At 64.5% G+C, this 47,425-nt stretch carries 36 protein-coding genes, 2 tRNA genes, 1 pseudogene and 1 riboswitch; of the genes and pseudogenes, 24 read left to right on the forward strand and 15 right to left on the reverse strand.

The annotated features are described in order from the left end of the window. Positions 1-20: 20 nt before the first annotated feature. Complete coding sequence (gene ispA, locus NMG10_RS22425) at positions 21-908, reverse strand: (2E,6E)-farnesyl diphosphate synthase (protein ID WP_232856654.1); 888 nt, start codon at positions 906-908, stop codon at positions 21-23. After that, positions 905-1,147, reverse strand: coding sequence for an exodeoxyribonuclease VII small subunit (locus NMG10_RS22430; RefSeq protein ID WP_028690287.1), 243 nt, complete (start codon positions 1,145-1,147; stop codon positions 905-907). The genes ispA and NMG10_RS22430 overlap by 4 nt, the downstream gene beginning before the upstream one ends. Before the next feature lie 220 nt (positions 1,148-1,367). On the opposite strand from NMG10_RS22430, the gene NMG10_RS22435 reads away from it, so the two are divergent. The 3 genes from NMG10_RS22435 to NMG10_RS22445 are packed head-to-tail and all read left to right on the forward strand — an operon-like array spanning position 1,368 to position 5,101. Then, positions 1,368-2,783, forward strand: coding sequence for an MBOAT family protein (locus tag NMG10_RS22435; protein WP_232856653.1), 1,416 nt, complete (start codon positions 1,368-1,370; stop codon positions 2,781-2,783). Continuing rightward, positions 2,770-3,906 (forward strand): SGNH family hydrolase, encoded by a 1,137-nt coding sequence (locus NMG10_RS22440; protein ID WP_232856652.1) that lies wholly within the window; start codon positions 2,770-2,772, stop codon positions 3,904-3,906. The genes NMG10_RS22435 and NMG10_RS22440 overlap by 14 nt, the downstream gene beginning before the upstream one ends. Position 3,907: 1 nt before the next feature. Continuing rightward, complete coding sequence (locus tag NMG10_RS22445; protein WP_254465164.1) at positions 3,908-5,101, forward strand: SGNH/GDSL hydrolase family protein; 1,194 nt, start codon at positions 3,908-3,910, stop codon at positions 5,099-5,101. A gap of 160 nt (positions 5,102-5,261) precedes the next feature. On the opposite strand, the gene ribB is transcribed toward NMG10_RS22445, so the two are convergent. After that, complete coding sequence (gene ribB, locus NMG10_RS22450) at positions 5,262-5,912, reverse strand: 3,4-dihydroxy-2-butanone-4-phosphate synthase (RefSeq protein WP_203650081.1); 651 nt, start codon at positions 5,910-5,912, stop codon at positions 5,262-5,264. A gap of 80 nt (positions 5,913-5,992) precedes the next feature. Then, positions 5,993-6,134, reverse strand: a riboswitch (FMN riboswitch). Positions 6,135-6,170: 36 nt separating this feature from the next. After that, entirely contained in the window at positions 6,171-7,754 is a 1,584-nt protein-coding gene (gene rtcR, locus NMG10_RS22455; RefSeq protein WP_232856650.1) for an RNA repair transcriptional activator RtcR, read from the reverse strand. Positions 7,755-8,353: 599 nt separating this feature from the next. On the opposite strand from rtcR, the gene NMG10_RS22460 reads away from it, so the two are divergent. From NMG10_RS22460 to NMG10_RS22470, 3 genes are read left to right on the forward strand one after another with little or no spacing between them, the layout of a single operon-like run. Further along, the gene (locus tag NMG10_RS22460) at positions 8,354-9,484 is read left to right on the forward strand and encodes a slipin family protein (RefSeq protein WP_254465165.1); all 1,131 of its coding nucleotides are present in this window, start codon (positions 8,354-8,356) and stop codon (positions 9,482-9,484) included. Between the two features lie 39 nt (positions 9,485-9,523). Then, positions 9,524-10,729, forward strand: coding sequence for an RtcB family protein (locus NMG10_RS22465; RefSeq protein WP_232856648.1), 1,206 nt, complete (start codon positions 9,524-9,526; stop codon positions 10,727-10,729). 39 nt (positions 10,730-10,768) lie between these two features. Beyond that, positions 10,769-11,566: a nucleotidyltransferase domain-containing protein gene (locus tag NMG10_RS22470; RefSeq protein WP_232856647.1), complete on the forward strand. Its 798-nt coding sequence runs from the start codon at positions 10,769-10,771 to the stop codon at positions 11,564-11,566. 311 nt (positions 11,567-11,877) lie between these two features. On the opposite strand, the gene NMG10_RS22475 is transcribed toward NMG10_RS22470, so the two are convergent. From NMG10_RS22475 to NMG10_RS22500, 6 genes are all read right to left on the reverse strand, one after another. Further along, the gene (locus tag NMG10_RS22475; protein ID WP_254465166.1) at positions 11,878-12,780 is read right to left on the reverse strand and encodes an alpha/beta hydrolase; all 903 of its coding nucleotides are present in this window, start codon (positions 12,778-12,780) and stop codon (positions 11,878-11,880) included. A gap of 68 nt (positions 12,781-12,848) precedes the next feature. Next, the gene (locus tag NMG10_RS22480; RefSeq protein ID WP_232856645.1) at positions 12,849-15,077 is read right to left on the reverse strand and encodes a TonB-dependent siderophore receptor; all 2,229 of its coding nucleotides are present in this window, start codon (positions 15,075-15,077) and stop codon (positions 12,849-12,851) included. An 83-nt stretch (positions 15,078-15,160) separates the two neighbouring features. Continuing rightward, positions 15,161-16,498 carry a sensor histidine kinase gene (locus tag NMG10_RS22485; RefSeq protein WP_232856644.1) on the reverse strand — a complete coding sequence of 446 codons (1,338 nt, stop codon included), beginning with the start codon at positions 16,496-16,498 and terminating at the stop codon, positions 15,161-15,163. Further along, a complete protein-coding gene (locus tag NMG10_RS22490; RefSeq protein WP_232856643.1) occupies positions 16,498-17,190 on the reverse strand; it encodes a response regulator transcription factor in 693 nt (230 codons plus the stop codon). Before NMG10_RS22490 ends, NMG10_RS22485 begins: the two co-directional genes overlap by 1 nt. Positions 17,191-17,479: 289 nt before the next feature. Further along, complete coding sequence (locus NMG10_RS22495; RefSeq protein ID WP_232856642.1) at positions 17,480-18,412, reverse strand: FecR family protein; 933 nt, start codon at positions 18,410-18,412, stop codon at positions 17,480-17,482. Next, positions 18,405-18,944: a sigma-70 family RNA polymerase sigma factor gene (locus NMG10_RS22500; RefSeq protein ID WP_232856641.1), complete on the reverse strand. Its 540-nt coding sequence runs from the start codon at positions 18,942-18,944 to the stop codon at positions 18,405-18,407. The genes NMG10_RS22495 and NMG10_RS22500 overlap by 8 nt, the downstream gene beginning before the upstream one ends. A gap of 170 nt (positions 18,945-19,114) precedes the next feature. On the opposite strand from NMG10_RS22500, the gene NMG10_RS22505 reads away from it, so the two are divergent. The 16 genes and pseudogenes from NMG10_RS22505 to NMG10_RS22580 all read left to right on the forward strand — a co-directional run. Further along, a complete protein-coding gene (locus NMG10_RS22505; RefSeq protein ID WP_269806775.1) occupies positions 19,115-22,045 on the forward strand; it encodes a TonB-dependent receptor in 2,931 nt (976 codons plus the stop codon). A gap of 969 nt (positions 22,046-23,014) precedes the next feature. After that, complete coding sequence (locus NMG10_RS22510; protein WP_254465167.1) at positions 23,015-23,821, forward strand: ThiF family adenylyltransferase; 807 nt, start codon at positions 23,015-23,017, stop codon at positions 23,819-23,821. Continuing rightward, a complete protein-coding gene (locus tag NMG10_RS22515) occupies positions 23,818-25,071 on the forward strand; it encodes a beta-eliminating lyase-related protein (protein WP_232856638.1) in 1,254 nt (417 codons plus the stop codon). Before NMG10_RS22510 ends, NMG10_RS22515 begins: the two co-directional genes overlap by 4 nt. Next, positions 25,068-25,907, forward strand: coding sequence for an outer membrane lipoprotein-sorting protein (locus NMG10_RS22520; protein ID WP_203650124.1), 840 nt, complete (start codon positions 25,068-25,070; stop codon positions 25,905-25,907). The genes NMG10_RS22515 and NMG10_RS22520 overlap by 4 nt, the downstream gene beginning before the upstream one ends. A 56-nt stretch (positions 25,908-25,963) precedes the next feature. Then, a complete protein-coding gene (locus NMG10_RS22525; protein ID WP_203650126.1) occupies positions 25,964-27,235 on the forward strand; it encodes a DUF1302 family protein in 1,272 nt (423 codons plus the stop codon). Between the two features lie 158 nt (positions 27,236-27,393). Continuing rightward, positions 27,394-28,170, forward strand: coding sequence for a hypothetical protein (locus NMG10_RS22530; RefSeq protein ID WP_203650128.1), 777 nt, complete (start codon positions 27,394-27,396; stop codon positions 28,168-28,170). A gap of 53 nt (positions 28,171-28,223) precedes the next feature. Continuing rightward, entirely contained in the window at positions 28,224-29,333 is a 1,110-nt protein-coding gene (locus NMG10_RS22535; protein ID WP_232856637.1) for a hypothetical protein, read from the forward strand. A gap of 115 nt (positions 29,334-29,448) precedes the next feature. Further along, entirely contained in the window at positions 29,449-30,288 is an 840-nt protein-coding gene (locus NMG10_RS22540; RefSeq protein ID WP_232856636.1) for a dienelactone hydrolase family protein, read from the forward strand. Further along, positions 30,276-31,232, forward strand: coding sequence for a bile acid:sodium symporter family protein (locus NMG10_RS22545; protein WP_203650135.1), 957 nt, complete (start codon positions 30,276-30,278; stop codon positions 31,230-31,232). Before NMG10_RS22540 ends, NMG10_RS22545 begins: the two co-directional genes overlap by 13 nt. 6 nt (positions 31,233-31,238) lie before the next feature. After that, positions 31,239-32,522: a cation:proton antiporter gene (locus tag NMG10_RS22550; protein WP_254465168.1), complete on the forward strand. Its 1,284-nt coding sequence runs from the start codon at positions 31,239-31,241 to the stop codon at positions 32,520-32,522. A gap of 113 nt (positions 32,523-32,635) precedes the next feature. Continuing rightward, a complete protein-coding gene (locus tag NMG10_RS22555; RefSeq protein WP_254465169.1) occupies positions 32,636-33,766 on the forward strand; it encodes a hypothetical protein in 1,131 nt (376 codons plus the stop codon). A gap of 22 nt (positions 33,767-33,788) precedes the next feature. Further along, on the forward strand, positions 33,789-34,931 hold the full coding sequence (locus NMG10_RS22560; RefSeq protein WP_139668245.1) for a cupin-like domain-containing protein: 1,143 nt from the start codon (positions 33,789-33,791) through the stop codon (positions 34,929-34,931). A gap of 102 nt (positions 34,932-35,033) precedes the next feature. Further along, a complete protein-coding gene (locus NMG10_RS22565; RefSeq protein WP_028690310.1) occupies positions 35,034-35,468 on the forward strand; it encodes an MAPEG family protein in 435 nt (144 codons plus the stop codon). A gap of 51 nt (positions 35,469-35,519) precedes the next feature. Then, a complete protein-coding gene (locus NMG10_RS22570) occupies positions 35,520-37,811 on the forward strand; it encodes an RND family transporter (protein WP_254465170.1) in 2,292 nt (763 codons plus the stop codon). A 33-nt stretch (positions 37,812-37,844) separates the two neighbouring features. Then, positions 37,845-38,537, forward strand: coding sequence for a glutathione S-transferase family protein (locus tag NMG10_RS22575; RefSeq protein WP_203650154.1), 693 nt, complete (start codon positions 37,845-37,847; stop codon positions 38,535-38,537). 181 nt (positions 38,538-38,718) lie between these two features. Then, a pseudogene (locus NMG10_RS22580) lies at positions 38,719-39,336 on the forward strand (TetR/AcrR family transcriptional regulator); the annotation flags it as partial. A gap of 396 nt (positions 39,337-39,732) precedes the next feature. Here NMG10_RS22580 and NMG10_RS22585 read toward each other — a convergent pair. The 5 genes from NMG10_RS22585 to NMG10_RS22605 form a co-directional block, all read right to left on the reverse strand. Next, on the reverse strand, positions 39,733-40,431 hold the full coding sequence (locus NMG10_RS22585) for an XRE family transcriptional regulator (RefSeq protein ID WP_203650156.1): 699 nt from the start codon (positions 40,429-40,431) through the stop codon (positions 39,733-39,735). 190 nt (positions 40,432-40,621) lie between these two features. Continuing rightward, the gene (locus tag NMG10_RS22590) at positions 40,622-42,187 is read right to left on the reverse strand and encodes an iron ABC transporter permease (protein WP_203650158.1); all 1,566 of its coding nucleotides are present in this window, start codon (positions 42,185-42,187) and stop codon (positions 40,622-40,624) included. Then, positions 42,187-43,200: an extracellular solute-binding protein gene (locus tag NMG10_RS22595; protein ID WP_254465171.1), complete on the reverse strand. Its 1,014-nt coding sequence runs from the start codon at positions 43,198-43,200 to the stop codon at positions 42,187-42,189. Before NMG10_RS22595 ends, NMG10_RS22590 begins: the two co-directional genes overlap by 1 nt. A gap of 282 nt (positions 43,201-43,482) precedes the next feature. Next, positions 43,483-43,569, reverse strand: a tRNA-Leu gene (locus tag NMG10_RS22600). A gap of 88 nt (positions 43,570-43,657) precedes the next feature. Next, positions 43,658-43,744 (reverse strand) — tRNA-Leu (locus NMG10_RS22605). Between the two features lie 271 nt (positions 43,745-44,015). Here NMG10_RS22605 and rnr point away from each other — a divergent pair. Next, complete coding sequence (gene rnr, locus NMG10_RS22610; protein WP_254465172.1) at positions 44,016-46,592, forward strand: ribonuclease R; 2,577 nt, start codon at positions 44,016-44,018, stop codon at positions 46,590-46,592. After that, the gene (rlmB, locus tag NMG10_RS22615; RefSeq protein ID WP_254465173.1) at positions 46,589-47,335 is read left to right on the forward strand and encodes a 23S rRNA (guanosine(2251)-2'-O)-methyltransferase RlmB; all 747 of its coding nucleotides are present in this window, start codon (positions 46,589-46,591) and stop codon (positions 47,333-47,335) included. The genes rnr and rlmB overlap by 4 nt, the downstream gene beginning before the upstream one ends. The last annotated feature ends 90 nt before the right edge of the window (positions 47,336-47,425 follow it).

The following is a 47,425-nucleotide window of genomic DNA, read 5'->3' on the forward strand; positions in this document are numbered from 1 at the left end:
GGCCGCTCCTACAGGGGGACTTAGTGACGGCGCTCGACGATGTAGCGGGCCAGGGCCCGCAACGGCTCAGCGTTGTCGCCGAAAGCTGCCAGCGCGGCCAGCGCCTGGTCGCGCAGCTCCAGAGCATAGGCCTTGGCCGCTTCCAGCCCGAGCAGCGCCGGGTAGGTCGGCTTGTCGCGGGCGATGTCGGCGCCCTGGCGTTTGCCCAGGGTGGCGGTGTCGCTCTCCACGTCGAGGATGTCGTCCTGCACCTGGAACGCCAGGCCGATGGCCTGTGCATAAGTCTGCAGGGCATCGAGCTGGGCCTGATCGGCGCGGGCGCTGGCCAGGGCGCCGAGGCGCACGCTGGCTTCGATCAGCGCGCCGGTCTTGTGCCGGTGCATGTATTCCAGGGCTTGCTGGTCGAGCTTGACGCCCACCGAGCCCAGGTCGATGGCCTGGCCGCCGACCATGCCGGCGGGACCGGCGGCCTTGGCCAGGGTCTGGACCATCTGCAGGCGGATAGCGTCGGACTGCGGGCTCAGGCGTGGCTCGAGCAGGGCACTGAAGGCCAGGCTCTGCAGGCCGTCGCCGGCGAGGATCGCGCAGGCTTCGTCGAACGCCTTGTGGGTGGTGGGCTGGCCGCGACGCAGGTCATCGTCGTCCATCGCCGGCAGGTCGTCATGCACCAGCGAGTAGGCGTGGATCAGCTCCACCGCGCAGGCCGCGCCGTTGGCTTGCTCGGGCGGCACGCCGAAGGCTTCGCAGGCGGCATAGGCCAGCAATGGGCGCACGCGCTTGCCGCCGTTCATCACGCTGTAGCGCATGGCGGCGTAAAGGCGTTCGAGCTCCTTCGACGGTGCCTGGAACAGCGGTTCGAGGGCGGCATCGACCCGTGCCTGGGCGCTTTGCTGGTACTGGGCGATCATGCCTCGGGCTCCGCGTCGAACGGCTGGGCAGCCAGCTCGCCGTCACGCTCCAGCAGGATCTGTACCTTCTGCTCGGCCTGGGCCAGGGCGCCCTGGCAATCGCGGGTCAGGGCGATGCCCTGTTCGAAGGCGGCCAGCGACTCTTCCAGCGACAGTTCGCCGTTCTCCAGGCGCTCGACCAGGGCTTGCAGGTCGGCGAGGGATTGTTCGAAATCGATGGAGGTTTTTTTGCGGGCCATGGCGACTGTCTCGGTGGCGTTCAGAACGGCGCGACACTAGCAGAGCGGGGCAGGGGGAGCAAATTGCGTGGGCCTATCGTTCGTCGCATTTTGTTGCACTTGTCTGGCGCAAGCCATCTTGCAATCCGTCATGCAATCGAATTGTGGGGGTGGCGGCCCTCTGCCATAATCCGCGCGCTCTGGCCTGCGGGTCAAAGACCTTCCTCCCCGACGTCATGTAATGGACTACGTTGTGAGCTTCCTCTCGATCGAATTCGGCCTCTGTTTCACGCTGTTCTTCCTGCTCTATTGGAGCCTGTGCTGGAGCGTGCGGTTGCAGAACCTGCTGCTCCTGACCGCCAGCTACGGCCTGGTGGCGAGCTTCAGCCTGCAGTCGCTGTACATCCTGCTGGGCTATAGCGCGCTGGTGTACCTGCTCGGCCTGCTGGCGGGGCGCTATCCCGGGCGCTGGTTCAGCCGCGTGCTGCTGCTGACGCTGGTGCTGGGCTGCTTCTACCTGTTCAAGTACCAGGCGTTCTTCGTCGAAGGCGCGCAGGCCGCGCTGGCCACCGCCGGGTTCGACGTGGCGCTGCCGCTGCTGGAAGTGCTGGTGCCGATCGGGCTGTCGTTCTACACCTTCCATTCGGTCAGCTACCTGGTGTCGATCAACCGCCGCGAGCTGGCGCCGGTGCCGCCGCTGGACCTGGCCTTGTACCTGGCGTTCTTCCCCAGCCTGGTGGCCGGGCCGGTCAACCGTGCCCTGCACATGCTGCCGCAGATCCGCCCGCCGGCCATGCGCCAGGTGCTGGAACCGCAGCGGGCGCTGGGGCTGATCGCCATGGCGGTGGTCAAGCTGTTCTTCCTCAGCGCCTGGCTGGGCAGCGAGTGGGTCGACCCGGTGTTCGACACCCCGGGCAGCGCCAGCCCCGAGCAGGTGCTGCTGAGCGTGTACGGCTACAGCTTGCTGATCTACTTCAACTTCAGCGGCTACACCAACCTGGTCACCGGCATCGCCCTGTTGCTGGGCTTCCGTCTGCCGGACAACTTCGACGCGCCGTACGCCGCGCACAACCTCAAGGAATTCTGGGGGCGCTGGCACATCAGCCTGTCGCGCTTCATCCGCGACTATGTGTACATCCCGCTGGGCGGCAACCGCAAGGGCGTATGGCGCGGCAACCTGAACATGCTGCTGGCGATGCTGGTGTCCGGCCTGTGGCACGGGGCGAGCGTGAACTTCATCATCTGGGGCGCCCTGCATGGCGTCGGCCTGGCCATTTCCAAGCTGTTCAGCCAGTGGTTTCCGGGTTTCGCGCGGCTGCCGGGTTCGGGCCTGATGGCGCGGTTGATGACTTTCCACTACGTGGCCTTCGCCTGGATCTTCTTCCGCAGCCCGACGCTTGAGGGCGCGATGGAGATGCTCGGCAACATCGCCCAGCTGAGCCTGGCGGGCCTGAACAGCGCCACGGGCCTGATGCTTCTGGCCTGCGTGCTGTTCGTGGCCAGTTATCCACAGTGGCTGGCGCTATTGCGCCAGGGTGGCGCGCAGTTCCAGCGCCTGCCGTGGCAGCTGTACCCGATCCCGCTCGGGGTCGGTGTGTCGCTGGTGATTTTCGCTTCGCAGTCGGGCGTGCCGGGGTTCATCTATGCAAGCTTCTGATAGCAAACAGCTGTTCCAGGTGCAGATGGGCGCCGCCCGTGGCTTGTATGCGATCGTGGTCACCACCGCGTTGCTGTTCTGGCTGAACCAGGACTCGATCAAGCTCTATTGCCAGCAGAAATACCACCAGAGCTGCGAGATACCGCTGCTGGGCCAGCTGCCGGCCTGGCGCTTGGGTGCGCAGTTGACGGCGATGCTGGAGGCGCAGCGCGATGACCTGCTCGAGCAACTGCTGCCCGCGCCGCAACTGGCCGAGGGGCCGGCGATCGAGGTGATGCCCGCGCCGATGCCGGTGGTCACGGTCGATCTGCAAACCCCGGCGGTCCTGGCCAAACCGCTGCCACCGGTATCGACGCCCGCGCATGCACAGCCGACGCCTGCGCCGGTCCATGCGCCAGCCGCCGTCGTTGTCGCCCAGCCTGCACCGCCCACGCCGGCCCCGGCGTTGTTGCAGCCGGGGACTGTGGCCTCGCTGGCCGCTGGTGACGAAGTGTTCCTGGTCGGCGACTCGCTGATGCAGGGCGTGGCGCCGCACCTGGCCAACAGCCTGCGCAAGCGCTACCAGATCCGTACCGTCAACCTCAGCAAGCAGAGTACCGGCCTTGCCTACCCGGGCTTCTTCAACTGGCCGAAGACCGTGGCAGACACCCTCGATCATGAGCCGAACGTGCGCCTGATGGTGGTGTTCCTCGGTCCCAACGACCCCTGGGACATGCCCCAGGGCAAGGGCAAGCCGTTCCTGCGCTTCAAGTCGCCGGAGTGGGAGGTCGCCTACCGTGCCCGTATCGATTCGATCCTCGAGCAGGCGCGCACGCACAACGTGCAGGTGATCTGGGTCGGGCCGCCGAACATGGAGAAGGCGCGGCTGTCCACGGCCATGGGCTACCTCAGCGGGCTCTACCAGGAGCAGACCGCGCTGTTTGGCCAGCATTACGTCTCGGCCAACCCGATCCTCGGCTACACCGACGCCAACTTCTCGTATACGGTGCAGACACCGCAGGGCAAGCGGGTCAAGGTGCGGGTCGACGACGGTATTCATTTCACCATCACAGGCCAGAAGATGATCGCCGAACAGGTTCTGTCGCTGATCAGCTTTCCGGGCCTGACCGTTACAGGACATTGAGATGCGCCAATGGCATCACCTGCTGGGCCTGGCCCTGCTGATCAGCGCCGCGCCGGGTTGCAGTACCGGCGCCAACAGCGTGAGCGCCCAGCCCACGGCCCGGCCCGCCGCCGCGCCTGCCGCCCGTCAGGACGGCAACCTCGCCTTGCTCGCCGGCAAGCTGCGCAATGCCGGCCGGGCGCCGGTTGCCATCGTCCAGCTGGGTGACTCGCACACCGCCGCCGACCTGTTCAGCGGCGAGCTGCGCAAGCTGTTGCAGACGCGCTACGGCGACGGCGGCATCGGCCTGGTGCCGGCTTCGCCGGTGCCGGGGATCCGCAACGACCGGGTGATCATCAAGAGCGAGAAGCGCCAGTGGGAGCTGGTGTCGGCGCGCAACCAGCAAAGCCCGCAGTTCCCGTTGGGGGGCTACCTGTCGCTGCCGTTGGCCAACCGCGCCAGTGTGGTGCTGCAGGCGCGGGACGAGGACCGCCAGCGCTACAAGGTCTCGGCGTTGTACCAGTCGACCACCAGTGCCAGCCTCTTCGTCAATGGTGGCCAGCGCCGCGTGCTGCCGGCGAGCAATGGCCAGTGGCGCTTCAGCCCGGCCTACGCCAATGTCGGCCTGCCGGTGCAATTGAGTGTCGAGGGTGGCCGGGGTGTCGCGCTGGGGGGCTGGTACATCCAGGGGCAGAAGAATGCCGGGGTGACCTACTCGGCGCTGGGCATCAACGGTGCGCGCCTGGACGTGGTGGACAAGTGGCAGCCGGGTTGGCGTGACAGCCTCAAGGCCGTGCGGCCTGACCTGGTGATCCTGGCCTACGGCACCAATGAAGCGTTTGACGACAAGCTCGACCTGGCGCTGTACCAGACGCAACTGGAGGCGACCCTCGTCGGCCTGCGCAAGGACCTGCCCCAGGCGGCGATCCTGCTGGTTGGGCCGCCGGATTCGATCAAGCAGCGCAAGGCGCGCAGCTGTGCGGCGCGCCAGCCTCAACCGTTGGCCTCGGTGATCCGTATCCAGAAGCAGATGGCGCAGAAGTACAAGGCGCTGTTCTGGGATTGGCAGGGGTTCATGGGCGGGCCGTGCTCGATTGCCGGCTGGCAGGCGGGCGGGCTGGCGCGGCCGGATCTGGTGCACCTGACGGCTGATGGTTATCGCAAGAGTGCGGCGGGGTTGTATGAGTTTCTGAAGGGGCCGTTGGGGTTGCGTTGACGGCAGCTTGATTGGCGTTGGGCTTTAGATTGTTGGGGCTGCTTTGCAGCCCTTTCCGGCCGGTCCGACGCCTCGGCGAGGCCGCTCCTACAGGGGATCGCAATTTCCTGTAGGAGCGGCCTTGTGCCGCGAATGGGCCGCACAGCGGCCCCAAGATGATTCAGGCGATCTCTGCTTCCAGCTCGACCATCGCCTCGCGATAGCGCGCCAGTTCCTCGATGGTCAGCACCGGCAGGTTGTACTGGCGGGCATACACCGCCACCTGCTCGCCGCGGGCCATGCTGCCGTCGGGGTTCATCAGTTCGCACAGCACCGCCGCCGGGCGCAGGCCGGCCAGGCGGGCCAGGTCCACCGAGCCTTCGGTGTGGCCGCGACGGGTCAGTACGCCGCCATCGCGAGCGCGTAGCGGGAACACATGGCCCGGGCTGACGATATGACGTTCCTGGGCGGTCGAGCGCAGCGCGGCTTCGATGGTGGTGATGCGGTCCTGTGCCGACACACCGGTGCTGACCCCTTCGGCGGCTTCGATGGTGACGGTGAAACCGGTGCCATGGCGGGCCTGGTTATTCTGCACCATCGGCGCCAGCTGCAGGGCGTCGACGGTGGCTTCGTCAAGGCACAGGCAGACGATGCCGCTGCAGTCGCGGATCATCATGGCCATGGTCTGCAGCGAAAGGTTCTCGGCGGCGGCGACGATATCGGCTTCGTCCTCGCGGTCGTCGTCGTCGAGCAGCAGCACGGGTCGCCCGGCCTGGAAGGCGGCGATGGCGGCGCTGACATTGGGGAATTGCTTGTTGAGCATGGTGGACATGAAACGCTCCTCGTGAATGATCGATGAACGTCTCGGGGCGAACAAAATGCGCGCGCAGGGGTGCCCGGACGGCCCCTGCCAAACGCCTTCTTTCATCCGGACTATGACCGTCGGCCCTGGAATCTCACCAGGTCTGCTGACCCCCGGCATGGCCGGGGCGCTCGCGGGCTCATCTTTCGATTTACCGCCGGTGGGGACTTTCACCCCGCCCTGAAGACCGGCCAAGCATACCCCACTGTGCCAGCGGGCTGGCAAGCCCTACGACTTTAGTTGCTGCCAGTCCAGTCCGAAGCGCGCCAGGTACTTGCGCAGGCGGTCGGCATCGTTGGGGTTGGCCTTCTCCTGGCGCGATACCGCGAACAGCTGGCGTCCGGCTTCTGACAGGCTCGGCGCGCGGCGGCAGACGTCGATCACCGCCTGCAACTGCACCTGGTCGAACAGGTCCAGCTCGCGACCTGTGAGCAGTGGTTCGGTGTTCGGTTCCAGGCCCCAGGCGTAACGCAATCGACCGATCTCCTCCTCGACCAATGCCTCGTCGATACGCCCGCTGTCGGCCAGGGTCGCCATGCGCGTGATCGACGCCGACAGCTCGCGGAAGTTGCCGGCCCAGCGTGCCTCGCCGGAATGGGCGAAGGCCAGGTAGCGGCGCTTGGCCTCGAGGTTGAAGCGCACCTGGCGGCCTTGTTCGCGGGCATGGCGCTGCAACTCGAAATCAAGGTTTGGCTCGATGTCCTCGCGGCGTTCGGCCAGGCCCGGGAGGGCGAAGGTCCACAGGTTGATGCGGGCGAACAGGTCCTCGCGGAACGAGCCATCGGCGACCTTGGCGCGCAGGTCGCGGTGGGTGCCGGCGATCAGCTGGAAGTCGCTTTCCACTTCGCGGTCGGCGCCCAGCGGGAAGAAGCGTTTTTCCTCGATGGCCTTGAGCAGCATGGCCTGTTCGTCAGCGCCCAGTTCACCGATCTCGTCGAGGAACAGCATGCCGCCGTCGGCGGCGCGCAGCAGACCGTCGCGGGCGTTCTGGGCGCCGGTGAAGGCGCCCTTGGCGTGACCGAACAGGGTCGACATGGCGCCGTCGCCGCGCAGGGTGGCGCAGTTCACCTCGATGAAACGCCCGCCCAGTTGGTGGCGGCCGCGCTTGAGTTCATGGACGCGGCGGGCCAGGAACGACTTGCCGGCGCCGGTCGGGCCGACCAGCAGCATGGGCGCCTTGGAGCGCAGGGCGACCCGCTCGATCTGCTCGATGGTGCGGTTGAAATCCGGGTTGCGCGTGGCGATGCCGGACTTGAGCAGCGACTGCCCCTCGACCTGCTCGCGGCGAAAGCGCGAGGCGATCGGGTCGTAGCGCGACAGGTCGAGGTCGATAAGCGTGGCGATGCCGGCCGGGTCGCTGTTTTCATCCTGCTTGCGCGAGGGCGAGGTCTGCACCAGGCGCGCCGGCAGGTAGCGGGCTTCGGTGAGCAGGAACCAGCAGATCTGCGCGACGTGGGTACCGGTGGTGATATGCACCAGGTAGTCCTCGCGCTCGGTGTCGAAGGTATAGCCGCTGGCGAAGTCGTGCAGGGCGCCGTAGACCTCCTCGAAGTCCCAAGGGTTGCGCAGCGCCAGCGGGTGCAGGCGCACTTCGGTGTCGGGCGAGACCAGCTGGATGTCGGCGCGAATCCGCTCGGCCAGGCCGAGGTCGCGGGCGCCGGGGCCGTGGATAAGTTCCAGGCGGTCCAGGGGCAGGTCGGCTTGCTGGCACAGGCCGATGGTTGGCCGCCAGCGGTTCCAGCGTGCGGCGCCCTTGCCGTTGCGGTCGAGGGTGGTGCCGAGGAAACCGATGGCGACGAGGGGCTTGGTCATCCGTGATTATCCAAAAAGATAAGTATGTATCTCAGGATATACGAAAAATGAAATCGGCATGACGCGTTGCAATACACAGGCTAACGCGCAACAAAAAATAAATACTTATAAATCAAATAGTTAAAAGATTTTTCAAGAGCGAATGAAAACCTGGCACGCCGCTCGCTATATCCCTCTCGACCGCATCGCCAGGCAGGCCCTCGGGTCAGGGGATCAACCCCCGCCGGTGCACGTACCCACCTTCAGGTGTCGGTGTCGTGCATGCCGCCGCCGCAACGACCGGTCATTGCGGCGCAAGCCTGTGAACAGGCTTGCGAGGCGCTCGCCGGGCCACGCCTCGGCAATACCCTCCACGGTAGCTACACCCGCAACACCCGCAGGTGGGGCACAGGCAACGCAACCAGGGCCAGGACGGCCCGCCACTGCGAAGGAAGCCTGAGCCACCGCTGGTTCACCCGGCCCGCCGGCCGGACCAGGCGCAACGATGGCGGCCGCCGGAGCAATCGCTCCCAGCCCCGGACTCCGCCAGGTTTCGCCCGCGGCGCTCGGTGAGTCGGCGACCACCCGCAGCCAAGGACATTGATAAAAGGATGAGCAAGATGAAACTGTTGAAACGCTTTGTGGTGAAGAAAAACGAACGCGGCCTGTTGATGAGCGAAGGCGACTTCGTGTCGATCCTCGAGCCTGGCCAGTACCAGCGTTTCGACTGGCAAGACCGGCTGACAGTGACCACTTTCAGCCTCCAATCCCCGCTGTTTGACCACCCGCTGGCGCAATACCTGCGTGGGCATGAGCCGGCACTGGTCGAGCAGTATTTCGAAACCATGGACCTGGCGCCGCACGAGGCCGGCCTGCGCTTCGAGGACGGCCGCCTGGTTGAGTTGCTGGCCCCCGACAGCCGCCGCCTGTACTGGAAAGGTCAGGTCGAACATGGCTTGCAGCGCATCGACCTTGATCAAGGACGGCGCCTGGACGACGAACTGGTGGTTCGCCTTAACCGTCCCGGCGTGGCCGGCACGGACCTGGTCCTGCTGGCGCTGGTGCCGGCCTTCCATGTCGGCGTGCTGAAGATTGATGGCGTGGTGGCCGGGTTGCTCGAGCCAGGTCGGCATGGCTACTGGCGCTGCGGCAGCCAGGTAGCGGTGGAGATGGTCGACACCCGCCTGCAGGCGTTGGAGGTCAACGGCCAGGAGATCCTCACCCGCGACAAGGTCAGCCTGCGCTTGAGCCTGGTGGCCAACTGGCGCTACACCGATGTGCTTGGCGCCCACGGACAGATGAGCAAGCCGGTGGAGCACCTGTACCGCGAGCTGCAGTTCGGCTTGCGTGCGGCAGTGGGTACCCGCACCCTCGACGAGCTGCTGGAAGACAAGCAGTCCATCGACGGTAGCGTCACCGAGCACCTGCTGGCGCACCTGCAAGGCAGTGGCCTGGAGGTGAGCAGCCTGGGGGTGCGCGACATCATCCTGCCGGGCGAAATGAAGACCCTGCTGGCACAGGTGGTGGAGGCGGAAAAGGCCGCCCAGGCCAACGTGATCCGGCGCCGCGAGGAAACCCAGGCGACCCGTTCGCTGCTCAACACCGCCAAGGTGATGGAAGGCAACCCGACGGCCCTGCGCCTGAAGGAGCTGGAAACCCTGGAGCGGGTGGCCGAGCGCATCGACCGGATTTCGGTGTTCGGTGGCCTGGATCAGGTATTGAATGGAATGGTCAGCCTCAAGGCGGGTTGACCTTTTGCGACACGACGTAGCGCAACAAGGAACAAGGCAATGAACATACTCGAAGTGGCGGGCGGCAAGCCGATCAAACTGTGGACCGACGGTGTACCGGTCGAGGACGACGCCCGCAAGCAACTGATGAACACGGCGAAGATGCCGTTCATCTTCAAGCACCTGGCGGTGATGCCGGATGTGCACCTGGGCAAGGGCTCGACCATCGGCAGCGTGATCCCCACCGTGGGCGCGATCATTCCGGCGGCGGTGGGGGTGGACATCGGCTGTGGCATGATCGCCGCGCGCACCTCGCTGCACGCCCGCGACCTGCCGGACAACCTGCACGGCCTGCGCACGGCCATCGAGAAGGCCGTGCCCCATGGCAAGACCTTCGGCCGTCGCGACCAGGGCGCCTGGGACACTGTGCCGGACCAGGCCGACCAGGTGTGGAGCGGCCTGGCCGGACGCTTCAAGGCGATCACCAACAAGCACCCGCGGCTGGAGAAGACCAACAACCGCCAGCACCTGGGGACACTGGGTGGCGGCAACCACTTCATCGAAGTCTGCCTGGACGAGGCCGACCGCGTCTGGTTCATGCTGCACAGCGGCTCGCGTGGTGTCGGTAACGCCATCGGCAACCTGTTCATCGAACTGGCCCAGGCCGACATGCGCCAGCACATGGTCAACCTGCCGGACCGGGACCTTGCGTATTTCGAGGAGGGCAGCCGGCACTTCACCGACTATGTCGAGGCGGTCGAGTGGGCGCAGGACTTCGCCCGGCACAACCGCGAGCTGATGATGCAGGCGGTGGTTGCCGCCACCCGCAAGGTGCTGGGCAAACCGTTCGAGGCCAGCCTCGAGGCGGTCAACTGCCACCATAACTATGTGCAGAAGGAACAGCACTTCGGCCGTGAGGTGCTGGTGACCCGCAAGGGCGCGGTGTCGGCGCAGAAGGGCCAGCTGGGCATCATTCCCGGTTCCATGGGTGCCAAGAGCTTCATCGTCCGGGGCCTGGGTAACGAGGAATCGTTCTGCTCGTGCAGTCACGGCGCAGGCCGGGTGATGAGCCGCACCAAGGCCAAGAGCCGCTTCACCGTCGAGGACCAGCAGCGCGCCACCGCCCATGTGGAGTGCCGCAAGGACAAGGATGTGATCGACGAGATCCCGATGGCCTACAAGGACATCGATGCGGTGATGCAGGCCCAGCGCGAGTTGGTCGAAGTGGTGCACACCCTGCGTCAGGTGGTGTGCGTGAAAGGTTGAAACGGGCGCCAGGTGGCGCCCTGTACAAGGAACGAAGACATGTATCAGGACGACCCCCACCCATTGCCCGAGGCCATGCGCACCCGGGTGCTCGATGAGCTGCAACGTATCGAGCGCGAGCACGAGGTGACCGTGCTCTATGCCTGCGAGTCCGGCAGCCGTGCCTGGGGTTTCGCTTCGCCGGACAGCGACTACGACGTACGCTTCGTCTACGTGCCGCGCAACGACTGGTACCTGCGGGTGGACGAGCCTCGCGATGTGATCGAGCGTCCGCTCTGCGACGAGCTGGACATCAGCGGTTGGGAGCTGCGCAAGACCCTGCGCCTGATGCGCGGCGCCAACCCGAGCCTGCTCGAGTGGCTGGGCTCGCCGCTGGTGTACCGCGCCGACGCCGAGGCCACCAGGCGCCTGCGCGAGCTGGGCGAGGCTTTCTATTCACCACGCGCGGTGCGCCATCACTACCTGTCGATGGCGCGCAAGAACCTGCGTGGCTACCTGATGGGTGAGACCGTGCGCTTCAAGAAGTACCTGTATGTGCTGCGGCCGTTGCTGGCGGTGCGCTGGATCGACCAGGGGCTGGGTATGCCACCGACGGCGTTCGCCGCTTTGATGGCGCGTACCGTCGATGACCCGCGACTGCAGGCGGCGATCGACGCGTTGCTGGCCGTGAAACGACGCAGCGGCGAGGCCGAGCACGGACCTCGGGACGAGGTGCTGCATGGGTTCATCGAGGCCGAGCTGGCGCGAGCCGATGAGGTGCGGGAGGTGCCGGTGACGCGTGGTGACAGCGGGTTACTGGATGAGTTTCTGCGGGACACCGTGCGCCAAGCTGGATAAGGGGGCACGGCATCTATAGGAGCGGCTTCAGCCGCGATTACCCGCGAAGCGGGTGCCAGACACCGCACAGCTTGCATCGCGGCTAAAGCCGCTCCTACAACAAGCCCTTTCAAGGTTTTTGCGATTTTTTGGGTATGACCGCTCAATTCGAGATTGCCGGGGCTGCTTTGCAGCCCTTTCGCGGCACAAGGCCGCTCCTACAGGCGACCGCGCGCCCTGTAGGAGCGGCCTTGTACCGCGAAAGGGTCGCAAAGCGACCCCGGCAACGCCAAGCCGAGCGCCAATTCTCAACACCTTGAAAGGAATGGCTCTTACAACGGATTACGGCTCACTGAGCTGGACATCCTGTCCATCACGAACCGCAGCGAGGTCGGCAGCATTGGCCCGTGGCCCAGACCATCGAATGGCTGGAAGGCTACTGACAATCCCTTCACTCCGGCCAGACTGGCCACCAGCTCCTGGGCCGCTCGTTGTACATCACCCGACACCGGCCCACGCGGATTGGCCGGTTCCTGCGTGCCGCGCATCAGCAGCAGGCTTGGCCGATGTCTGCCCAGCCGCCCCTGCAGCCCTTGCATCTCGGCCACGATGGCGCCGTCGTTCCACCACAACGACGGGCTGGCCGCCGCATAGTCGCTGAACAGCCACGGGCGGGTGAACAGCGTGTGCAGCGTCAACAGCCCACCATAGGAGTGGCCCCAGAGCGTCTGCAGCTGCGGGTCGACGGGCGCCACAGCAGCAACCATCGGGCGCATGCGTTGCTCCAGCAGGTCGAGGAATTCATCGGCGCCACCGCTGGCCTGTCCGGTCAGGGGGTCGCGTTGCTCGGCCAGCCCGGGCACTACGGGGGTGTAGTCGTAGGTGCGAGCCGCACGCTCGATGCGTTGGTCTGTCTGGTAGCCGATGGCGACCAGCAGCGGTGCCTGGCCGCCGGCGAGCGCCTGCAGTTGCGGTGGCTCAAGGGCGCTGATGGCGGCGTTGCCGTCGAGCATCCACAGCACCGGGTAACCGCTGGCGGGGGCCGGGCGTCGGGGCTGGCCGATCCACAGGCGGTAATGGCGCTGGCCGTCGCGCGAATCCAGGTCGAGGTGGCTGAAGCGATAGGCCAGGTCCTGGCGCTGCAGCAAGGTGTGGTCCATCTTCTGCTCGGGATGCGGCTGGGCCAGGGCCGAACTGCTCAGCAGCAGTGCCAGGACAAGGGAAAGGATCTTCATCGGGCGTTCTCGTGAGGTCTTCCATGACAAGCCGCCGCGGCATCGTCGAGTGCAGCGGCGGCACGGGTTCAGAAGGAGGCGGTCAGGCTGGTGTAGAGGGTGCGCCCGGGTTCGTTGTAGGTGGCTGCGCCCGCGCCCTCGATACCGTTCACTGCCTGGGCGTTGCCGGCCCGGTACAGGCGTTTGTCGAACAGGTTGTCGATGCCGGCGGTCACGCTCAGGTTTTTAGTGAGCGCATAGGTGCCGCTGGCGCCGACCAGCGCGTAAGGGGCCACCTGGTCGTTGGCGGTGCCGGTGACCCGCTTGCCCTGGTAGTCGTACTTCTTCGGCGTCTGCTTGCCGTACCAGGCCACGCTCAGCTGCAGTGACAGGTCGTCGGAGGCTTGCCAGTCGAGCATCGAATTGAGCGTGTAGGCCGGGGTCACCGACAGGGTCTCGCCGGTGGTCTTGTTCTTCGACTGCAGCATGTAGGTGAAGTTGTTGCTCCACTTCAGCTGTTCGCTCAGCGGGATGGTCAGGGTGCCTTCAAGGCCCTCGACCAACGCCTTGGGGATGTTCTCCCACTGGTAGAGGGTGGCATTGGCGTTGGCGCCGACGCCACCGGATGCCTGGCCGATGCCGCTCAGGCCCGAGTCGATCTTGTTCTTGTAGTCGTTGCGAAAGTACGTCAGGCCGGCGACCCAGCCGTTGTCCTGGAACTCGATGCCCAGTTCCTTGTTGACGCTGGTCTCGGCCTCCAGATGCGCGTTGCCCTGCAGGTAGCAGCTGGTGCTCTGCCCGTAGCAGCCCTGGCCACGGCTGTAGAGCAGGTAGTCGGGGTTGAGCTGGTACAGGTTCGGCGCCTTGTAGGCGCGGGCGATGCCGGCCTTGAGCGTCAGGGTGTCGGTCAGCGCGTGGGACAGGTTGAGCGACGGGCTCCAGTTGTCGCCGACGATGCTGTGGTGATCGAAGCGCAGCGCCGGAGTGAGCATGGTGCCGGGCAGCAGTTCGATGTTGTCCTCGGCGAACAGCGAGAAGATCTGCGCCTGGCTGCTGGTGCTGCGGCCGTTGCTGGCCAGGCCGGGCACGCTGCCGCCTTCGCTGGTGGTCTGGGTATTGGCGCTGGGGTCGTCCAGTTTCTGCTGGCTCCACTCGCTGCCCAGGGTCAGGGTCTGGTCGCGCCAGGCGTGCAGTGGCAGGTTGAGCTCACCGTGGGCGGTCAGGTCGCGCAGCGTCGAGGTGTAGAAGTCGGTGTTGCTGAAGATGCCTTCGGTGCCGCCGGCCAGGCCTTCGTTGATGCGCTGGTTGCGGGTCTTCTCGTATTGCAGGAAGGCCATGCTGCTGCCGAAGTCCCAATCGCCACGGTGGGTGATGGCGAAGTTCTCGCGGTAGAGAATGTTGGTCTCCTTGCCGAGCATGCTTTTGACGTTGGCATTGGAGTTGGTGTTCTGCGTATCGCCCGCGTACAGGTTGCCCTGGCGGCTGAAGCCGGCTTCGAGCTCCAGGGTCTGCTCCGGGGTCAGGCGCCAGCTCAGCAGGCCGTTGAGGTCCTTGTTGCGCACGCCTTCGCGGCCGGCGGGCAGGGTGCCGGCCTGGGTGCCGGTGCGCGCGGACTGGTGGCCAGCGTTGATGTCCCAGTCGTCCGCGTCGGTCTTGGCCACGTTGCCGTAGACCCGGTAGCTGAGGGTGTCGGTCAGTGGGCCGTTGAGGCCGAAGCTCACGCGCTTGGTGGCGCCTTCGTCACCGTGCTGCGGGAAGTTCTGGTACACGGTCATGTTGCCGTGGGTCTCTCCCGCCGGTTGCTTGGTGATGATGTTGATCACCCCGCCCATGGCCCCGGAACCGTAGCGCGCCGCCGCCGGGCCGCGGATCACCTCGATGCGCTCGACCTGGTCGGCCGGCACCCAGTTGGTGTCGCCGCGCGAGTCACGTTCGCCGCGCCAGCCGTAGCGCACCGAGCTGCGGCTGCTGACCGGCTTGCCGTCGACCAGGATCAGGGTGTTTTCCGGGCCCATGCCGCGGATGTCGATCTGCCGGTTGTTGCCGCGCTGGCCGCTGGTGGAGTTGCCGGTCAGGTTGACCCCCGGCATGGTGCGGATGATCTGCGACAGGTCATTGGCCGGTGGTCGTTTCTGGATGTCCTCGGCGGTGATGACCGACACCCCCGGCGCCTGCTTGGTCTCCTCCAGGGCGGTGGCCACCACGTTCTGGCTTTCCAGCACGATCGGTTCTGGCTGGTTGGCGGCCTGCACGGCGCTGCTCAGCAGGCAGCTGGACAGCAGCAGGAAGGGGGCGAAAGGAAGCGGGCGGGGCGACATGTGTGATCTCCGGCACGGCGGGCTGAATTCAAGAGATCACAAATAGTAATAACTCCTATTTGAGAGTAAAGCGCATTAACTTTCTAAACACTTTCGCTGGCCGGCAGCAGCAGGTGCAGGCATAGCCCGGGATGGCCATTGCTTGCCCACAGGCGTCCGCCCTGCAACTCAATGGCGCGCCGGGCAATGGCCAGGCCCAGGCCGAAGCCGGCGCCGCTGCCGGGCAGGCGGTGGTAGGGCTGGAAGATCTGCTCGAGTTCGTCCTCCGCTACCCCAGGTCCTTGGTCGCGCAGGCACAAGTGCCAGAAGGCACCCTCGCGCCAACCGTCCAGGCTGACCCGGCCGGTGGCGGGCGAGTGGCGGATGGCATTGCGCAGCAGGTTTTCCAGGGCCTGGGCCAGGCTGTCCAGGTGCGCCTGGACCTGGCAGTCGAGCCCGAGCAAGCAGGGCAGCCGTTCGACCGGCCAGCCGCTTTCGAAGCAGCTGTCCTGGACCAGCGCCTCCCAGACCGAGAGCACCAGTACCGGTTCGGTCGCCAGTTGCGGCCGCTCGGTGTCCAGCCAGGCCAGGTCGAGGGTGTTCTCCAGCAGTTTCTGCATGTCGTCCACTTCGCGGTCCAGGCGCTGGCGTAGCAGTTCCGCCGGTAGTTCGCTGTCGTGGGCGATGCGCAGGCGCGCCAGCGGGGTGCGCAGTTCGTGGGACAGGGTACGCAGCAGCAGGCGTTGCTGGTCGAGGCTTTTGCGCAGGCGCACGGCCATGTGCTCGAAGGCCTGGGCCAGCTCGCCCAGCTCGTCGCGACGTTCCTGCAGGGGCAGGCCGGGGCTGTCCAGATCGTCGGCGCGCAGGGCGTCGGCACGGTCACGCAGGCGGTTGAGCGGCACGACCAGGTGGCGGTAAAGCGCCAGGCCCAGCAGCAGGGCGAGCAGGGCGGGGGCCACGCCGTGGGTGATCACGTGGGTCCAGGGTGTCAGGCCGGTGGGCAGCAGGTGTTCGGGGAGCTGGATGACCAGGCGGCCGTCCTCGGGGTGTTCGGGGAAGGCGATGCTCACGTATGGCAGCTCGTCCTGCAGGCGCCGGCTCATCGGCCAGTCGAGCTTGCGCATGAAGGTAAGGCGGCTGGCTTCATCGGCGTTCAGCGGGGTAGTGCCGAGACTCTGCAGATGGGGGCCGATGATGGCGACCCAGGTGTCCTCCTCGGTTTCGAGCCGACGGCGCAGGCGTTCCACGCCATCGGCTCCCTCCGCGTGCCAGGCCTGCTCGGCCTGTTCGGCGAAGCCGGCGAGGAACACCCGGTCGGCGGGGGCGAGGAAGTAGGTGCTGCGTTCGACCGACAGGCCCCAGGTCCAGATCAGCCAGGTCAGCAGCAGGCAGAAGCACACCTGCAGCAGCGCCAGCTTCCACAGCAGCGGATGACGGCGCATCAGCTGCTGCCCGCATCGACCAGGATATAGCCCTGGCCGCGCACGGCCTGGATCTCCAGGTGTCCGGCGCCGATGGCGCCGAGCTTGCGGCGCAGGTTGCACACATGCACGTCCAGGCCACGGTCGAGGCGGGTGTAGGCCCGGTGCAGGACGCTCTGGTACAGGAAGGCCTTGCTCAGTGCCTCGCCGGGATGGGCCTGCAGGGTCAGCAGCAATCGGTATTCGGAACCGGTCAGCCCGGCACTCTGGCCATGCTGGGCGACATCATGGTTGGCGGTATCGAAGGTCAGCGTGCAGGCGTTGCGTGGCGTGGGCGGGCGTCGGTCCAGCGCCACCCGGCGCAGCAGGGCATCGACCCGGGCATCCAGCTCGGCCAGGCTGAAGGGCTTGGGCAGGTAGTCGTCGGCGCCGCGGGTGAAGCCGCTGATGCGGTCCTGCTCGGCGCCCAGGGCCGACATCAGCATCACCGGTACCGCCTGGTGCCGGCGCAGTTCGTCGAGCAGGCTGAGGCCATCGATGCCGGGGAGCATGATGTCCAGCAGCAGCAGGTCGAAGGGCGCCTGGTGCATCGCGTTCAATGCCTGGGTGCCGTTCTCGCAGGCCTGGACGCTGAAGCCGCGACGCAGGAAGTGCTGTTCCAGGTCCTGGCGCAATCGGGGGTCGTCTTCGGCGAGGAGGAGTTTGGGGGGCACGGGGTGACCTTGATGAGAATTCATTGCAAATACGAATCATCCCATTGGCGATGGTGCCGGGGCAATGGCCGGATGCTGGCATTGCGTCGAGTGGTTCGTCACATAGCTCCCGTGGGCGCGGGCTTCACATGAATTATCGACCTGGAAGGGACCTGTGGGAGCGGCTTCAGCCGCGAACACCGGCGAAGCCGGTGCCATCCATCGAGTTGCTTGCTTCGCGGCTAAAGCCGCTCCCACAGGGTACGCGTTGGCCGCATAGTCGTAGGTTCCCTGCATGACAGCTGGGGGATCAGCGACTTATGAACATCCCACCAGCTTCGCTCCGCACTCGCAGGCCATGGCTCTCGCTCAGCATGGCCAGGGCCAGTGGCAGGTCATCGACCGGGAAGCTGCCGGAGACCCGCAGCTCGGCCACGGCCGGGTCGCAGACCAGGCGCTGGTCGGCGTAGCGCATCAGCTCCTGGGCCCACTGCAATAGCGGCATGTCGTCGACCACCAGCAAACCCCTGCGCCAGGCCAGCTGGGTGTCGCGGGCGGTTTCCACCAGGCCGAGCCGGTCGCGGTCGAAGCGTACCTGCGAGCCTGCGTGGATGACGCTGCCACGGCCAGCTTCGGGGGTGACGCGCACGGCGCCTTCATAAACCGCGAGCTGGGTCTCGTGAAGGAGCTGGCGCACGCTGAAGCGGGTGCCCAGCGCCTGCATCAGGCCGTGATCGGAGCGCACCCGCAACGGCCGCGACGGGTCCGTCGCGGTGACGATGTACACCTCGCCACGGCGCAGGTACAGCAGGCGCTCCTCGGCCGAATACAGCACACGCAGCTCGCTGTGACTGTTGAGCGTGACCTGGGTGCCATCGCTCAGCAGCAACTCGCGCCGTTCGCCCACTGCGGTCTGGTAGTCGACACCCTCCCGGGCCTGACGCCATGCCCACCAGCCCAGCGGGGCCGCGCCGATCAGCCCCAGCAGGCCACGCAGTACGGTGCGCCGGCTGCTGTCCTGCGGGCGAGCGAGGGTTTGCCGGGCGAGGGTCGGCGGCAGGGTGCCGAGGCGGGTCAGCAGGCGCTGGGCACGCTTCCAGGCGCGTTCGTGGTCCGGGTCGCGGCGCCGCCAACACTCCAGTTCGAGCTGCTGCGCCGGGGTCAGCGGGCCTTCCTGCATCAGCAGCAACCAGGCGGCGGCCTCGGCGAGCACGGCCTGGGCAATGGCGGGCTGGTTAGTCATCGGGCATCTGGCTCAGACAGGCCATGTAGCCCTCGTGGATGTACTTCTTCACCGTCGGCAGGGCGATGTTCAGCGCCTGCGCGATGTCTTTCTGCTTCATGCCGTCCAGGGTGGCCATCAGGAATGCCTGCCTGACCCGTGGGCGCAGGCCGTCGAGCACTGCGTCGATCTCGTGCAGGGTCTCGAGGATGACGCTCTGCTGCTCGGGCGACGGCTGCAGCGCTTCGGGCACCAGCGCCAGCGCTTCGAGCCAGGCCTGCTCCAGCGAATGACGGCGGCGCCAGCTGACCAGCACGCAGTTGGCGATACGGGTCAGGTAGGCGCGTGGCTGGCGCAGGGTATCGGGCTGGTTACTGTCGCGGCTGGCGAGCACGCGCACGAAGATGTCCTGGGCCAGGTCGTCGGCCACGCCACGCCCCCAGGAGCGCAGTCGATACGCCAGCCAGCCGCGCAACCAGGCGTGGTGCTCGATGTACAGCGTGGTCACGGCGCAGCGCTCGGCGGGCTGGGGCGGAGTATTGAAAAGGGTCATGGCGGGGAGGTGTCAGGGTGTAAATGCAAACAATTATCACTAGATTTGGCTAAATCACAAGATCAAGTGAAAATGCGAATCGCACGCATATACCTTTTTCGCCGTCATGCGACAGAAGGGGTGCAAGCCCGCATCGAGTGCCGGGCACTGACCTCACGAGCGAGAAAAGCATGCCCGCAATCCGTCGGCTTTCCCCTGTTTCGCGTCCTTCGCAACGCTTGTCCCCGATCAGCTTCGCCGTGCGTTGTGCGATGCTCGGCTGCCTGATGGGCACGGCTTCGAGCCTGGCTCAGGCCGCCGATGCCCCGGCCATGGCTTCTACCCGGCCCGACGATGCCACGCTGCGCGACTACGACATCGCCAAGGGCCCGCTGGGCACCGCGTTAAGCGTGTTCGCCAGCCAGTCGGGGCTGCTGCTGTCCTATGATCCCGAGCTGACCCGCGGCCGCGCCGCGCCGGCACTCAAGGGCCGCTACACCGTGCAGGAGGGGGCCCGGCGCCTGCTGGCCAACAGCGGCCTGCAACTGCTGTCGAACTCCCGGGGGGCCTATATCCTCATCCCGCAGGCCCAGGCATCGGCGATGGCGACGGAACTGACGCCGACCATGGTCGCGGCCAGCGAGTTGCTGGACCCACAGCGCGACACCTATCGCGCGCCACGCTCGACGGTGCACCTGTCGCGTGAGGACCTCGACCGCTTCAGCACCGTCTCGGTGGGCGACATGCTCAAGGGCGTGGCCGGCGTGCAGGTCGGCGACAGCCGCAACGGCGGAGCGCTGGACGTCAACATCCGCGGCATCCAGGGGCAGAGCCGGGTGGCGGTCAGGGTCGATGGCTCGGAGCAGGCGGTGGATGTCTACCGGGGCTACGGCGGCACCCAGCAGCGCAGCTACATCGACCCCGACCTGATCAGCAGTGTCACCGTGAACAAAGGCCCCAGCACTCGCTCGGGAGCGATCGGTGGCTCGGTGGAGATGAAGACCATCGGTGTCGATGACATCCTGGTCGATGGCAAGGATGTCGGCGTGCGCCTGACCGGCAACCTGTGGAACAACGGCGTGGAGCCCGAGCACCGCAACCGTAACTCCAGGGACGAGGACCTGAGCGCGGTGCCGCGTGACGAACGCGGTAGCCTGTTCGGCTCCAAGGCCGAGTCCGGCAGCGCCGCCTTCGGCTACTCCCACGAACGCTTCGACCTGGTGGCGGCCTATGCGCACCGTAACCAGGGCAACTACTTTTCCGGCAAGAAGGGCCAGGACCGCTACCGGCTCTACGACCGCGACGGTGACGAACAGCCGAGCGTCGCCAACACCTACAACGCCGGCGAGGAGGTGCTCAACTCGTCGTTCGAGACCGACTCCTACCTGCTCAAGACCACCTGGCGGCTGGCCGACGACCATACCCTGGACCTGAGCTACCGCCGCTTCGACGGGCACATGGGCGAGATCATGCCCTCGGACATCTTCCGCTACGGCACCGCCGGCATCTACCAGTACCCCACCAGCGAAATCCAGATCGACACCTACACTGCCCGCTACCACTACCTGCCCGAGGGCAATCCGTGGGTGGACCTCACCAGCAGGCTGTGGATGACCGACTCGAAGACCAGCACCCTCAGCGCGGCCTGGATGGCGCCCAAGTCGCAGCTGTACCGTACCGACCGCGCCTGGTCCCGCCAGGACAACCGCCGCATCGGCGGCGACCTGAACAACGTGTCGCGCTTCACCACAGCCCATGGTGATTTCAAACTCGACCTGGGCGGCGCCTTCCAGCTCGAGGACCTCCAGCCGCAAAGCAACGTGGTCTCCACCCAGCACGACATCAACGCCAACCGCATGTTGCGCGATGCCTCGCGTCAGGAGTTCAGCTTCAACGGCAACCTGGAATACAAACCCACTGAAACACTGACGCTGTGGGGCGGCGGCCGCTATGCCCACTACCAGACCAAGGACAACACCGTGCTGGCCGAGGCGCGCCGCGAAGAGCGGGAAATGCGCTGGATCACCGCCAGCAGCCCGGGGCACTGGGGCAGCATGACGTGGTTCCCCGACCAGAACGGCCAGTACACCGACGCCACCGACCCACGCCTGAACAACGGCATCGTCTTCGAGAACAGCAACGAGCCGTTCAATGGCGTGCCGTTCAACGAGTCCGGCGCGACCAACGTAGTGGTCCATCCCGAAAGTGTCAGCAACGTGGTCACCGGCTACGACTACACCCCGCAGGGCAAGAGCCGCGGCGGTGGCTTCGCGCCGGCCTTCGGTATCAATTTCGAGTTCCTGCCGGATACCTTCGTCTATGCCTCCTATACCGAGGGACTGCGCCTGCCGTCGCTGTTCGAGACCAGCCAGGGCACCCAGCAGGTCACCCCGGGCAAGCACCTCAAGCCCGAGCGCTCGCGCAGTTGGGAAGTGGGCGTGAGTGCCTTGCGCAGCGACCTGCTGACCGCCGGCGACGAGGCGTCGGCCAAGCTGGCCTGGTTCGACAACGACATCAAGAACTACATCACCCGCTACTACGACCCGAGCCCGGGCCTGTGGGGGCAGATGACCTTCAGCAACACCGACAGCTTCCACACCCGTGGGCTGGAACTGCAGTCGCACTACGATGCCGGGCGCGTGTTCGCCGACCTTTCGGCCACCTACTACCTGATGACCGAGACCTGCGACGCGGCCTTCGCCGCCAAGCTGCGCGCCAGCGCCAATCGCTACCAGCGCACCCAGGACACCCCGGACTGCACGTCGGGCAGCTACATGGGCTCGTACACCAACACCCAGAACCCGCCACGCTTCTCGGCCAACCTGCTCGGCGGGATGCGCTTCTTCGACGAGGCACTGACCGTGGGCGGGCGCATGACCTACAGCTCGGGACCCACCGCGCAGATGGACAAACCCTGGCAGACCGGCGCGACCACGCCGCAGATCGACTACCGCTCGGTGGCGTTGTTCGACCTGTTCCTCAAGTACAAGCTGCTGGAGCACACCGAGCTGAATGTGTCGGTGCAGAACCTGACCGACCGCTACTACCTGGACCCGCTGGCGCAGAGCTTCATGCCGGCGCCGGGACGTACCTGGCGGGTGGGGATGGTGGCGCGCTTCTGAGAGCGCCTGCCTTGTCCAGCGCCTTGGCCCGATAGTCGGGGTGGCTGGAGCCCGCCGCAACCCTTGCAGCCGAGCGCCGCCCGCGCGGCGTTCGATCTCAAGTGCGCTGCAACGCTAACCCCTGATACCCCGCATCGCCGCTAGCCAATTGCAATGCCGAGCAGGTCCCGACTGCTGCTCGGGCAATGGCCAGGGTGCGAGCGTTGCCCCCCCTGATATCGAGCAGCGCTGCCATATGTTTCGGCGGGCCTGCTGAATACAGGCGTGCCGGATAATAGATTGTGCTTTATCTCGCGCATCTGCTGCGTGCGATAGTCGCCTCGTTGCGCAGGGCTATCGATAATGGCTAAAGAGTGGCTTGTATTGTCTTGGCGCTCCGTTTAGTATCCGCGAATATTCTAAGTTAATAACTATTTCTTCTGTTGGCGTTCGTCCGGATTGGCCACGCCAAAACGCTTGGCGAGTACTGTGCACGCGGCTGCAATTCTCGGGTGTTATTGTGCGCTGCAGCGTCTATCCAGCCTGAGTTGGCATTTTCAAGTCATTGATTTTAAGTGTTTTTATGCTTGTTTTTGAGCCGGGCTTGTTGGTTCTGCTTTCAAGGTTGCTTTGGCTTGCTGCGCTCGGTTGCCTGGCAATTAAACTTACGAGTTTAGTTTGTTCGCGCCAGCGACTGACAAATTAAACTTTGCGGTTTAAAAGTGCCAATAGTGTACTGAGGGTTTTATTAATTGGCGGTGTTGCGCAACTACTGCGTGGTGTCTCGTTGTGCCTGCGATTTGCCGTTGTTTATTTACTCGTCGGTTTAATTAGTTGGCCGGTGCGATAGGGCCGGCTTGAAATTGTTTGTGACATTTTGCCGAAGGAAGTATTGGCAACGTGTCCTTCCTGCGCCTCGCAGGAGGCATGGCGGCCTCTGGCAGCATTGCCAAGGCAAGGATCCACACACGTGAGAAAAGGAGTTTCAGGATGAGCAACGACGATATGCTGAACCGCTCGCTACCTCTGTTGACCGAGGCGGGCATCGACAAGCTTGCGTCCAGCCGGGTGGTGATCGCCGGTTGTGGCGGCGTGGGTGGCGCCATGGCACTCACCCTGTGCCGGATGGGCGTACAGTCATTCAAGCTGGCTGACCCGGGCGCTTTCGATCCGCCCGACATGAACCGCCAATGGGCCGCGACGGGTGCTTCGCTGGGCCGAAACAAGGCCCTGGTGTATCGCGAGCTGATTCTCGACCTCAATCCCCGGGCCAAGGTCGAGATCTTTGTCGAAGGTATCACCGACCACAACCAGGACGAGTTTCTGTCGGGCGCTGACATCCTGGTCGACTGCCTGGATGCCAACGTGCCCCACTCGCTGCGTGAGTCCATCCACCGCAAGGCACACGAGCGTGGGGTGTTCAGCGTTGTCGGGCCGATCATGGGCTTCGGCTGCTTTGCCTTGTGCTCCTCACCGCAAGGGTTGGGAATGGAGTACTGGACGCAGACGCTCAAGGTGGCCAAGGAGCAGGGCTCCCTGCCGCGGATCTTCGACGAAATCTTCGTGCCCCAGCACATGCAGGCGATCGTCCGCAGCCTCGAGGTTGGCAAGGTGCCAACGGTAGCTGTGGGGCCTCTGATCGCGACATCGCTGTTGGCCACTGAGTGTGTGAACCACCTGCTGCATGACCTGGTGCCGGGTTTCCGTGAACCGATCGTGCTGCCAAAGGTGATGTTCTTCGACCTCAATCGCATGAACCACAGGATCATCGACGTGTCCGAGGGAGCCTTGGCATGACGTTGCTGGCCGACACCGTCGAGGCCCGCGCGCGGGTCCTGGCTCAACATGGGTTCAACCTCGACCTGATACCGTCGCGGCTGGTCCTGGACGACTACCAGACCGACAGCCTGATGCACCGCGACTACCCGAGCGTTCCTCTATTGCGCCAGGACGGCGACGGTGAGCTGGACGAGCGACTGGCTGCGGCGTTCCAGGCCTTGTTCGGCCTGCCCCAGGTGCTGGCGTTGGCCCAGGGGCGGCTGGCGGAGGCGTTGCTGGTCAACGCCCTGGTCACGGCGGGCGACTGCGTGCTTGGCAGCGCGCCATTTCCCACGCTGCAGGCGCACCTGCAGCTCAGGGGCGCCACATACTGCACGGTGTCGACGGCAGATGCCGGTGGCCAATTTCGCGCTGACCTGGACTGCGTGGCCCTGGAGCAGGCGATCAAGCGTGTGGGCCGCCAGCGCATACCTTTCCTGCTGGTCGAAGCCTGCACCAATGCCATTGGCGGCGTGCCCGTTTCGCTGGACAACCTGCGTGCAGTGAAGGCAGTGGCTGATCGTTACGGCATCCCGCTGCTACTCGACGCGACGCGGATCCTCAGCAATGCCTGTCTGATCCGCGAGTACGCCTGCGACTGGCGTGACCATGACGAACTGAGCATCGTTCAGGCCCTGTGCGCACTGGCAGACGGTGTGTTGCTGAGCGCGACGAAGGAGATGCCGACGACCATCGGTGGTTTCCTCGCGCTACGTGACCGCACCCTGTTCGAGCGTTGTCGCGACCAGGCGCTGATCTTCGGCACGGGCCTTGACCTGCTGGGCAAGCGTCGTTTGCTGGCGGCAATGCGCGAGCCGCATGGGTTGGTGAAGCAAGTTCGTTCGCGCATTGACCAGGTACGCCGTTTCCACGGCCTGTTGCAGTTGGGCGACGAGTCACAGGTGGGTGTCCATGGCGTGTTCCTCATGGCTGGCGCGCAGTTCACGGCCATGCATGCTCGCGCCTTCCTCAATCATCTGTATGTGGGCTACGGTGTGCGTGGCGCGCTCAATCCAGGGGGCTCGGCCGGCCCTGGCGATGCCCTGGTGCGTTTCGCTCTTGGCGTTCCAGGCAAGGACGAGCGTGTCCTGGACACGGCTGCGATCTGCATCCGCGAGGCGCTGCGCGAAACCGACCAGCACCTCGCCCTGGAGGAGGTCCACCGCCCTGCAGGCCTCGCCGGCGGCATGCTCGCCACTTATCGCCAGGCCGGGAGCGTGCAGCCATGAAGCGTTTGCTGATGATCATCGGCGTGCTCTGTCCGCTGCTGGCCTTCGCTGGCATGCCGGCGGGCAACCTGGTGCCAAGGGATATCATCGAGCGTTCCGAGGACCGCCCAACCGGCAAGGATTCGGTCTCGATGTTGTTGGTCACCCTGACCGACAAGGCTGGAACCAAGCGGCAGCGCGGGTTGCTTTGGTATCACCTGGCAGGCGAGCAGGGTGACCTCGACCTGCAGAAGTTCTTCTATCCCCGCAGCATTCGCAACATCGCCACCTTCAACGAGGAGGTGCGTGGCGCCGAGGACCTGCAATACCTGTACCTGCCGGCCGCCAGCCGGGTTCGGCGGGTATCTTCCAAGCACCAGACCTGGGTCGGGTCCGACTTGATCTACGAGGATCTGCAGAAGATCAACCTCGAGGACTGGACATTCAGCTATGTGGAGCAGGCCAGCGAGGAAGGTTTCGCAGTGCATGTGGTGGATTGCCAGGCCAAGCCGTCGTCGAACTCGGCGTATGCCAAGCGCCGCTACTACATCCGCGCCGACGGCAGTTACTTCCCCAGTCGGATCGACTTTTTCGATGCTGCCGGCCAGTTGATCAAGCAGGTTCGGCGCACCGAAGTGCAGGCATACGGCTCTGCCCTGTACGAGCGTTTCGTGCAGGTGAATGATCTGCGCAACGGGCATCAGACGCTGATGGAGCGACGTTGGGTTCGCGTCGATACCGGGCTGCCTGCGTCGCTGGTGACGGTGCGGCAGATGGAGAAGGGCATCGAGCACTTTGCCGAACCTGCGGACGTGCAACGCCTGGTCAGTGACGAAACCAGCAGGATGGTGGAGTGATGGTCGGGATTGTCCGAACACTTGCAGCCGTCTTGTCGCTGGCTGGCGCGCCTTGCGTGAGCGCCCAGGCGCTGGCGGCCCTGGGTGGCCAGAACACGGTGACGGGGTTTCTCGACCTGCGCTCGGCGGTTGGCCTGGGCAGCGGTGGCGAGGTGGGCTCGAGCGCCTTGAAGTCGAGCCTGGACAATGGCCTGCGAGGTCGCGGCCGGGTCGAGCTGGATCACCAGGCCGACGGCCTGCGCACGCTGGTTTCGGCGGACCTGGAGCTGGAGCACAAGCGCATGCGTTCGGCAGCCGACGAAAACGAAAGCACTGCCAGGTTGTGGGAAGGGTACGTCGAATGGGAAGGCGAGACGACCAGCTGGCGCATCGGGCGGCAGGTGATCCAGTGGGGGGTGGCGGACGAGGTCAGTGTGATCGACAGCTTCACACCCCAGGATTTTCGCAGCTTCCTGATCCATACCCGCTTCGAACGCAAGTGGCCGGTGACCGCGGTGAGCGGTCGCTACTTTCTTGATGGCGGCGATTTCTTCGAGGTGCTTTGGCAGCCGCAGTTCCGTCAGGACCTGCTGGCCCAGCCAGGCGAGGAATGGAGCCTGTTCGTGGAGAACAACTACGTGCGCGGACTGGGGTTAAGCGAGCGCTCGACCAAGGTTGAAGGTGGTCCGCTGGGCGACAGCGTGTTTGCCGCTCGGCGAGTGCTGCGGCGCGACAATTATGACCTGTCGTTCAACTATGCCTACCAGTTCGAGCAGATGGCGGCATTTCGCGCCGATATCCAGGGCTTCGACGCCAGCGGCAGGGCAGTCGGTACCGTGCAGCCTTATCACGCCCGCCAGCACACCACGTCGATGGCGTTCGAGTCGGGGCGTGACGGGATCGGTGTGCGTGGCGAACTGGCTTACGTCACCGATGCCGGTTATGTCAGCTACGACATGGCTGTGCCGGGTCTGGTCGAGCGCCGTGACACGCTCAGGGGAGTGGCCGGCATGGACTACACCTTCGCCTCGCGGACCTACATCAACCTGCAGTACACCCTCGACTACATCCGTAACCACAACGGCAACATGCAGCCGGACAAGTACCGGCCAAGCGTGACATGGCGGGTGAACGTGCCGCTCAAGGGCGAGGACCTGTGGCTGGAGTTCCAGGGGCGCGAGTTCATGAACATGACCGACCGTTTCTGGCGCCTGCAATTGCGCTGGCGGGTCACCGACGACTGGGAACTGCGCACTGGCGGAATGCATTTTGCCGGGCATGACGAAGGTATCTTCGGCCAGTTCAGGGATAACGATCAATTGTACGCAGGGGTTCACTATTACTTCTGATTGACAGGGCAATGTAGTTGCGCGCGCATGTTCATGCGGGCCATTTGCAGTAAATGCGATCGTTTGAAACGGGAGGATATGACTGTCCGTCCCTTGGCCGCGATCGCCTGTTTCATGGACTTTAAAGGTTTTATTCATCCTACAAAGGAGCGTGAAAAATGAATGTTGGCAATGATCCGATCATGATGAACGAGTACCAGATTCGTATCGCGGCGGCACGTGAGAAGTTTGCCGCCCGTGACGATGTCCAGGCGTTGTTCAACGCGCCGATGGACGCGCCGTTGGTGAACCTCTTCATGATCTACTGGAGCGCCATGAGCGCGGCACTGACTACGCCTATTCCGGAGTACCTGGCCACGGCCGGCGTGCGCTGCGAGGCCCTGGGCCTGAACAGGCTGGCCGAGTTCTTCAAGGAGCACACCGAAGAAGAAGACGGTCACCACGAGTGGGCGGCGGCGGATGTCCACAAGTTGGTGAACCTGTGGAATGCGAAGTATCCGGGAATGCCGATCAATACCGACGACTTGCTGGTTTCCAATCTGACGCCTTCGGTGCGCCGTTATCACCAGTTGCACAAGGACGTGGTGGCCGGAGATGCACCGTGGGCCGAACTTGCCATTGATGTGGAGATTGAACTGATCACCACCCAATACGGCCCAGCACTGTTGAAAGCCTGTGCCGCAGCGCTGTGTGAAGAAGGCCAGCAAAGTATTTCCTTCCTGGCCGAGCATGTGAGATTCGACTTTGGCCATACCGATACCAACTTCCGCGTGGTCGCCGAGTTGCTCGAAGCCAAGCCTGAATACACCCAGCACCTGGTCGCCATCGGCGAGCAGGCACTGACCGCCTATGGCGATTTCCTTGGGGAGGCCCTGCAACTGGCCCGGCAAGCATACGCCCGCCTGCCACACGCCCAGGTCGCCGTGAACGCGTGACCTGACACGGACCGTTATCGGAGCACGACAAGGATAGAAAGGAGCTGGTCGGTATGTTCAAGAAAGTATGTGTCAGCTGCCTGCTGACCGACGACGTCGAAGGCGTGGCGCTGGATTCGGACGGCACCTGCAACCTGTGCCGCATCTCGCAGGCGGGGGGGCGGTTGCGCCAGGACGCGCAGCGCATGCGCTTCCAGCAGGACCTGGAGGCGACTTTGCGCGCCGCCAAGGGCAGTGGCAGGAAGTACGACTGCATTGTCTCCTTCAGTGGTGGCAAGGACAGTTGCTACCTGCTGCACCGGCTGGTGGTGGACTACGGCCTGAAGGTGCTGGCGTATACCAGCGATTTCGACATACCGGCCAGGACCTGGGACAACATCCGGCGGACGGTCAAGGCACTCGGGGTGGACCATCACGTGCACCGTCCGGTCCAGAGCGTCTACCGGCGTTTCATCCGCCATCTGCTGATGAACCAGGGCCCGAAGGGGGCAGTGCACACGGTTTGCTATTTCTGGCTGGACATCCGCGAAGGGGACCTGCTGCGTTTTGCCGTGGAGAAGGACATCCCGTTGATCTTCACCGGCTATTCACCCGGCCAGCCGGAGCCCGAGCGCATGCTCTACGAGATGCCGGCGGAGCGTATCGCCCAGGATTGGACGCCCCATGAACTGTTTGCCAACGGCGTGTTCAAGGAACACGAGCGGGCGCTGTTCTGGAACCCGCAACGCCATGGCGAGGGCATCAAGCTGCCGCGCATCCTCGCGCCGTTCCATGCCTGGGACTACGACCAGGCGCGCGTCACCAACACAGTCATCGAACTGGGCCTGGTGCAGAACAAAGTGCATGCCAACCCGGTGTTGAGCAACTTCACCCTGAATTGGCTGCTGATGTATTCGGATCTCAAGCTGCTTGGCTACAACCCGTACAAGCCCGAGTTCGCCAAGCTGGTTCGCGAAGGCAAGGCGGGGCGGCGCAAGTGGCTGCTGATCTTCGCACTCATGGACTTCATGGTCCGTCGGCGGATCTTCATGGGGCGGCACATCGACCGCTCGCTGCGCGAGCTTGACCTGCGTCTGGAGGATCTGAAGATGGCGCCGCTCGAAGCGCCACCCCCGTCCAGGGCGGTGAGGCGCGTTGCTGACCAGGCACGAGACTGCGCCTGAAGGCTTGACCGACGCCGCCACGCGCCTTGGTCAGCAAGGCGCGGGCGGCATGCACGAGCGGGTGGCCGGCTGTTGGCCGAGCACCTGCCGCGGATGGCTTACCACGGATGGTTGAATGAACGATCTAGCGCTCGCTGGCGACCTTTTCGCAGGTTGCTCGGATTTCCAGTTTTCCCATGAGGGCGTGACTCGCCAGGTCTTTCGCCTGGGCGAGGGGCCCGCGGTGGTGCTCATGCACGAAGTCCCCGGACTGCACGATGGCGTGGTGCGCCTGGCCCGGCGGCTTGCCGATGCGGGCCTTGGCGTGTGGATGCCGGTGTTGTTCGGCAAGCCAGGGGTGCGGGTCTCGGCGTTGTCGGTGGCCGGTTGCATGGGCCAGGTCTGCATCTCGCGGGAGTTCCGGGTCCTGGCCAGCCGGCGCAGCAGCCCGATTACCGACTGGCTGCGGGCCTTGGCCCGAGCGGCGCACGCGGCCAGTCCAGGCCCAGGAGTGGGGGTGATCGGCATGTGCCTGACCGGTGGCTTTGGCTTGGCCATGATGGCGGACCCTGCAGTCATCGCCCCTGTGTTGGCAAACCCCTCGCTGCCCTTCGCCCTGTCCGCTGCCAAGGCCGGTGCGCTGGGTATCGAGCAGGACACGCTGGACGCTGTCGTACGGCGCTCGACCGAACAGGCCATTCCTGTACTCGGCCTGCGCTTCACCGGTGACCCGGCGGTCCCAGACGCCCGTTTCGAAAGCCTGAAGCAGGCTTTCGGCGAGCGTTTCGTCGCTTGCGAAATCGACTCGTCGGCGGACAACCCCCATGGCATCGGGCGTTGGGCCCATTCGGTGCTGGGCGTGAGTTATGTCGACGAACAGGACCACCCCACTTACCTGGCCCAAGAGGCGGTGGTGGCATTTCTCCAGGCCCAGTTGGGCCTGGGCCAGCCAGGAGAACACGTATGCAAACCATAGAACTGGCCAGGCTGATCGCCCCGGTGCTGTTGTTCGTGATGATGATCGGCATGGGGCTGGGCCTGCGCCGCAAGGACTTCGTCGACCTGCTGCAGGCGCCGACCGGGGTCGCCATCGGCACCTTGGGGCAGGTGCTGCTGCTGCCATTGATGGGGCTCTGGGTGAACTGGGTGTTTGCGCTCGACGGCACCCTGGCCCTGGGGGTGATCGTGCTGTGCCTGTGTCCGGGCGGGGTGGCCTCAAACACCATCACCTACCTGCTCAAGGGCGACGTGGCGCTGTCGATCTCGCTGACCGTGATTTCCAGTTGTATCGCCTTCATCAGCGTGCCGCTGCTGGTGGCGCTGGCGCTGGCCCACTACGGCGTTCTCGGCCAGACCGTGCAACTGCCGATGGCCGACACCGTCGTGCGCCTGTTCCTCCTCACCTTGTTGCCCTTGGCCTTGGGCATGGGGCTGGCGCGGCTCTGGCCGACTGCTTGCAAACGTCTGGAACCGCTGCTGCGGATACTCGGCTTCGCGTTCCTCATGCTGATGATCCTGGTGGTGGTGGTGAAGGAATTCCCGCTGCTGCAGGCCTATGCCGCGCGCCTGGGCTTCAGCCTGGTGGCGCTGTTCGGCAGCACCATGGGCCTTGCCTGGCTGGCAGCCAGGATGGCGGGGCTCGGCAGTGCCCAGACCCGTTCGATCACCGTCGAGATCGGCATCCAGAACAGTGCCCTGGCGCTGGTCATCGCCAGCCTGCTGGGCAGTGTCGACATGGCGATCCCGGCGATTCTCTACAGCGTCCTCGTCTGCCTGGCCGCGTTGCTGGTGGTCACGTTGCACGCCGTTGCTGCTCGCTGGCGCGTGCACCCGACCAACCCCGGGCAGCGGCCGGTCGAACCCTTCGGCGATGGACGACTCATCGGACAGCACTCAGGCGCTGCGGCGCGCAAGGATTGATCGACCATGAACTCGGCAAACATCTTCATGCAATTGCTGGTGATCCTCGGGGTCTCCCACTGTCTGGGCCGCGTCAGTTTCTGGTTGGGTCAGCCCGCAGTCATCGGGTATCTGTTGACCGGCGTGATCGTCGGGCCGATGGTACTGGGCGCGATCGATCCCGGCCTGACCGGCGCGTTGTTCGCCAACGTCACCGGCCTGATGGCGCTGGGCAAGATCGGCCTGATCTTCATCATGTTTGGCCTGGGGCTGGAAACCGGCTCGGGGAGCCATGGTGGATCGCAGGCCAAGGCTGGTGGGGCGCTGCCGATCGCGGTGTTCGGTTTCATCGGCGCGGGACTGGCTGGGGTGCTGCTTGGCTATGCCAGCCACGGCGTGTTCTCCGGCCATGTCGATCGGCTGCCCTACATGCTGTTCTTTGGCGTCGCGATGGCGGCCACCGCTGTCCCGGTGCTGGCCGGCATCCTCGCCGATCCGCGTTTTCTCCACCACCGGCTGGCGCCGCTGGTGATGAACGCAGCGGTGATCACCGACATCCTCGCCTGGTTCGCCCTGTCCCTGGTGCTGGTGCTGCTATCGAGCACGGGCTCGGCGAGCATTCTGTATTCCGGCATCACCCTGATCGTGCTGGTGGCGGTGGCCGAGTTCGTGGTCAGCCGCCGCCTGGTCGCGCCTTCGTCCGCGACCGCCGGCAGTGATCCGTCACGGCCACTGGTCGCGGCGCTGATCGTGCTGTTCACCTTCTGTGTCATCACCGACCTGGCCAACGCCCACGTGACCATCGGCGCCTTCATCGCCGGGATCGCCTTCCGCCGTCACCAGGGCCTTCGCGAGTTCTGGGAAAAGGGACCGCAGGCCTTGGTCAACCTGTTCTTCGCACCCCTGTTCTTTGGCACGGCGGCGATGAACGTGAACATCGAGGCAGGTAGCTGGTCGGGCCTGCTGGCATGGGGCGGTTTGTTCCTGCTGGTCGGCGCGCTGGGCAAGGCCGGGGTTTCGTACCTGGTGGCGCGCTGCACGGGGCTTTGCCGTCCCGACGCATTCGTCGTGGCGACGCTGATGCACACCAAGGGGGTGATGGAAATCATCCTGCTGACGGTCGGGCTGGAGATCGGCGTCATCACGACCGACCTCTACGCGATTCTCATGGTTGTCGCGCTCGCGGCGACGGTCATTACCTTGCCGATCGTCCGGCTGATCCGGCCGCGCGAGCCTGCGCCCACCGGCTCAAGCGCACGGGTCGTGGCAACGCGCGAAGGTCGAGAGCGGCCAGTGCTGGAAAACCCTTGAGCAATGACGCAACTGGCAGGGAGGAGCACGACACGCATGGATCTGGGCTTCGAAAGGTAGCGATAGGGATGTTCTCGTTCAATCGATAGGAAGTGAAGCTGATGAGACCTTTGTTGAGTACAGACGTAGAAAAACGATGTGTTGACGAGGCAGGGGGGACCTGGATCCTGAGCGTCGACGATGTCCGGGGCACGGCGCGGCTATGTTCGCTGAGCGAGTCGGCACTGGTGCTGGAGACGACCCTGGCAGTACGCGTGGGCCAGGTGCTGACACTGCAGGGCCGCGACGACATCGCTCGGCGCGACCTGGCCTTCGAGGCGCAGGTCGTGCAGGTGGAGGCCATCGGCGCGGTCGTGCGTTTGCATTGCCTGCCTTGCGAAACCTGCAATGGCGGGCAATGGCCGCGCGAGGTGAAGCACCTGTGCCAGCGCCTGAGGGTTGACCAGGCGATCGCCGAGGCTGGCGAACAGCCGGATCACCAACCGCGTTGCCCGGCCAGCGAACTGCACTCCAGCGCACCGGTGTTGCTGGGGCAGGCCAAATCGATCGACGACCGCGAGGCCGCCTATCGCCTGGTCTATGGCGCCTACTTCCGCAAGGGCCTGGCAGCGCCCGCGCAGAATGGGCTGTACACCAACAGCTTCCTGCTCAACCCGCAGACCGTGACCTTCGTCGGCAAGGTGGAGGGGGAGGTGGCGATGACCCTGACCTCGATTCCCGACTCGGTGGCAGCCTTGCCGATGGACGCGGTGTTCGAGGATTGCCTGGCGCCCTTGCGCAAACAAGGTCGCCGTCTGGTCGAGTTCGGCATGCTGGCGGTGAGCACCGAGCACTTCGGGGCGATGAACTACAGCATCCATGACCCCGAGCGCATGTTGTGCGTGTACTCGCTGTTCCGCATCGCCCTGCAACACGCCAAGTTCACCCGCGGCTGTACCGACGTGGTGTTCGCCGTACCGCCCAAGCACCAGGCCTTGTACCGCTTCATGGGGGTGAGCGCGATCTCCGAGGTGCGCTACTACAGCAACTACAACACCCCGGCCGTGGCGATTCGCATCGACCTGCTGTCGCTCGAACTGCGCCCGCATGTGCGCCAGTTCCTGTTCGGCAACCCCATGGCGCAGCTTAAGGATATCGGCTTGACCGAGTGGTCCGTCCAGGCCCTGGCTCGGCTGTTCGGCAGCGGTGCGGTGCAAGGTGCGCCGCAGGACGTCGCAGCGCATTTCAACAGTGAAACCCAATAAGACAACAGGGAGAGTGATAGCAATGGACAAAGTGATGAATTCCGGCAGTTTCGCCCACGTGGATTTCCCGACCATCGACCTGACCCACGACCCGAAGATCGACTGGCTGACCCGTAGCCAGTACTGGGCGGATTTCCTCCGCCGCTACTATTTCGTCGGGCGCAAGGAACATGGCCCCTATGGCTCGCAGGCATGCATCGAGCGCACCCGGCGCATCGAGGCGCGCATCCAGGAGCAGTCCCGGGCCTACGGCGACGCTCCGACGCTGCCGGTGCCGGAGGTCGAGCTCAAGGACCTGTCGCCGGAAAACTTCCACAAGATCTACCTGGAACCCAACACCCCGGTGGTGTTCCGCGGCGCTGCCAAGGACTGGGAGTCAGTGCGCAAATGGACCCCGCAATACCTTGCCGAGCACTACGGCGATGTCAAGGTGGCGACCCGCGTGCGGGGCAACGAACTGAACGAGAAGGCGCTGCAGTACATCGACCTGCCGATCTCCGAAGTGGTGGAGAACATCCTTGGCGGAGGTACCTACTACCCGGGCCACACCGAGGACCTGTTCAACAAGCACCCCGAGCTGCGCCAGGAACTCGACCTGCCGACCCTGGGGCGCTACCTGAGCACCCGCGACAAGCGGATCATGTCGACGCAGATGTTCCTGTCTGCCGGCGGGGTGATTTCGGGCTGGCACTGCACCGGGGGACCGAACCTTTTCACCATGATCAGCGGCGTCAAGAAGTGGACCTTCGTGCATCCCAAGCACTCGATGTGGATGCACCCGATTACCCGCAAGGACATGTTCTACGCCGCAACCATGCTCGACTGGCGCAAGAGCCACGACGAGATCGAGGCCGACGGCTATCCGCTGTATCGCTACATTCCCAAGTACACCACCACCCTGGAGGCGGGTGACGTGCTGTTCTCGCCACACTGGTGGTGGCACTGCGTCGAGACCCCGGTGCCTTCGCTGGCCATTGCCTCGCGGGCGATCAACAAGATGATCATGGGCAACAAGATGTTCTCGCTGATGTGGGTGACCTCGCCACGCTTCCGCCAGACCGTGATGACCGTGCTCAAGGAAGGCTGGGGCTCGGACAAGGCGACCGGCGCAAAGCTTGCGTTCGAGTTCGACACCGAGGAATTCGTGCGGCGCGTATCGCTTTAAGCTCCGGTTGAAAAGAGCCCGGCTGTTACACTGGAGTTGCCCCGGAGGCCTGAACCGCCGGGGCATCGACCAAAACACCGGAAGTTATCTAAAGGAGTAGATATGAGCGTTGTTCTGTACAGCTACACCCTGTGTGTCCTGGTGCTGTTCGCCAAGATGTTCGCGATCTCGCTCTACCAGGGCGCATACCGGATTGGCCGCCTGACCTTCAAGAATGCCGAAGATGCCGGGTTCGTCGGCCGCCCCGCCAGTGCCGAGGAATTGCCGCAGGTCTCCCGCGCCTCCCAGGCGTGGATGAACGACCTGGAGAACATTCCATTGTTCTTCGTGCTCGGTGGCATCTACGTGCTGCTCGAGGGACCGGCAGGGCCTGCGGTATGGCTGTTCTCGCTGTTCACCGCTGCACGCATCGTGCACACCGTGACCTACCTGGCGCGCTGGCAGCCATGGCGGACCCTGGCCTATGCCGTGGGTGTCGTCTGCCTGTTTGGTATTGCCGGGTTAATCATCGCTCAGCTGGCCGCCAGGGCCGGCTGATGCACCGACGACAATGAAAGGATCGCCATCGCGCGAGGTACACCCATGGGCATGGATGCAATCATTCGATTTCTGATCAACTGGCGCAGGTTGAATGCGCTGTGGGTATTGATTGCCGTGCTGGCAATCGCGCCCGGTGCGCTGGGACTGCGGTTCGATGCGTCAATCGACTCCTTCCTGCCTGAAGGCAACACCGAGCGCCAGCAGTACGAAGCGTTCAAGCAGCGCTTCGGTGAAGACCGCATGGTGGTGATTGCCCTGCCACCCCAGGCGTTGTTCAGCGACCAGGCGATGGCCAGGCTCGAGGCGGTCACCGAGCGCTTCAAGCAGTTGCCCGACGTGGCCAAGGCGACCAGCATCGCCTCGGTCAACATCATTCATGGCCAGGAGCAGGCGCTGGGTATCCTGCCGGTGGCCGAGGCGCTGGCCCAGCCGACGCAGTACGATCGCCAACGGGTGCTCGACAAGCTGCGCGCCAGCCCCTTGTACCAGCGTGACCTGATCTCGCCGGACGGGCAGGTGGCGGCGATCCTCATCGAGGTCCGCTCGGCGGCTGGCGAAGGCAAGTTCGAGCGGATCCTGGCGAGCGTGGCGCCGATCATGCAAGGCAGCGGCTTCACCCTGTACCACGTCGCCGGCGAGCCGGTGGTCGAGCAACAGGTGACCAGCGACATGTGGAAGGATCTCAAGGTCTTCATTCCTCTGACTTCGCTGGTGCTGCTGGTGTTGCTGCTGGCGTTCCTGCGCAACCTGGGCGATGTCTGGGTGGTGATGGCCGTCGTGACCCTGTGCACGGCGCTGCTGCTGGGCAGCATGGGACGCCTGGGGTTGCCGATGAACGCGGTCACGGTCGGCCTGCCGTCGATCATGATGTGCGTCGCCGTGCTGGATTGCCTGCACCTGCTGGATACCCACCGGCAGGGCCTCAACGACGGCCTGCCGGTGCTCGAGGCCGCACGTCGCTCGCTGCGGCAGAACTTCGTGCCGTGTTTCCTCACCTCCTTCACCACGGCCATCGGCTTTCTCACCCTGGCGGTCAGCGAGGTGGCGCCCATCCGCTCGTTCGGCGTGATCGCCGCGCTGGCGGCAATCCTTGCCTATGTGCTGTCCTACCTGGTGATGCCGTTCCTGCTTGAGTGCGCGCCGGCCAGGCGCGTGCGACGGTCCGAGCACAAGCACCATGCCAGGTGGGTGGAGCGCCTCGCGCCGTTGTATCGTTCGCCGCGCACGCTGCCGTTGCTGACGGTCGCGGTGGTGGCCCTGGCGCTGCTGCCGATCGGTCGCCTGCATGTGGAAGCCTCGTTCCTCAACTTCATCGATCGGTCAGCACCGGTGAAGGTGTCCACGGACTTCGTCGAGCGTGAGCTCGGTGGCGTGTCCAACCTTGAGGTCAGCCTGCGGACCCAGGACAAGGGCGGGGTACTCGAACCCGCTGCGTTGCGCGAGATCGCCGCGCTGCAGGATTACCTCGGGCGAATCCCTGGGGTGGACAAGACCTTGTCGGTGGTCGACTTCCTGCGCGATATCCATCGCGAGATGAATGGAGGCGACCCGCGCTTCCAGGTATTGCCTGACAGTCGGGAGGCGGCCGAGCAATACGTCTTCACCTACTCGCTGGCGGGGCCGGACCACGAACTGACGCGTTTCATCGACTACGACAACCAGTCCACCCGAGTGCGCGTGCGCCTGCAGCAAATGCCTCACGCCCAGCTGCAGCAGGTGCTTGACCAGGTGAACGATTACCTCGACCGGCAGCCGAGTGTGTTCGAGCACAGCCTGACATCGTACTCGGTGATGCAGTCGGCGATGGTCAAGTTGCTGCTCGACGGCATGCTGTGGAGCATCCTGTTCGCGGTCGCCTGCATGCTGGTCGCGTTTTACCTGCTCATTCGTTCGTGGAAGATCGCCGCCGTCGCAGTAGTCGTCAACATCATGCCGCTGGTGGCGGTGTTCGGTGTGATGGGGGCCTTGGGCCTGTCGATCAATGTGGGTACCTCGATGATCGGCTGCATCATGTTCGGCCTGGTGGTGGACGCAACCCTGCATTGCTTCTACCACGCGCGGCACGCCCCGGCGCACCTGTCGGCCCAGCAACTGGTGGTGATGATCTTCGAGGACATTGGCGAGGCGCTGTGGACCGGCGCGCTGGTGCTGTGTGCGGGGTTCCTCGTGCTCGGACTGGGCGAATCCTATTTCACCCGCCTGTTCGGGGTGTTCTGCGCCTTGGCGATCTTCGTCTCGCTGTTCTGCAACGCCGTGGGCATACCCTACCTCATCCACCATTTCGCCAGGCGCACCGAACCCAGCGCTGATGTGTCCGGCATTGCGCTTTCCGAACGCTGATTCAGTCAGACGATCTGTTCGAGGAATTAACCGATGATTGACTTGTATACCTATGCTACGCCAAACGGTTGGAAGGTCTCGGTGATGCTGGAAGAGCTCGCCACGCCCTACCGGGCCATTCTGGTGGACCTTGCCGCGCGGGAGCAGGAAAGCGAAGCCTTCAGGGCGTTGAACCCCAACAGCCGCATTCCAGTGATCGTCGATCGTGATTCAGAGGACTTTTGCGTCTTCGAGTCCGGCGCCATCCTGGTCTATCTGGCCCAGAAGCACGGCGCACTTCTGCCCGAGGAGACCAAGGCGCGTTCGACGGTGATGCAGTGGCTGATGTTCCAGATGGGCGGTGTCGGCCCGATGATGGGCCAGGCCAACGTCTTCAACCGTTACTTTCCAGAACGCATTCCAAGTGTGATCGCTCGCTATCAGGCCGAAAGCAAGCGCCTGTTGGCTGTGCTCGACAGGCGTCTGGCCGAGCATGAGTTCCTGGCCGGGGACTACAGCATCGCCGATATCGCCAACTGGTGCTGGGCCCGCGGCCACGAGTGGTCGGGTGTCGATGTGCAGGACCTGCCGAACCTGCGGCGCTGGCTGGCGGTTATCGAGCAGCGCCCCGCAGCGCAACGTGGCGTGAAGGTGCCGTTCGATATCAGTGATGTCTTCGGTGCCGGCCGCACGGCCGAGGCTAGCGAAACCTATGCACAGCAAGGGCAGCGATTGTTCGTGCCCTAGGGTCTGTACGAACGCAGTATGGGCGAGTGCAGATACATTTCGTACGGAGCCTGAGCCTTGCCGGCTGCCTGGTCGCCGACCGGGCCGTCTTAGCCTGCAACACTTGACTGGCCGGCTCGCAGCAATGCGGGCTGGAGGGGTCAGTCATCTAAAAATTAAACAAGAATGGTATGGAAATCAGATGTCCAAACAACCGGTGATGGTGAGTAGATCGGGTCGTCCCAAGGATCAAGCGAAGCGCAAGGCAGTCCTTGAAGCGGCTAAGAGCCTCTTTCTGAGCAAAGGCTACGAGGGGAGCAGCATGGATGCGATCGCCGCCGAGGCGGGGGTCTCGAAGCTGACTGTGTACAACCACTACAGTGACAAGGCGACGTTGTTCTCGGCAGCCATCACAGCCAAGTGCGACGAGCAGCTGCCAGAGCGGCTGTTCGAGTTTTCGCCGCATGCCAGTATCGAGTCGGTTCTGCTCAAGATCGGTGGCAAGTACCTGGACCTGATCTGCAGCAGCGAGGCGGTCGCGCTGCAACGCATCATCGTGGCGATGGCCCGTCAGGAGCCGAAGCTGGCCTGCATGTTCTACGAGGCGGGTGCACAGCACATGCTCAAGGAGATGACCAAGTTGCTGATGCGTGCTTCGCTTGCAGGTCGTCTGCGCGTCGAGGATGCGCAGACGTCGGCGAAACGCTTCTTCTGCCTGCTCAAGGGTGATGACTATTTTCGCGTACTGATCGGCCTGTGTGCACCGCTGCAGGGGGAGCACGCCGAAGCGCACGTGCGTGAGGTCGTGTCGATGTTCATGGCTTTGCATGGCGGCGCGGTGCCGAGTGCCGAAGGCATGGTCGAACGCAGTCTGGGGGGCGGGTACCGATCGCGCATGCTGTTCAGGCCGGTGTTGAGCAGCCTGCCGCAGCAAATAGCCGGCGTCGGCAGGAGCGACGTCGGGGCGAGCCATCTTGGAGAAATCGACAGGAATTAAAAAGCCGGCTTGTGGCCGGCTTCTCGGGGACGGTCTTGGCTCATTTTTGATAAGCCGCAACCGCCTTAAACGGTTGGCAACATGGCCTGAAAAAGATGGCGGACGGCTGTGTGAGGCGTCGCCAGGCCCTCTGGAATGCGGCTTGCACCATCAGGGGGCATGATGTGCGGCGTAGCATACCCGTGTGTGTGGCGCATGCCCAGCAAAAAGTGAGGTGCTTCAGCCGGGGCGTGCCGGGCGCAGGCTCGACCACCAGAACACCCAGCCGAGGATTTCCACGTTCTGCACCCGGCGCTGATAGGCCGTATAGCGTTCACTGGGATGGTTGAGGCGGTCATGGCTGTGCAGGCACAGCGTGCCATTGTGGCCAAGGGTGAGGTGTTGCACCCGCAGGCGACCGTTGTGCAGCAGGGCGTAGCATTCGCCTTCGACCACCCGGGTGCAGCCGCGCTCGATGGCCAGCAGGGCGCCCTGGGGCAGCAGCGGGGCCATGTTGTTACCTGGCATGCCGAGGCAGATGGCCTTTTCTGCGTTGACCTGCAGGCACTCCAGGGCTCGCCGGGGTATCGGCTGATAATGCCCTGGTAGCGCCTGCAGGCTGCCATCGCGCACCTGGTGCAGTGGCAGGTGGATCAGGTCCGTGTCCAGGGCCTGCAGCGGCGGCGGCAACGCCAGGGCCGGTGCCGTTGGTGTCGCGGGAGCCAGAGGCGTCGGATGCTTCGGTCCCTCGCCACTGCGCAGCCAGCGCCTGCGTACGCAGAACAGGTCGGCGATTTCATCGAGCCGGGCCTGGGGCACGCCGCGCTTGAACCAGTTGTTGACGTGCTGCGACGAGACCTTGCGCTGGGCGGCAAAGTCGGAAGGGGTCAGGTGGCACTCCAGCAGGAGGGCTTTGAGACGGTCACCGGATGTTTTCATGGTGTCGAGTCTATAGGCCCTCGTACGGTGTGGAAATCAACCCGATGTAGAGGAATTTTGTAGGAAATGTGCTGGTTTGTAGGTATGCGCGTAGGAGCGGGTAGGAAGTTTCGTTTTGCGCGTTATCGCAGGGCAAGCCCGCCACGTGTCCGGTACACGAATTCGTGCGGGCCTGTCTCGCGATGACGTCTCAGGCTTTGTTCAGATACATCCGCGTGGTCAGCAGATACACCGGCAATCCCGACACGACGATCAGCAATGCCGCATAAGGTGCCGCCGCCGCAAACTCGACGTTGGCGGTGTGCGCCCATACCTCGGTGGCCAGTGTGGTCATGCCGGTCGGGCTGAGCAGTAGGGTCGCGGTCAACTCCTTCATCGCATCCAGGAATACCAGGGCGAACGCCGCCGCCATCGCCGGGAAGATGATCGGCAGGGTGACCCGGCAGAACGCCGCGAAACTGCTAGCACCCAGGGTGCGCGCGGCTTCTTCCAGCGTCGGCGAGGCCTTGTTCAGCGCGGTGCGCACCGGCGACTGCGCCAAGGGCAGGAACAGCAAGGCATAGGCCAGGATCAGCAGCGCGGTGGTCTGGTACAGCGCCGGCACATAGTGCAGGGCGAAGAACACCAGGGTCAGGGCGATCACCAGCCCGGGCAGGGCGTGCAGCAGGTACGGCAGACGCTCGGCCCAGATCGCCAGGCGCCCCTTGTAGCGCACCACCAGGAAGCTGATCGGCAGCGCCAGCAGCACGCAGAAACCGGCGCCGCCCAGGGATACCGACAGCGAGGTGGCCAGGGCCTTGCCGATGGCCGCGACCGGGAAGGCCGCCGACGAACCGACGCTGAGCCAGTAGCCGAGCATCGCCAGCGGAATGCCGCTGCCCAACACTGCCAGGGCCAGGCAGAACAATTGCCCCAGTGGCATCCAGCCGCGCAGGCGCAGCGGTTGCGCGCGACGAGCGACACCCTGGCCAATGCGCACATGGCGGGCCTTGCCGCGTACCCGCAGTTCCAGCCACAGCATCGCCAGGCACAGCACCAACAGCACCGCCGAGAGCATGGCCGCGTTGGCGTTGCTGAATTCCAGCTCGAACTGCTGGTAGATCGCCGTGGTGAAGGTCTGCAGGCCGAGGATCGACAGGGCGCCGAACTCCACCAGCATGTGCAGGGCGATCAGCAGCGCGCCGCCCAGCATCGATGGCCACAGCAGCGGCAGGGTGATCTTGTGGAAAACGCCCCAGCGGCCGCAGCCCAGCGTGCGCGCCGATTCCTCCAGCGAGGTGTCGAGGTTGCGCAGGGTGGCGGCCACCGGCAGGAACACCAACGGGTATTTCGACAGCGCCATCACCAGAATGGCCCCACCCAAGCCCTCGAAGTCCGAACTCAGCGACACCCAGGTGAAGCTGCTGACAAACGACGGCACGGCGAACGGCAGGCACAGCACCACGCCCCACAGGCGCCGCCCCGGCAGGTCGCTGCGCTCCAGCAGCCAGGCCAGGGCCACGCCAACCAGCAGACACAGCACGGTGACGCCGACCATCAGCATCAGGGTGTTGCGCAGCAGACCCCAGACAAACGGGCGCCAGAGCAGGCGCAGGGCTTCGTGCCAGCCGGCTTCCCAGGCCTTGAGCCCGACATAAAGCAATGGCAACAGGCTCATCGTCACCAGGAACAACACGGGCAACACCACCCAGACGGAGGGTCGCTTGCGCTTCGGTACGAAGCGCGACAAGGCGGGCGAGGGCAGGGCGGCGGTCATCAGAGCAGGCCAACCTCACGTTCAAGCTCGATCGCTTCCTCGGCATTGCCAAGGTCGGCCGGCGAGATCTTCGGCGGGCGCAGCTCATCGAACGGCTTCAGGCCACGGTCCGAGACCATGCCTTTGTGCAGCGGGTATTCGGCGGTGGTCTGGGTGATCACCCGCTGGCCTTCTTCACTGGCCATCCAGTTGAGCAGGGCCTGGGCCTCCTTGGGGTGCTTGCTGGCCTTGACCACCGCGGCGCCGGAAATGGTCACCAGGTTGCCAGCATCGCCATCGGCCAGGTAGTAAAGCTTGGAGTCCAGCTTGCCGCGCTCGCGCTCGAGGGCATACCAGTAGTAGTTGTTCACCAGTACCGCGGCCACTTCGCCTTTTTCCACGGCCTTGAGGGCCACCATGTTGTTGGTGTAGGTCTTGCCGAAGGCTTTCAGGCCGGTCAGCCATTCTTCGGTGGCTTCGCGGCCATGCATCTTCAGGATGGCCACGGCCTGTTCCTGGAAGGCGCCGCTGGTGGGGACGTAGCCGACACGCCCTTCCCATTCGGGATTGGCGAAGTCCATGACCGTGGTCGGCAGGTCTTTCTCGTCGATCTTCTTCGGGTTGAACACCACGATACGGGTGCGCGCGGTGATGCCCATCCAGGTGCTGTTGGCGCCCACATATTCCTTGGGCATCATGTTCGCGGTGACGTCGTCGATCTTCGCCAGCAGGCCCAGTTCGCCCAGGTTGTTCAGGGGCGGGGATTCCTCGGTGTAGATGATGTCGGCCGGCGAGCGTGCGCCTTCCTCGATGATCTGGCTGGCCAGCTGGTTGCTGCTGCCCTTGCGGATATTGATGTGGATGCCGGTCTTGGCCTCGTAGGCCTTGGCGATGGCGTCACCGATTTCCTTGTGCTGGCCGTTGTACATCGTCAGCGTGACCGGTTCGTCTGCCAGGGCGGCCGGAGCGCCGATCACCAGGCTCAGAACTGCGGCGGCCAGGGTGCGCATCAGCGGTTGCGGGCGGATCGTCATGCGGGTATTTCCTCGCTTACGGCTACATATTTGGAAACAATGGTAAACGAAATTGTTTCTCAAATGGGCGCATGACGGGAAATTCATGGGATCTGTGTAGGAGCGGCCTTGTGCCGCGAAAGGGTCGCGCAGCGGCCCTAGGTTTCAGCGTTCACGTCAAGATCGCCGGGGTCGCTGTGCGACCCTTTCGCGGCACAAGGCCGCTCCTACAGGGGGCGCGTCGGGTGGTTGCAAAAATCGCAGGCAAGAAAAAACCCACTAGCAAGCTAGTGGGTTTTTGTATGGTGCCCAGGAGAAGACTCGAACTTCCACGACCGTTAAGTCACTGATACCTGAAACCAGCGCGTCTACCAATTCCGCCACCTGGGCAAAGCTTTGCATCATCTGATGAAGGCGACTATCGTTCGCTTTCACACAGTAGTAACAGATCCTTGGTCATCTGTTACTTGAAAAATTTTGGTGCCCAGGAGAAGACTCGAACTTCCACGACCGTTAAGTCACTGATACCTGAAACCAGCGCGTCTACCAATTCCGCCACCTGGGCACACATTCGAGATTACAGGATGCTTTACAGCGTCGTTCATCTCTACTACAACTTCGGGGTTGTCCGTCGTTGTGGTGCGCACTATACGGACGCTCCAGATGCCTGTAAACCCCCCGAACGAAAAAAAATTCAAAAAATTCAACTTGTTGATTCCGCAGGCCTATTGCTGCACGACGGACGCACTGCCGGGGCTGTCCAAGGCTGACATTTCCGGTTTCAATACGCCTATGCCAGAATTCATATCTATATACCCCAAGGTGAACCCCTTCTGATGGCCGATTGGCAATCCCTCGATCCCGAGGCCGCTCGCGAAGCGGAAAAATACGACAACCCCATCCCCAGCCGTGAGCTGATCCTGCAGCGCCTGGCCGACCGTGGCGAACCGGCTGCCCGTGAACAGCTGGCTGAAGAGTTCGGTCTTTACGAAGAAGACCAGATCGAAGCCCTGCGTCGCCGCCTGCGTGCCATGGAGCGCGATGGCCAGCTTATCTATACCCGGCGCGGCACTTATGCCCCGGTAGACAAGCTCGACCTGATCTGCGGCCGTGTTTCCGGTCACCGTGACGGCTTCGGTTTCCTGATCCCCGACGACGGCAGCGAGGACCTGTTCCTCAGCCCGGCACAGATGCGCCTGGTGTTCGACGGCGACCGCGGCCTGGCCCGGGTGTCCGGTGTCGACCGCCGTGGCCGCCGCGAAGGCGTGCTGGTCGAAGTCATCTCCCGCGCCCATGAAAGCGTGGTCGGCCGCTACTTCGAAGAGGGCGGCATCGGCTACGTGACCCCGGACAACCCGAAGATCCAGCAGGAAGTGCTGGTCACCGCCGGGCGTAACGGCGGCGCCAAGATCGGCCAGTTCGTGTCGATCAAGATCACCCACTGGCCAACCCCGCGCTTCCAGCCCCAGGGCGACGTGATCGAAGTGATCGGCAACTACATGGCGCCGGGCATGGAGATCGACATCGCCCTGCGCAGCTATGACATCCCGCATGTCTGGCCGCAGGACGTGATCAAGGAAGCGCGCAAGTTCCGCTCCGAAGTCGAGGAGAAGGACAAGGAGAAGCGCATCGACCTGCGCCATCTGCCGTTCGTCACCATCGACGGCGAGGATGCCCGCGACTTCGACGACGCCGTCTATTGCGAACCCCTGGGCAAGCTGCGCCTGTTCTCCGGCGGCTGGCGCCTGTATGTGGCGATCGCCGACGTGTCCAGCTACGTGCGCCTGGGCTCGGCCCTGGACGTCGAAGCCCAGCAGCGTGGCAACTCGGTGTACTTCCCCGAGCGCGTGATCCCCATGCTGCCCGAGGAACTGTCCAACGGCCTGTGCTCGCTGAACCCGCACGTCGATCGCCTGGCCATGGTCTGCGAAATGACCATGAACAAGGCCGGCCAGATGGTCGACTACCAGTTCTACGAAGGGGTGATCCACTCCCACGCCCGTCTGACCTACAACAAGGTCAGCAGCATGCTCGAGCATGCCCGTACCCGTGAAGGCAAGGCGCTGCGTGAGGAATACAAGGAAGTCCTGCCGGACCTGAAGAACCTGTACAACCTGTACAAGGTGCTGGTCGACGCCCGTCACACCCGTGGCGCGATCGATTTCGAAACCCAGGAAACCCGCATCATCTTCGGCGAAGACCGCAAGATCGACGAAATTCGTCCGACCGTGCGCAACGACGCCCACAAGCTGATCGAGGAGTGCATGCTGGCGGCCAACGTCGCCACCGCCGAATTCCTGCAGAAGCACAACGTGCCTTCGCTGTACCGCGTGCACGACGGTCCGCCACCAGAGCGCCTGGAAAAACTGCGCGCCTTCCTCGGTGAACTGGGCCTGAGCCTGCACAAGGGCAAGGACCCGTCGCCGAAGGACTACCAGGCACTATTGGCGAGCATCGCCGGGCGCCCGGACTTCCACCTGATCCAGACCGTCATGCTGCGCTCGCTGAGCCAGGCGGTGTACAGCGTCGAGAACAACGGCCACTTCGGCCTGAACTACGAGGCCTACACCCACTTCACCTCGCCGATCCGCCGCTACCCGGACCTGCTGGTGCACCGTGCCATCCGCAGCGTGATCCGCTCCAAGGTCGATACCCCGCACGTCAAGCGGGCCGGCGCCATGAGCATCCCCAAGGCGCGCATCTATCCGTACGACGAGAACAGCCTCGAGCAGATGGGCGAGCAGTGCTCGATGACCGAGCGCCGCGCCGACGAGGCCACACGCGATGTGGTCAACTGGCTCAAGTGCGAGTACATGCGTGATCGCGTGGGCGAGACCTTCCCGGGCGTGATCACCGCGGTGACCGGTTTCGGCCTGTTCATCGAGTTGACCGACATCTATGTCGAAGGCCTGGTGCATGTCAGCGCCCTGCCGGGCGACTACTACCACTTCGACCCGGTGCACCACCGCCTGTCGGGCGAGCGCAGCGGTCGCAGCTTCCGCCTGGGCGATACGGTGGAAGTCAAGGTCATGCGCGTCGACCTCGAACAGCGCAAGATCGACTTCGAGATGTCCGAGAAGACCGTTACCGCATCGGTTGGCCGCAAGCCGCGCAGTGCCGCAGCGCAGCCTGAAACCGAAAAGGCTCCCGCCGCCGAAGCGAAGATTTCGCCCAAGCCGCGTAGCCGCAAGAGCGAAAGCGCCGACGCCTACTTCCCGAAGGACGCCGTGCAGCGCAACGCCGAGGTGCGCAAGAGTCGCGAGATGAAGAAGGCGCTGATGGGCGAGGCGCGCGCCAGCGGCCATGCCGGCAGCAAGTCGGAGAAGGGTGGCAAGTCTTCCGGCAAGCCGACCAAGCATCGCAAGGGGCCGCCCAAGTCCGGCGCGCCACGTAAAGGCAAGAACAAGTCATGAGTCAGCTGGAAAAGATCTACGGTGTACATGCGGTGCAGGCACTGCTGCAGCACCACCCCAAGCGCGTCAAGCAGATCTGGCTGTCCGAAGGGCGCAGCGAACCGCGCATCCAGGCCTTGCTGGCCCTGGCCGCGGAAAACCGCGTCCAGGTCGGCCAGGCCGAGCGCCGTGAGCTCGACACCTGGGTCGAGGGCGTGCACCAGGGCGTGGTCGCTGAGGTGAGTCCGAGCCAGGTGTGGGGCGAGTTGATGCTCGAGGAGTTGCTCGAGCGCACCGAAACGCCGCCGCTGATCCTGGTGCTCGATGGTGTCACCGATCCGCACAATCTCGGTGCCTGCCTGCGCACCGCCGATGCTGCCGGCGCCACCGCCGTGGTGATCCCCAAGGACAAGTCCGCGAGCCTGACCGCCGTGGTGCGCAAGGTGGCCTGCGGCGCCGCGGAAGTGATTCCGCTGGTGGCCGTGACCAACCTGTCCCGCACCCTGGAAAAACTCCAGCAGCGTGGCCTGTGGGTGGTCGGCACTGCCGGCGAGGCCGAGCAGGAGATCTACCAGCAGGACCTGACCGGTCCGCTGGTGATGATCATGGGCGCCGAAGGCAAGGGTATGCGCCGCCTGACCCGCGAGCACTGCGATTTCCTGGTCAAGCTGCCGATGGCGGGCAGCGTCAGCAGCCTCAACGTCTCGGTGGCGACCGGGGTGTGCCTGTTCGAGGCCGTACGTCAGCGCCAGGCCAAACGCTGATGGCTTGATATCGGGCGGCGGGGGGGGGGGGGGGGGGGGGGGGGGGGGGGGGGGGGGGGGGGGGGGGGGCGGCGCGCCGGCCGCCCCCCC

It is taken from the genome of Pseudomonas sp. DVZ6 (assembly GCF_024259445.1).
GTDB lineage: Bacteria > Pseudomonadota > Gammaproteobacteria > Pseudomonadales > Pseudomonadaceae > Aquipseudomonas > Aquipseudomonas peradeniyensis.

Coding starts and splice junctions, on each gene's coding strand:
- ribB (WP_203650081.1), bottom strand. CDS start 5,912: ATGTCCACCATGCTCAACAAGCAATTCCCCAATGTCAGCGCCGCCATC.
- NMG10_RS22545 (WP_203650135.1), top strand. CDS start 30,276: ATGCAAACCATAGAACTGGCCAGGCTGATCGCCCCGGTGCTGTTGTTC.
- NMG10_RS22510 (WP_254465167.1), top strand. CDS start 23,015: ATGAGCAACGACGATATGCTGAACCGCTCGCTACCTCTGTTGACCGAG.
- NMG10_RS22480 (WP_232856645.1), bottom strand. CDS start 15,077: ATGTCGCCCCGCCCGCTTCCTTTCGCCCCCTTCCTGCTGCTGTCCAGC.
- rnr (WP_254465172.1), top strand. CDS start 44,016: ATGGCCGATTGGCAATCCCTCGATCCCGAGGCCGCTCGCGAAGCGGAA.
- NMG10_RS22585 (WP_203650156.1), bottom strand. CDS start 40,431: ATGAAAACATCCGGTGACCGTCTCAAAGCCCTCCTGCTGGAGTGCCAC.
- NMG10_RS22515 (WP_232856638.1), top strand. CDS start 23,818: ATGACGTTGCTGGCCGACACCGTCGAGGCCCGCGCGCGGGTCCTGGCT.
- NMG10_RS22595 (WP_254465171.1), bottom strand. CDS start 43,200: ATGACGATCCGCCCGCAACCGCTGATGCGCACCCTGGCCGCCGCAGTT.
- NMG10_RS22565 (WP_028690310.1), top strand. CDS start 35,034: ATGAGCGTTGTTCTGTACAGCTACACCCTGTGTGTCCTGGTGCTGTTC.
- NMG10_RS22560 (WP_139668245.1), top strand. CDS start 33,789: ATGGACAAAGTGATGAATTCCGGCAGTTTCGCCCACGTGGATTTCCCG.
- NMG10_RS22570 (WP_254465170.1), top strand. CDS start 35,520: ATGGATGCAATCATTCGATTTCTGATCAACTGGCGCAGGTTGAATGCG.
- NMG10_RS22520 (WP_203650124.1), top strand. CDS start 25,068: ATGAAGCGTTTGCTGATGATCATCGGCGTGCTCTGTCCGCTGCTGGCC.
- NMG10_RS22435 (WP_232856653.1), top strand. CDS start 1,368: ATGGACTACGTTGTGAGCTTCCTCTCGATCGAATTCGGCCTCTGTTTC.
- NMG10_RS22505 (WP_269806775.1), top strand. CDS start 19,115: ATGCCCGCAATCCGTCGGCTTTCCCCTGTTTCGCGTCCTTCGCAACGC.
- NMG10_RS22590 (WP_203650158.1), bottom strand. CDS start 42,187: ATGACCGCCGCCCTGCCCTCGCCCGCCTTGTCGCGCTTCGTACCGAAG.
- rtcR (WP_232856650.1), bottom strand. CDS start 7,754: ATGACCAAGCCCCTCGTCGCCATCGGTTTCCTCGGCACCACCCTCGAC.
- NMG10_RS22495 (WP_232856642.1), bottom strand. CDS start 18,412: ATGACTAACCAGCCCGCCATTGCCCAGGCCGTGCTCGCCGAGGCCGCC.
- NMG10_RS22500 (WP_232856641.1), bottom strand. CDS start 18,944: ATGACCCTTTTCAATACTCCGCCCCAGCCCGCCGAGCGCTGCGCCGTG.
- NMG10_RS22470 (WP_232856647.1), top strand. CDS start 10,769: ATGTATCAGGACGACCCCCACCCATTGCCCGAGGCCATGCGCACCCGG.
- NMG10_RS22535 (WP_232856637.1), top strand. CDS start 28,224: ATGTTCAAGAAAGTATGTGTCAGCTGCCTGCTGACCGACGACGTCGAA.
- NMG10_RS22475 (WP_254465166.1), bottom strand. CDS start 12,780: ATGAAGATCCTTTCCCTTGTCCTGGCACTGCTGCTGAGCAGTTCGGCC.
- NMG10_RS22485 (WP_232856644.1), bottom strand. CDS start 16,498: ATGCGCCGTCATCCGCTGCTGTGGAAGCTGGCGCTGCTGCAGGTGTGC.
- NMG10_RS22440 (WP_232856652.1), top strand. CDS start 2,770: ATGCAAGCTTCTGATAGCAAACAGCTGTTCCAGGTGCAGATGGGCGCC.
- NMG10_RS22530 (WP_203650128.1), top strand. CDS start 27,394: ATGAATGTTGGCAATGATCCGATCATGATGAACGAGTACCAGATTCGT.
- NMG10_RS22460 (WP_254465165.1), top strand. CDS start 8,354: ATGAAACTGTTGAAACGCTTTGTGGTGAAGAAAAACGAACGCGGCCTG.
- ispA (WP_232856654.1), bottom strand. CDS start 908: ATGATCGCCCAGTACCAGCAAAGCGCCCAGGCACGGGTCGATGCCGCC.
- NMG10_RS22575 (WP_203650154.1), top strand. CDS start 37,845: ATGATTGACTTGTATACCTATGCTACGCCAAACGGTTGGAAGGTCTCG.
- NMG10_RS22430 (WP_028690287.1), bottom strand. CDS start 1,147: ATGGCCCGCAAAAAAACCTCCATCGATTTCGAACAATCCCTCGCCGAC.
- rlmB (WP_254465173.1), top strand. CDS start 46,589: ATGAGTCAGCTGGAAAAGATCTACGGTGTACATGCGGTGCAGGCACTG.
- NMG10_RS22445 (WP_254465164.1), top strand. CDS start 3,908: ATGCGCCAATGGCATCACCTGCTGGGCCTGGCCCTGCTGATCAGCGCC.
- NMG10_RS22540 (WP_232856636.1), top strand. CDS start 29,449: ATGAACGATCTAGCGCTCGCTGGCGACCTTTTCGCAGGTTGCTCGGAT.
- NMG10_RS22550 (WP_254465168.1), top strand. CDS start 31,239: ATGAACTCGGCAAACATCTTCATGCAATTGCTGGTGATCCTCGGGGTC.
- NMG10_RS22465 (WP_232856648.1), top strand. CDS start 9,524: ATGAACATACTCGAAGTGGCGGGCGGCAAGCCGATCAAACTGTGGACC.